This window comes from Pseudarthrobacter sp. Hb11 (assembly GCF_059383655.1).
The window spans coordinates 229,776-286,682 of the sequence record NZ_JBWZCM010000002.1; the positions used below are offsets into that span (position 1 = coordinate 229,776).

Below are 56,907 nucleotides of genomic sequence, written 5' to 3' on the forward strand. Positions count from 1 at the left end.
TTCCACCAGGACCCGCAGGACGTCTTCCCCGTAGCGTTCCAGCTTGGACGGTCCAACTCCGGCCAGCGCCGCAAGTTCTTCCAAGGATCCTGGCCTTGCTTCGGCAATGGCTGTGAGCGTCGCGTCGGTGAACACCACAAAGGCGGGGACATCGGCAGCGAGCGCCACTTCGCGCCGCCAGGTCCTCAGGGCGTCGAAGGTCTGTTCCTCGTAGCTCGGCGGGCAGGCGTTGCACCGACCCACCTTGCGCTCCGCGCCGGTGGCCAGCATGCTGCCGCAGACCCTGCACATGGCCGGGGCGGCAGCCTTTCGGCGGGGAGCCGGCCCCTTTCCCCTGATGTTTGAGCCGGCGACGGAATCCGGGCGCAGGCCGTCCAGGAACCTGGAGGGCTTGCGGTTGGCGCGGCCACCCGGCGTCCTGGCGCTGGACCAGGACAGTGAGAGGTGTTCCCGTGCGCGGGTGATTCCCACGTAGAGGAGCCGGCGTTCCTCGTCCACGGATTCGGGCGAGTCGGCGAAGGAGATGGGCATGAGCCCTTCGCTGAGCCCCACCAGGAACACGGCGTCCCATTCCAAACCCTTTGCCGCGTGCAGCGAGGCAAGGGTTACGCCCTGCACGGTGGGTGCGTGCTGGGCCAGCGAACGCTCCTGGAGTTCGTTGACAAATTCTGCAAGGCCAAACTCCGGGCCCCGGGTCTTGACGAGTTCGTCGGCGAGCGCGACCAGCGCCGCGAGGGATTCCCAGCGTTCGCGCAGCGCGCCGCCGTTGTGAGGCGCCGCGTCCGTGTAGCCGAGGGAAGCCACGATATCCCGGACCAGCTGGCCCAACGGTTCCGGTGACTCCGCGGAGACTGCCCGGGTGGCTGCCCGCAGCTGGAGGATGGCGTCGCGAACTTCCTTGCGGGCGAAGAACCGCTCGCCGCCGCGCAGCTGGTACCCGATGCCGGCGGCAGCAAGCGCCTGTTCGTAGGCCTCGGACTGGCCGTTGGTACGGAACAGCACAGCCACCTCGCTGGCCGGGGTGCCGGCGTCGAGCAATGCCTTGATCTTTTGCGCCACCGTGGCGGCTTCCGCTTCGTCGTCGGAGCACTCGGTGAACTGGGGGGCGGGCCCGGCGGGCCGCTGTGCCACGAGCTGCAGCGGCACAGCCCAGGCGGCATCAGCGATCGCTCCCCCGCTGCGCCTGCCGGCGAGCAAATCGTTGGCGAGCTTGACCACCTGTGGCGTGGAGCGGTAGTCCCTGATGAGCTTGACCACGTTGGCCTGTGGATAACGGGCCTTGAATTCCAGGAGGTGCTTCGGGGAGGCCCCGGTGAACGAATAGATGGTCTGGCTGGCATCGCCGACGACGCACAGCTCGTCCCTTCCTCCCAGCCACAGTTCAAGGAGCCTTTGCTGCAGCGGGGAAACGTCCTGGTACTCGTCCACTACAAAGTGCCGGTACTGCTCGCGGACGGTGGCGGCGACCTTTTCGTCCTCCTGCAGGATGCCCACCGTGATCAGCAGGACGTCCTCAAAGTCGATGACGTTGCGGTCTGTCTTGACGTCTTCGTAGGACTGGAAAACCCGTGCCACGGCGGTGAGGTCGAAGCCGCCCGGAGCGCCCCGGCCCTGCGCGTTTTCGAGGTAATTGGCGGGGGTCAGCATGGATACTTTTGCCCACTCGATTTCCGAGGCAAGGTCGCGGATAGAGGCCCTGTCCGTGCTCAGCCGAAGCCGCCGGGCTGCCTCCGCGAGCATTTGGGCCTTGTGGTCCAGCAGGTTGGGCAGCGTCCCGCCCACGGCCTGCGGCCAGAAGAACTGCAACTGGCGCAGTGCCGCGGCGTGGAAGGTGCGGGCCTGAACATTGCCTGCGCCAAGGTCCCGCAGCCGGCTGCGCATCTCCGCCGCCGCCCGCGCAGTGAAGGTCACGGCCAGCAGCCGCTGGGGTGTGTATACGCCCGAGTGCACGCCATAAGCGATGCGGTGGGTGATGGCCCGGGTCTTGCCGGTGCCGGCGCCGGCCAGCACACAGAGCGGGCCATTGAGCGTGCTCGCCACCTCACGCTGCTCCGCGTCCAGCCCGCCCAGGATGCGGTCCTCCAGCGAAGCTGCACCGTCAAAATTTTCTGTAGTCACTTTTGCTGCTTTTTCGTCTCGACAACCGCGTGCTGGAGTCTGATGGATAAGTAGAGCTTCAGGCGCCTGCCAGGTCCTGAATACGTCCGCCGAACCAGTGCTCTATCAGGGAGCGGGCAATCGACAGCCGGCTGGAGATGGTGATCTCACCGGCGAGCACGGCGTCCTGGAGTTCCTCACGGCTGAACCAGCGCGCCCTGGTGACCTCCACGCCGTCGGGCGTTGCCTCGGCGTCTTCAGTGACGGCGGTAAATCCAAGCATAAGGGAGGCGGGGAACGGCCAGGACTGCGAGCCAAGGTACTGGCACGCGGTGACCCGCACTCCAACTTCCTCATGAATCTCCCGGACCACTGCCTGTTCCAGGGACTCCCCCGGTTCCACGAACCCCGCCAGGGTTGAATAGTTCCTGGCGTCACGGGCACCACCGCCGCCGAGGAGCAGGCGGCCGTCCGGACCTACAACGGTGACGATGATGGCCGGATCGGTTCGCGGATAGTGTTCAGAGTCATCAACCGGGCAGCGCCGGACCCATCCACCGGCTTCCACGTCCGTAAGCGAACCGCAGCGCGGACAGTGCGTGTGGGTGGCATGCCAGTTGGCGATGGCGCTGGCTTCAACAAAAAGTGCGGTATGCGTTGGGGTCAGCCCGGCCGCAACATCCCGGAATCCGGCCCACGTTGCATCCGAGGGGATTCCGGCAGTTCCCGGCTCCAGCGCTGCCGGCAGGACGAAAAGCAGCAGTTGGGTGCCCGGGACTAGGTCAGAATCGGGCAGGGCCGAACCAAGGTAAACCGTCAGTTCCGGCGCGGAACCCGCGGCGGCAAGCTCATCACGGAGTGCCCGGGCGCCGGACATCAACAGCCCGCCGCCCTGGACCAGGCCCTGCCGGCCCGAGAGGACAACCGCCAAGGTGTTCGCACTGGCAAGGAGTTCCTCCACCATGCCCGGTTGTGCCCGGGCGACGGAGCCGCGGTCAACCAGCGCAGGAGGCACCGGGAGAACCGTATCCATCAGGTGGTTTGCCGGCAGCCGGGCCGCCTTGCCCAGGTGGACCGGTGTAACAGACTCCGCATGGCTCATGTGTCCACCGTACTGACTGGGACCGACAATTGATATTTGGCGGCATGTCCCATTCGTTAGGCCCGCCCGCCCACCCGGTTTTGGACTATATCTGAAGACTCGCCGTCCTTGGACCGGTGTCTTCGACGGGACGCAATCTACCGTGGAACGGTGAGAAGAAAACCGATTGAACTGGCAGCCGTTGCAACCGCGGCAGTCCCCGGACTGACCCCGACGGCCGTTAGCTCTGCCCCGGACGACCCCGCGGACTTCGACTCGGCCCTGCTGCTCGACTCCGAGGGCAAGCGGTGGCGGGTCCGCTCACCGCGGCATGCCGAGGCAAGCGCCCGGCTCGAAACGGAATTTCTCGTGCTGCGGGCTTTCGCTCCTGCCATCCGCGCCGAACTACCCTTCCTTATGCCCACAGTTGCCGGCAGCGTGCGGCTGGGGACCTTGAGTACGTTTGTCTACTCGCATCTGGCCGGCAGCACGCGCAGTGTCGAGGAACTGACGGCCGGGCCCGATGCCCTTGCCCGTGAAATTGGCGTGGCCCTTGCCGCCATCCATGACCTGCCCCGTTCGCTGGTCAGCAATGCCGACCTGCCAAGCTACACCCCCAATGAGTTCCGGCAGCGCCGGCTGAATGAACTCGACCAGGCGGCCACCACCGGGAAAATTCCCCCGGCCCTGCTGCTCCGCTGGGAGCACGCCATGGAAGACGTCTCCCTGTGGCGTTTCAACCCCAGCGTGGTGCACGGCGACCTTCATGAGGACAACCTCCTGGTGGAAGGCCAGCGGGTCACTGCTGTGACCGGCTGGACTGACCTGAGGATCGGCGATCCAGCCGACGATTTCGCCTGGCTTGTTGCCTCCAACGAGCAGGACTTCGTGGATGCGGTCCTGGGCGCCTACACGGCCAGTCGCCGGGACACCCCCGATAACCATCTCCTGCGCCGGGCAGCACTGTCCGCAGAGTTCGCCCTGGCCCAGTACCTGGTGAAGGGGATCGCCGCGGAAGACCCCGGCATGATTTCTGAGGCGGAGGAAATGCTGGGCACCCTTGCCCGGGATATTGAAGAGCACGGCGGGCAGCCCATCAGCGTGGAGCCCCAGCCGGCGCCGGGCGCTCCGGCTACAAGCAGTGTGCCCGCCGTGGGAAGTGCCCCGGCCGTGGGCAATGTGCCGGCCATAAGGGCGGCCGACGCCGAGCCTTCAGGTTTGGTGCCCTCCGTTACGGTAGTGCCGCTGCCGGTCCCGGCCCCGGTTCAACCGGCGGTCCACGTCACTCCCGTCCCCGCGGATTCCGCGGCTGACGCCGCCACAGACAACCCCGCCGGCAGCATCGGGACGAAAGACAGCGGGCAGCCGAAGGCGGACGACAGGAAAGACCTGGACGACACCTCCACGGCGGCCATCTCCATCGTGGACGTCACTAAGAACTAAGCGCAGCCGCCACGATTTCCTCCAGCTCTGCGGCTGTTCCGAGGTCGTGGGGACGCACCACCTCGTTGTCCGCCAGGTAGAAAAAGGCCGCCCGCACTTCGTTGAGGGGTACCCCGTTCAGCCGCGCCCAAGCCAAGCGGTACACCGCAAGCTGCACGGACTTAGTCCTCAGCTGCGCAGCGGACGGCCGCCGTCCTGTCTTCCAGTCCACCAGGTCCCACCGCCCGTCGGCGTCCCGGAAGACGGCGTCGATGCGCCCACGCACCACGACGTCGCCCACACGGGTCTCGACCGGCGCCTCCACAAAAGCCGGCGACCGGTCTGCCCAAGGCGACGCCTTGAAGGTTGCCACCATGGCGTCGAGGTCGTAGGCAGCATCGATGTGGTCGTCTGAGCCCGGAGCTTCGCCGAGGTCGAGCATTCCGGCGGTACCGAAGTACTCCTCCACCCAGGCATGGAAGGCAGTTCCCTTCCGGGCCGACATCCCGGGTTCGCGCGGCACGGGCCTGCGAAGCCTGCCAAGCACCGCGGCGGGATCCTCCCGCAGTTCCACCAAGGTGGATGCGGAGATATGCCCGGGGAGGTGCACTTCCCGGCCGGCAGTCCTTTTGGCGCGCCGTTCCAGCAGCAGAGCCGCTTCCCGCGCCCATCCACGTGCCACACCGGCCAGCTCCCTGCCGGGATCAGGCTGCCCTGCGGGCAATTCCTGGTGCAGTACCGGAAGTGCTTCCCCGTTCCGGGCCCCCAGGGCGCCAAGAACCTTGGCGGCGGCTGTCTCCATGGCCTGCCGCCGACCGCCTGACAGGCGCAGGCGGTTACCGGAACGTGGATCCACAGGCCCCTCAAGGGGGTCGTACGGCCAGCTGGCGACTTCGGCTTCCAGGGTGAGCGGGCTCTTCTCCGGGAGGGCGGCTTCCTCCAGCGACCCCGGATGAACAGTAGCAGCAGCCCGCGGCGCGGGCCCCGTCACCTTGGTGAGTTCCTCGAGCTCGGTAAGGAACGGGGACATCTCCGCACGCCCCGCCCGGGAGCCGACCCACGCAGGGCTGGACACCCACAGGACGTGCTTGGCCCTGGTGTAGGCCACGTACGCCAGGCGGCGTTCCTCTGACTCCCCGTGGGCCTGGACGGCTGACTTAAAGTCCTTTTCCGCGTCCAGCCAGCCTTTCTGGTCCGGCTGGTCAAGGTCCCACTGGGGAAGATCGGCACGGTCGCCGCGGAGCGGCCAGGGCAACGCCGCCGAACCGCTGCTCCAGCGGGAGTCCCTGTCACTGGGGAAGGCCCCGGCATTAAGCCCGGGGACAAAGACCGCGTCCCATTCGAGGCCCTTCGATGCATGGACCGTCAGGAGTTGTACGGCTTCCCGGTTGACGTCACTGGCCGGCGCTTCCAACCCGTTTTCCTCCACGGCTGCAGCCTCCAGCCAGGACAGGAACGCGAGGATGTCCACGCGCTGGGATGTCCGCAGGAACCCCGCAGCGGCGTCCTGGAATGCGTCGAGATTACGGCGGGCCTGGTGGATGCTGATGCCGGGCCGCGCGGCCACTTCGATGTCGAGCAGCATGGCCCGCTCGACTTCACCCAGCAGTGTGGTGAGGTCGTCGCCGAGGTAGGTCCGGAGTTGCCGCAGCTCAGATGACAGCCGGGCAAGCCTCGTGCGGGCGCCGTCGCTGAGCGACCGGCCATTGGCGGACGTCCACCCCTCCCTGGGCAGCCAATCCAAGGCTTCCACCAGGCTGGCGGCGTCGGTCAGGTCGCTTTCGAGGACGGTTTCACCGGCTTCGTCCGGCTGCTCTTCAAGGGACCGCTCAGCGGCTTGCCCCCGCCGACGCGCCAGCTGGCTGGACCAGTCCCGCAGCGCCATCAGGTCAGCGGGGCCGATACGCCAGCGGGCGCCCGACAGCAGGCGCATCAGCGAATCCGAGCGTCCGGGGTCGGCCAGCACGCGCAGCGTGGCCACGAGGTCCACAATCTCCGGGGTGTCCAGTAGCCCGCCGAGACCGACAATTTCATACGGGATTCCCCGGGCATCAAACTGGCGCCGGATCGTTTCCATTTGCGCGCGGCGTCGGCAGAGGACAGCAAGGGCGGGCGGTACGGGGGTTCCGTCTGATCTCAGCTCGAAGTCCGTCACCCGGTACCTAAGAACGTCTTCAGCCAGCGCACACGCCTCATCAACATCGGTGCCAAAGCGCCCCAGCACCACTGTTCCCTCGACTGCATGCGGGCTGGGCTGCAACGGGGGCACGTCCGCTGCTGCAGACCCTCCCCCGCCCGCCGGTCCCCGTTGCGCAGCCGCCTTGCCCAACGACTCAGACATAACGTTGGCTGCCGAGAGAATGGACCGCCCGTTCCGCCAGGCCGTCGTCAGGTAGGACGTGGGGGCAGGAGCCCACTGACCGGCCTCCGCTGAAACGCTGTGTACCGGGAATTCGCGGACAAAGTGGAAAAGCTGCCCGGCCGAGGCCCCACGAAAACCGTAGATCGACTGATTGGGGTCGCCCACTGCGGTTACCGCGTGGCCGCCACCGAAGAGCCGGGAGAACAACACCAATTGGGCATATGAAGTGTCCTGGAATTCGTCGAGCAGCACCACCTTGTACCGCTGCCGTTCCATGTGTGCAGCCAAGGGGACATCCTGCGCCACCTTGGCGGCGAGGGCCACCAGGTCTCCGAAGTCAAGGGCGCCCCGTGACCGCTTCGCTGCCGCGTACCGGCCAACCATGTCGGCCACGCTCGCCCGGGTGCGGAGCATGCCGGCGAGCTCGGCCGCCGCCTGGGGCGGGTTCTTCTTTTTGCCCTCCTGGTACGGCAGGGACTCAAATTCGGACAGCCTGGCCATCAGCCAGGCCTCAACGTCCTCGGGCTCCTGAAGGTGCTCCGCACATTCGCCGGCCAGTTGGATGACCGCTTTCACCAGGGTCGACTTGGCAGAACGGAAGTGGGCGTACTCGCCGTCGTAGGCCTCCACTACTTCGCTGGCCAGCTGCCAGGCCTGTGCGCCGCCGAGGAGGACCACGTCCCGCTCCACGCCCAGCCGGAGCCCGTAGTCGGAGACGATGCCGCTGGCAAAGGAGTGGTAGGTGGACACCTTGGGCTCGAGGGAATCGCTGCTGACCGCCTGTTCCGGGAACAGCCGGTGCCCGGTGTCCTGGCCGGCCAGCCGTTGCAGGGCAGCCAGCTTGGCCCGGATCCGGGACGCGAGCTCACCGGCAGCCTTGCGGGTAAACGTCACCCCGAGGACCTCCTCAGGCCTGACCCAGCCGTTGGCCACCAGCCAGACGACGCGGTCGGCCATGGTGGCGGTTTTGCCCGATCCTGCGCCCGCGATGACCAGCCGCGGCGTCAACGGCGAACTGATGATGGCCGACTGTTCCGGCGTGGGGACGTTCTTCTCCCCCAGCAGCACGGAGAGCTCTTCCGGGGTGAACCGCGGTTCGGGCACAGTAATCCCGGGAACGGCTGAATTCAGGTTCATTCCGTGACCTGCCTTCCCCGCACACACAGCGGACACACTTCGGGGAGCCGGCAGCCGTGGCCGCCGTGGCTTCCCTTGGAGGGATCGTGCCGTGCCAAAAATTCGCTGCCGCCCATCACCACAGCGGCCTCCTTCACCATGTCCATAGCCCAGTTGTCCTGCGGATCAAGGGCTTCCTGCTGCTGGATGCCTGGATTTTTTGCGCCCGTACCAAGCTGGGCGAGTACTGCTCCGCCGGGCACCGCAGAGGTGCTCCCTCCAGGGCTACCGCTGAAGGCACCGGCAAGGACCGCGGCCTGGTAGGACCCAAGCTGCGGATGCGTGGAGAGTTCCGTTTTAGCCGGCTGGCGTTTTCCCGTTTTGAGATCCACGATGACAAGCCTGCCCTCACTGTCAATTTCCAGGCGGTCCACCTGCCCACGGAGGACGGCGGCACGCGGCGCACCTTCATCCACCACCACGTCCGGGAGCGCCACCTCGAAGTCCTGCTCGACCCCCAGCAGGCTCCGGCCCTCGCTCCTCATGACCAGCACGTACTGGGCAAGCTTGCGCACCATGGCCTCCGCACGCTGGAAATCCAGCCTTCCCTCCCAGTTGTCCTTCATCCCCAGCGCAGGCCAGCGGCGAACCAGTTCGGCCACGTATTCTGCCCCCGACGCATCCGGAAGCTCCTGCGCGATGGCGTGGACCAGCGTGCCCAAGCTCCTGGCGAAGTCCGTGGCCGCTTCGCCGCCTGCTGCCTGCACAAACCAGTCGAGCGGCGACTTCTGCACTGTCTCCACTTTCGACGGCGACACAAACACTGTTCCACCGGGGGGAACCACGGCATCGGACGAGGTCAGCTGTGGCAGCCCCCACCAGCTCCCGGGGTGCGCGCCAGCCACGGGCGGCTCGGCAGCGGCGAGCTGCACGAGGACCCGCACCGCTTCCTCCGCCTCAGCCTCGTGGCGCCCATCCAGCTGGGCATATTGCCGGAGTTCGGCAACCAGCGCGCGCAAGGTCATGGGCCGTTCCACCGGGGTGAATGCCCGGCGGTCCTGGTCCGGGTTGAGGGGGGCGACGTAATCAAGGAAGGAGGACGGCTGATCGTCCTCGGAGGAGACGGCAGTACAGATCAGGAGCTCGCTGGCCCGCGACACCGCTGTGGAGAAGCTCCGCAGTTCGTCGTAACGGATGTCCCGCAACCGGCTCAGCGGATCCCGCTGCAGTGCGTACCCTGCTCCATGCTCCACTGCGTCGGCGTACAGGGTGCTGCCCAGCAATTCGCCGCGGAGCCGGGTGTTGGGCCACACGCCTTCCTGGAGTCCGGCCACCAGGACAACCGGCCACTCCCGCCCTGCTGCGCTGGCGGGAGTCATTAGTTCCACGGCGTCGTCCAACTGCGCCCGGGCGGCAAGGGTGTCCATGGGAAGTTCCTGGTTCAGCAGGTACTCCAGAAACTGCTCCGGACCGGCACCGGGCATCTGGTCAACGTACCGTTCAGCCGTGTGGAACAGCGCCATCATGGCATCAAGGTCCCGGTCGGCACGGGCACCGTGCGGCCCGCCGGACAGCGCTGTTTCCGTCCAGGCTGTGGACAGGCGGGTCGAATTCCAGAGAGCCCACAGCACGGACTCAGCGTTGGCACCCGGTTCAAAGGCAGCTTTCCGGCCTGCCTGGATCATGTTCGCTGTGCGGCGCGCAGCCCTGCCTTCCATGCCGAGGGAGGACAGGGCTCCCGGTTCCAGCAGAGCTTCAACGAGCAGGTCGTCGCTGGTGCGTCCTCCACCGCCCAGAAGCTCCTCGCGCCTCAGCGACTGCCGCAGACGGCGCAGCTCGATGGACGTGGCACCGCCGATACGGGATGTCAAGAGGGATACAGCCGTTTCGGGAGTCAGCAAGGCGGGGTCCAACGCGACGGCGAACGCATCGAGCAGGGGCCGAACCGCCACTTCGTCCCGGACGGCCGATTCGGCCACAGGCACCCGAACCGGGATCCCCTGGCCGGACAGATAACGCTGCAGCTCGCTTACCTGCGCTCCGTTGCGCACAATGACCGCGATTCCGGACAGGTCCCGGGCGTGGTTGATGTGCTGGTCCAGGATGCGCTGTGCCACATACCGCAGTTCATGAACTGCTGACGGCACCAGGTGGGCTTCCACCGCTCCCTGCTCCCTGTCCCCCGCTGGCTGCTCAAGCTGTCTGGCAAGCTGCCCGCCGGCCCGCTGGGAAATACGGGCCGCGACACCCAGCCACGCATCCGCCAGCACCTGCGTATGCCGGTGTGCGAAGCGGAGCGGCCGCTCCAATGCGGGACCATCCGGCGACAGCAGCTGCGGCAGTTCGGCCACCAGGTCAGGGCGGGCCCCGCGGAACCCCTGGACTACGGTGTCCGGGGAGAAGGACACGTAGCAATCCTTCCTGCGGGCTATGTCAGCCAGAAGCTCGAAGACGGCAGGGTTTGCCTCCTGCACGTCATCAACGATGATCACCTGCAGGCGCTCGCGCTCGGCAGCCAGGAATTCAGGGACGTCCTGGAAGATCTGGCGTGCGGCGGTGATGATCCCGGCCGGATCAAATGCCTCAGGCATCCGCAGGTCCAGAACGTCACGGTACTCCGAGTACAGACCCGCGGCGGCAATCCAGTCGGGCCGGTCGCACTGCCGGCCCAGGTAAGCGAGGTCCGTGGCGGTCAGGCCGGACTCGATAACGCGGTCGAACAGCTGCCGTACTTCCTGGCGGAAGCCGCGCGTCTCCAGGGCTCCCGCGAGGTCGTCAGGCCATGGCAGCTCCAACCCAGGCAGGCGGTGGCCTTCGAGGAGTTCCTTGATGATGAGGTCCTGCTCCGGACCGGAAAGGAGGCGCGGCGGCCTCGAGAGCGGCAGTACTCCCTCGGCCTTTGCCCGCCGGAGGACATCAAAGGCGTAAGATGCCCAGGTCCGGGCCGGCGTGGTGCTGAGGCTCCTGTCCAGCCGGGCGGTGAACCGGTCCCGAAGGGAGTCGGCCGCCAGCCTCGTGGGGGCCAGTATGAGCATCCGTTCAGGGTCCACCCCGTCCCGAAGGACCCGAGTGACCGCGGCTTCAACCAGAACAGTGGTTTTTCCCGTCCCCGGCGCCCCCGGCACCAGCACGGGCCCGGATCCCTGCGCGACGTCGACAGCGGCCTGCTGATCGATGGTCAGGGACGGGGCTTCGGCATGGATCTGCCGCGGCGGCAGCAGTTTGAGGCCGGGAAAGCCGGGCTGGGCGGTCCTGCCGTCGTTTAATGCTTCAGCTGCTTCTGCGAACCCGGCCTCCAGGCCTTCTGCTGATTCGTGCCGGTACTCGTCGCGGGGACCTGTAAAGGGAACTGTTACTGTCACGCCGGCATTCCATCATCAGCCACTGACAATTTCCGGAGCCGACGCTCCAGCTCGCCGGCAACGGCCTCGATCTGGTCGAAGGCGTCATCGGTCGGCGCCCAGCGTGAGGTTGAAAGGTCTACCCGCCAGGAGCCTTCTCCCGTGCGCAGATAGGCCTCGTAGGCGCCCGTCAGCACGGTTCCCTCCCGGAGGTAGTGACGGAGGGCTTCGGCTTCGTGGCCCTCTGGTGCCTGGCCGCTGGCTTTGAGGATGCGCCACCAGGGAACGGCGCTGCCGTAGTGGCTCATGACCAAGCCCACCTGCCTGGGCCCGCCAGTTCCCAGGAGTTCGGCGACGTCGCCGTACGAGACCGCGGACCCCGCCGGCACCAGCCTCACGATGGCCAGTACCGCCTTCACATACTCAATCCGCATTGATCCAATGTAGCCGCAGTGGCGCTCCCGGGAATTGTCGGTGGCCCCCGTTAGCGTTGACGTATGAGCACCTGGAACACCCTTCCCCGCGCAGCCTTCGACCTCGAGACCACCGGCCGCAACTCGCGTGCAGCCCGCATTGTCACGGCGTCAGTGACTGTTGTGGACCACAAGGGCGAGGTCATCACAGAGCATGAGTGGCTTGCCGATCCAGGGGTTGAAATACCCACCGAAGCCAGTGATGTGCATGGCATCACCACTGAGCAGGCCAGGCGCGAAGGCAGGCCGGCCCGCGAGGTGACGCAGGAGCTCGCGGCAGTGCTGCAGGGGCTTTTCGACGACGGAACTCCCATCATCGCGTTCAACGCCAGCTACGACTTCACCGTGCTCGCAGCCGAGTCGGCCCGCTACGGGGTTCCGCAACTTACCCGGTTTCCCGTCCTGGACCCCTACATCATGAACAAGCAAGTGGACCGCTACCGCAAAGGCAAGCGCACCCTCACGGCCTTGTGCGAAGAGTATGGTGTGGTCCTGGACAACGCCCATACGTCGGCCGCTGATGCCCTCGCCACCCTGCGGGTCCTGGATGCCATGGCCGGGAAATTCCCGAAACTGGGCATGCCGGCCAGCCAGTTGCACCAGCTTCAGGTGGAGTGGGCAGTGAGCCAGGCTGCAGATTTCCAGGGCTACCTCCGCAAGACCAAGCCGGCTGCTGTTATCGAAGGCGACTGGCCGGTGCTGCCGCCGCAGGACGCCACCACCGGCGGTTTCTAGCCCGAGGGCCGGGCTGCCGGTCCGAGACATATTTCACAGTCACATGAGTTCATAAGACCGCTTGTTTCCGCGCTTCGGCGATTCGCCGCTGAAACCACCAAAGGCCCAGACACTGCGGCCAAAGCGGCAAACGTCCGAATTTTATTCGCGGAAAGGCGTTCATCGGTTGTGCTTCTTCGTGACATCCACAGGAAAGGCCCTAGTGAGACAATTAAGTTTTGCGGTCCCCCCTGCCCTGGCCTTGCTTGACCAGCACCGGGCAGGTGCCAGGCGCCACCAGTGCAGCCTTGCGGCCCGGTTGACTTAAGACTCAATGAAAGTGACAACCTGATGAAAATCAAAGCGATGAAGTGGCTGACTACCGCGCCCGTGGCACTAGCCCTCGCGGTTTCCCTCGCAGCATGCGGCGGCGGCTCAGGCTCTGCCGAGCCCAGCGGAACGCCCACGGACGCCCTGGCCGGCAGTGACCAGCAGACGCTGGACAAGTACACCACCGCCGACGTCACCCCGATCGATCAGATCGACAAGACAAAGCTCGGCCTCAACACCGAAGGCAAGCTCGAGGTGGGCACCCTCTCGGACGCCCCGCCGAACATCTTCATTGACCCCTCCGGCAAGTTCACCGGTTACGACAACGAACTGCTGCGCGCCATCGCCGGCAAGCTCGGCCTCGAGGTGGAATTCGTTGCCACGGACTTCTCCGCACTCCTTTCCCAGGTGCAGACCAAGCAGTTCGACGTTGGCTCCTCCTCCATCTCCACCACGGATGCCCGCCGCGAGAATGTCGGCTTCACCAACGGCTATGACTTCGGCTTCATGGCAGTAGTTGCCAAGACCGACAGTGACGTCAAGGGCTTCGCCGACCTCAAGGGCGATCTCCGCATCGGCGTTGTCCAGGGCACCGTCCAGGACGACTATGTCACCAACACCCTGAAGCTTGAGCCGATCCGCTTCCCGGACTACGCCACCGTGTACGCCAACGTGCGCAACGGCCAGGTGGACGCCTGGGTAGCCCCGTCGCAGCAGGCCACCGGACAGGTCAAGGAAGGCGACGGCACCGTCATCGCCGAGTCCGTCGTCAACACGCAGAACTTCACTGCCTACGCCGTCGCCAAGGAGAACCAGCCGCTGATCGACGCGCTGAACTCCGGCCTCGACGCCGTAATCGCTGACGGGACCTGGTCCAAGCTGACCAAGGAGTGGTACCCGGACCGCGAAACGCCGAGCGACTGGAAGCCGGGCAGCAAGGCCGCCACGGTTCCCCAGAGCTGATTGAGCCGGGACGTTTATGGATCTCTTGGATCAGCTGGCTGACACCTTCTTCAACTGGGAGGAAATGGCCAAAGTCATTCCCGCCCTGTTGATGGTCGGATTGCCCAACACCCTGATACTGGCCATAGCCTCCGGTATCCTCGGTTCCCTGCTGGGGCTGGGGCTGGCCATGATGGGGATTTCCCGTAATGCGGGTGCCCGGTGGGTGGCGCGCATCTACACGGACATCTTCCGCGGCCTGCCCGCCATCCTGGTGATCCTGGTCATCGGCATCGGGCTCAGTCCCATCGCCCGGGAAATCACCGGGTCCCGGAACCCGTATCCCTTGGGCATCCTGGCGCTGACTCTGGTCGCGGCCGCCTACATCGGCGAGATCTTCCGTTCGGGTATTCAGAGCGTGGAGAAGGGCCAGCTGGAGGCGTCCAGGGCGCTCGGATTCAGTTACGGCAGTTCCATGCGCCTGGTGGTGGTGCCGCAAGGCATCCGGCGGGTCCTTCCAGCATTGGTGAACCAGTTCATCTCGCTGTTGAAGGATTCCTCCCTGGTCTTCATGCTGGGCCTGGCTGCCTCTGACCGGGAAATTTTCCGGATCGGAAATGACGCCATGGCCAACACCGGCAACCTTTCTCCGCTGGTGGCCGCCGGGGTGCTGTATCTGATCCTGACCGTCCCGCTGACGCACTTCGTGAACTACATCGACCACCGGCTGCGTACCGGCAAGCCGGAGAAGAAGGAACCGGATGAGCTGGCAGCACCTATCGGAAAGGGGGCACACGCATGACGGAATTTGCTTCCGGAACCCTGACCGGCAAGAACCTGCACCTCTCATTCGGCCACAACCATGTTCTCCGCGGCATTGACCTGCACGTGGAGAAGGGCACCACTGCCTCAGTGATCGGCCCTTCCGGCTCCGGTAAGTCCACTCTCCTGCGGGTGATGAACCGGCTGATCGAGCCCGACCAAGGCGACATCCTGCTGGATGGCCGCTCGGTCCTGAAGGACAACCCGGATGAACTCCGGCAGCGGATCGGCATGGTGTTCCAGCAGTTCAACCTGTTTCCGCACAAGACAGTGGCGGACAATGTGTCCCTGGCGCTGCGGAAGCTCCGGAAGCTGCCGCAGGAACAGGCCCGCGCCGAGGCCTTGGAGCAGTTGGACCTGGTGGGCCTGAAGCATAAGGCAGACGCGCGTCCGGCCAACCTCTCCGGAGGCCAGCAGCAGCGCGTGGCGATCGCCCGGGCCCTCGCCATGAAGCCGGAAGTGATGTTCTTTGACGAGGCTACGTCCGCGCTGGACCCTGAGCTCGTCAAGGGCGTCCTGGCGCTCATGACGGACCTCGCTAAGGGCGGCATGACCATGGTGGTGGTGACACACGAGATGGGCTTCTCCCGCAATGTCTCAGACACGGTGACGTTTATGGATGCGGGTGTGGTGGTGGAGTCGGGACCGCCGCAGCAGATCTTCAGCGAGCCCCGCACTGACCGCTTGAAGAACTTCCTCTCGGACGTTCTGTAGCTCCTGCTGCAAGGACAAAAAGAATCCCCGGTTGCATTGTGCAACCGGGGATTCTTTGTATCCAGCGGGTGATACGGCCGACAGCGCACTGGCCTGGGTTTCTAGCCTTGCGCGGCTGCCGCCGCCTCTGCTGCGGCCGGAAGTGCGTCGAAGATCCGGTTCATGGCGACGTCGTCGTGCGCGGCGGACAGGAACCAGGCTTCGAAGACCGACGGCGGCAGGTAAACGCCGGACTCCAGCATCGAGTGGAAGAACGGCGCGTAGCGGAAACTTTCCTGCGCCTGGGCGTCGGCGTAGTTGTGTACGCCGCGGGCCGAGGTCCCGAAGGCCACCGAGAACAGGTTGCCGGCGAACTGGATGGAGTGGTCCACACCGGCGGCGTCAAGGGCGCTGGACAGCGCCGAGGAGAGTTCCAGCGACCGGACATCGATGTAGGAGTAGACGTCGCGCGTGGCGTGGGTCAGCGTGGCCACACCGGCAGCCATGGCCACCGGGTTCCCGGAGAGCGTACCGGCCTGGTACACCGGGCCGATCGGCGCGAGGTGGTCCATGATGTCGGCACGTCCGCCGAGGGCCGCCGTCGGCATTCCTCCACCGATGACCTTGCCGAAGGTGAGCAGGTCCGGGGTCCACGGCTCGGCGGCGTCAGGCGCGCCGCCGGTGAGGCCCCAGTAACCGGAGTAGCCGGTGCGGAACCCTGTGAGGACCTCGTCCACAATGAGCAGCGCACCGTGTTCGCCGGTGATGCGGGACAGGCCCAGGTTGAAGCCTTCGCCGGGTGTGACCACACCCATGTTGGCCGGCGCAGCCTCGGTGATGACGGCGGCGATGTTGGGTCCATGGGCCGCGAAGGCTTCCTTGACGGCGGTGAGGTCGTTGTAGGGCAGCACCAGGGTTTCGGCAGCCGTGGCTTCGGTGACGCCGGCGGAACCGGGCAGCGCTAGGGTGGCCACGCCGGAGCCCGCAGCGGCCAGCAGCCCGTCGAGGTGGCCGTGGTAGCAGCCGGCGAACTTGATAATGAGGTTCCGGCCTGTGAAGCCGCGGGCCAACCGCACGGCGGTCATGGTGGCTTCGGTGCCGGTGGACACCATCCGGACCCGCTCAGCGGCAGGGACGCGTTCCTGGACTATCGCCGCCAGGTTCGCTTCGTCGGGAGTGGACGCGCCGAAGGACAGGCCGCGGTCCACGGCTGCGTGGACGGCCTCCAGTACGGCGGGGTGTGCGTGGCCCAGCAGCGCCGGTCCCCAGGAGCAGACCAGGTCCACATATTCCTTGCCGTCGGCGTCCGTCAGGTACGGGCCTTTGGCGGAAACCATAAAGCGCGGAGTTCCGCCGACGGAGCCGAAGGCCCGGACGGGAGAATTGACTCCGCCCGGCATCAGCTGGCGGGCGCGGTCGAAGAGTGCCTCGTTGCGAGGATTGCTGGAAGTCATGGTTCCTATTCTCTCAGCTACCCGGCAAGCAGTTCGGCCACCCTGGGCGCCACCGCCGTCCCCAGCAGCTCGATGGAGCGCATCATGGCGGAGTGCGGCAACGGGCCGTTGCTGTACTTGAGGTCGAAGCGGTCCACACCCAGGTTTTGCTTGAGCAGGACAATCTTCCGGGCCACGGTTTCAGGCGACCCGACATAAAGGGCACCCTCGGGCGCGCACAGGGCGTCGAACTCTCCCCTGCCGGCAGGTCCCCAGCCGCGCTCGGCCCCGAGCTTGTTCCGCAGTTTCAGCCAGTGCGGGAAGAGCTCTTCCCGGGCCTGCTCGTCCGTTTCCGCCACGTGGCCGGGCGAATGCGTGGCAACCTGCTGCATCGGGTGACCGTACTTGGACATGGCTTCCCGGTACAGGTCCACCAGTGGGCGGAAGGCCCGCGGCTGCCCGCCGATGATCGCGAAGATGATCGGATAGCCGTACTGCGCGCACCGCAGCACCGATTCGGGTGTTCCGCCGACGCCGATCCAGGTGGGCAGCAGGTGCCGTTCCAGGGGCGGGTACACGCTTAGGCCGGAAAGGGCGGGCCTGGTGCGGCCTTCCCAGTGCACAGGCTTCTGCGCCCGAACCTTGTCGAACAGCTCGAGCTTCTCTTCAAACAGCACCTCATAGTCCGCGAGGTCCAGCCCGAACAAGGGGAAGGATTCAACGAATGAGCCGCGGCCCAGCATCACTTCGGCGCGGCCGTTGGAGAGGGCGTCCACAGTGGAGAACCGCTGGAAAACCCTTATGGGGTCATCCGAACTCAGCACCGTGACCGCGGAGCCGAGGCGGATCCGGGTGGTGCGCGCGGCAGCGGCGGCGAGGAAAACTTCGGGCGCGGAGACCGCGTAGTCCTTGCGGTGGTGCTCCCCCACCCCAAAGGCGTGAAGTCCGACGGCGTCCGCCAGCTCTGCCTGCTCCAGCAGCTGGCGCAGTACTTGCGCATGCGACTGTGGGCTGCCGTCGCGGTGCTCCCCGAGGTCGCCAAAGGTATTGAGCCCGATCAGGATCCGGCCCGTGCCCACCGGCTCTGTGGGCCCCAGGACAGTGGCACCAGGGACAGTGGCACCCGGGGCGGCTGGTTCCTGTCCGGCTCCGGCTGCAGCACCGGTTTGTTCTTCACTCATCAGGACTCCTTCAGCCAGCCGGCCAGCTCAGCCGCCCAGTACGTCAGCACCATGTGGGCGCCGGCGCGGCGGATGCCCAGCACGGATTCGGTGATGGCGGCGCGCCGGTCGATCCAGCCGTTCGCGGCGGCCGCCTCGATCATGGCGTACTCCCCGGAAATCTGGTACGCGGAAACAGGGACCGGACTCATGGCTGCCACGTCGGCAACGATGTCCAGGTAGCTCATGGCCGGTTTCACCATCACCACATCCGCCCCCTCGGCGAGGTCGAGTTCCACCTCACGCAGGGCTTCGGTGCGGTTGCCCGCGTCCATCTGGTACGTGCGCCGGTCGCCTTTAAGCTGGGAGTCCACAGCTTCCCGGAACGGGCCGTAGAAGGCTGACGCGTACTTGGCCGCGTAGGCAATGACGGAGGTGTTGGTGTGGCCTGCCTGGTCCAAGGCGGCGCGGATGGCTCCGACCTGGCCGTCCATCATGCCGGAGGGACCCAGCATGTGGGCACCGGCGTCTGCCTGCGCTACGGCCATCCGCGCATAGATCTCCACTGTGCGGTCGTTGTCAACATAGCCCTCGGCGTCCAGCACGCCGCAGTGCCCGTGGTCGGTGAACTCGTCAAGGCAAACGTCGCTCATGATGACGAGGTCGTCGCCGACCTCCGCACGGACGTCCCTGATCGCCTTGTTCAGGACTCCTTCAGGGTCGAGGGAGGCGGTGCCCTCCGCGTCCCGGGTCTCGGGGATGCCGAACAGCATGATGCCGCCGAGGCCCAGTTCAACCGCTTCCGCCGCGGCCCGCTTGAGCGTGCCCGTGGTGTGCTGGACAACTCCGGGCATCGACGTGATGGGGTTCGGCTCGCTGAGACCTTCCCGGATGAAGGCCGGAAGGATCAGCTCGGCCGGCGCCAGCCGGGTTTCAGCGGTCAGCCGGCGAATGGCCGGGGTGGTGCGCAGGCGGCGGGGGCGTTGGCTCGGAAAAGTCATGCTGTGTCCTTCACGATGTTCGTAAATCGGGTGAGTTCAACTGGCGGTTGGCCCGCATTACGGCGGCTCCCCGGCTACTCCTCCTGAGCCGAGTGCCGTTTCGACGGCGGCCACCAGTCCGAGTGGCGTGGGTTCAACAGCGGTTGCTGCAACGGTGAGGCCCAGTGCGGCGGCCTGTTCCGCCGTCGACCGACCAATCACCACCAGGCGGCAGCCGTGGAGTGGCGAGAGGGCGGAAATCCGCCTGACGGCGCTGGGCGAAGCAGCCACCACTGCATGGATCCGTCCGGCCGCGATGTCCGCGGCGGCTGCTTCCGGCGCCAGGAGGGAGTACGACGGCGCCCGCAGCCCCGGCCGGTCGTCCTCCAGCGGAATGGCGAGCCTGCGCTCCGCGGCCGCCGGATAGTCGACAGTGCGGTAGGCGGTCACTGCCGAAACGGTGCTGCCTGCCGCCGCCAGTCCGGCAGCGAGGCGCGCGGGTGCAATGTCCGCCTGGGGAAGCAACACCTTGCCGGCGCGAGCGGGCCACACCTTGAGCAGCCCTGCGGCCGACTGTTCGTCCCGGGGCGTCAGCGCCACTGGCAGGCCGGCGTCTTCGAGGAGCCTCCGGCAGGCCGGTCCTATCGCGGCGATCCGGGTGCCTGCGGGAATCCATTGCAGCAGCGTCAGGCCGCGTTCACGTGCCTTGGCGTTGAGCACGTGGACAGTGGTGGCACTGCTGATCACCAGCCAGTCAAACGCGCCGGCACCGAGCGCATCGCAGGCCACATCCAGGGAGTGCTGGTCCGCGGCGCGTTCGAAGTCGATCAGGGGCAGCAGGAGCGCCACCGCGCCGGCCTCCTCGAGGGCCGCCACGAGGGGCAGCGAGCGTTCCGGGCTGCGGGTGATCAATACCCGGGTCCCGGTGAGCGGCTTCCCGCTCCCGGAGCGGGCGACGGCGTCGGCTGTGCTGTCCGCCATGGTCAGCCCTCCCCGCACGGGGAATGCCGGACGCGGCGGGAAGGCAGTCCCATGGCCGGCTCAGGAAGCCTGCAGGTCTGCGATATCGGCGGCACCTGCGGCGAGGAGGACCTCGGCGAGTTCGATGCCCAGCAGGGTGGCCCCTACCTCCGTCAGCCCGTCGGTTGCCCGCTTGTCCCGGACAGATGCGGTGCCGTCCACGGCACAGACCACGGCCTCCAGGTGGAGCATGCTGCCCTTGCGGAAGGCGTACGCGCCCACCGGTGCTGCGCAGCCGGCTTCGAGCCGGGCCAGCAGGGCCCGTTCAGCGGTGACCGCCAGCCGGGTATCCGGATCGTCCAGTGCGGCGAGTGCCTGCGCCAGCACTTCCCGGGATCCCTCGCTGGAACCGGGCCGGGGTGGAGCGTCGGCTGTGCGGCATTCAATAGCGAGCGACCCCTGGCCGGCAGCTGGAAGCATAACGTCCGTCTCGAGGAACTCACTGACGGCATCCAGCCGGCCAATGCGCTCCAGGCCCGCTGCAGCGAGAACCACGGCATCGAGGTCGCAGGATTTCCCCGCAACCACCTGATCGGTGGCGTTGCCCGGAAGGCCGGGCACCCGGCCCAGGCGGGTGTCCACGTTGCCACGGATATCCACGATCTCAAGATCGGGCCTGGCGGCGCGGAGTTGGGCTGCACGGCGTGGCGAGCCGGTTCCTACGGTGGCACCGGAAGGAAGGTCGGCAAGCTTGAGCCCGTCACGGGCGCAGAGGACATCGCGGACGTCTACCCGCTTCGGTGTAGCCGCCAGGCTGAGCCCGACTGCGGCGCCGGTTGGCAGGTCCTTGAGCGAGTGAATCGCCACATCACATTCGTTGCGCAGCAGCGCGTCGCGCAGAGCGGCGACGAAAACGCCCGTGCCGCCCATCTGGGACAACGAACCGGTGAGGACGTCGCCGTCGGTCCGGATGTGGACGAGCTCCACGGGGAAGCCTCCTACCGCGGCGAGCTGGTCAGCGGTTTGCTGCGTCTGGGTCAGCGCCAGCTTGCTGGCGCGGGTTCCGATGCGGACTGTCACTGCTGCAGCGCTCCCCCGGCCGCTCCGGACTGGCCTGCAACAGCTTCGCCGGGGTAGGCATCGTGGCTGGTGCCCACCGTGGTGTCCGCTCCGGCGATGGTGGGCTTTTCCCCACGGAAGTTCGCGCAGCACCCCGGACGGCAGACGTCATACCAGGGCCCAAGGGCGGTTACGGCCGGGCGGTCGCTGATGTTGTTGGCAACGGTGCGTTCGGAAATCAGGTCCACCATGCCGTTGACGAACTTCCGGTGCGTGCCGGGCGTCGGGACGCGGGTGGCGGCGAGACCGAGGTTGGCGCAGGTTTCCAGGGCTTCCGTGTCCAGGTCCCACACGACTTCCATGTGGTCGCTGACGAAGCCGAGGGGCACAATAACGATGCCCTTGACGCCCTGGCCTGCGAGCTCCTCGATGGCGTCATTGATGTCCGGCTCGAGCCAGGGCACGTGCGGGGCACCGGAACGGGACTGGTACACGAGGGACCAGGGGGCGGTGAGGCCTGATTCCTCTTCCACACGCCGGATGACTGCGGCTGCGGTGGCGAGGTGCTGGGCAACGTACGCCGAGCCCTCTTCGAATTCGCGGGGTTCATCCTCGGACCGGCCTGCCGCATCCGCGTCCCGGGTGGGGATGGAGTGGGTGGCGAACAGGATCTGGACGGGCGCGTCAGGCGTGCCTGCGGCTGCGAGCTGTTCCCGGACCTTTGCCAGGCCTGCGGCAGTGCCTTCGATGAAGGGCTCCACGAAGCCGGGGTGGTCGAAGTACTGGCGCACCTTGTCCACCTCGAGCCGGCCGTCCAGGCCGGTTTCCGTCAGTGCCATGCCGATGTCCTCGCGGTACTGGCGGCAGCTGGAGTAGCAGGAGTAGGCACTGGTGGTGATCATGAGCAGGCGGCGGTGCCCGGCGTCGTACGCATCCTGGAGGGTTTCCGGGATGTAAGGGGCCCAGTTCCGGTTGCCCCACAGCACGGGAAGATCGATGCCCCTTGCTGTGAGCTCGGCCTCAAGGGCTGCCTTCAGCTCGCGGTTCTGCTGGTTGATGGGGCTGATGCCGCCGTTGGCGCGGTAGTGGTGTGAAACTTCCTCCAGCCGTTCGTCCGGGATGCCGCGGCCGCGCGTGACATTGCGGAGGAACGGAATGACGTCCTCCTGGCCCTCAGGCCCCCCGAAGGAGGCGAGGAGGACGGCGTCGTAGTTCTTCGGAGCCATCCGGCCGGCCTCGGTAACGGGGTTCACCGCGGTAATTTCGGCCGGATCCCGGGCTTCGAGGGGGCTCATGCCAGCACCTCCGCAACTTCTGCCGGGGAAATGCGGCGTCCGGTGTAGAAGGGGATTTCCTCGCGGACGTGGTTGCGTGCTTCCGTGGCGCGCAGGTGGCGCATGAGGTCCACCAGGTCCACGAGCTCCGGCGCCTCAAGGCCAAGGATCCACTCCCAGTCGCCCAGGGCGAAGGAAGAGACCGTGTTGGAGATCACCTGTGGGAAGTCGCGTCCCAGGAGGCCGTGGTCACGGAGCATCTTGCCGCGCTCGGCGTCCGGCAGGATGTACCACTCGTAGGAGCGGACGAACGGGTAAACGCAGAGCCACTCGGCCGGTGCGACGCCCCGGGAGTAAGCGGGGGTGTGGTTCTTGGCGAACTCGGCCTCGCGGTGCACGCCCATGGCGGACCAGACGATCTCCGTTCCGGCGAAGAGGCTGCTGCGGCGGATATCGCGGATGGCCTGCTGCAGCGCTTCCGGCTTGGGACCGTGGAGCCACACCATGACGTCAGCATCTGCCCTCATCGCGGAAACGTCGTAGCTGCCGCGGTGCGTCACGCCGGCCTGGGCGAGCCGGTCCAGCAGGGCCTCGAAATCAGCGGCAGCATTGGCATTGCGGATCAGTGCCTCGGAACGCTTGAAAACCGTCCAAAGGGTGAAAAACTGCTCGGCTGATTCTTCGGTTTTAGTGACAGATTCGGCAGAAGTGTGGCTCATGGTTACAAGTTTGCCCCTTCGTCCCCGTCAAGTCGAAACCAACAAGTTCTACAAAGCGTAGAAGTGCTCAAAGTCACAGCAGCGTCAGCTTTCCCGCGCTCCCGGACGCCCGGCAACCGGACTAGGGATTCCGCAGGCGGAAGAAAACCAGTCCTGCGGCACCGGCAACCCCTACCAGCCCGGAACCAAGCCACACCAGGGCACTTTTCGGTTCCGGCTGCGCTTTGAGCGTCGCGCTGCTGCGGACAGGGTTCCCAGGTATGGCTGCGGTGTACGGCGTCCACCCTGCCCGGGTCTGCGGCACGGAGTAAATCGGCACGTATGCTGTCTGTCCGCCAACTGGAGCCGTCCCGGGCACGCTGGGTACACCTGCCGTGGCATCGGCTGCGGACTGGTCATTCCCCGTCACGGGAAGGTCCCCGGCCACGGTTGATCCAGGCGAGGCAGGCATTGCCGGCGTCCCGCCTGACTCTGCGGACGTTTCCGGGAAAGCACGGGTGCCGGGGGCCCCGGCCCGCGGCGCTTCCGGCACGGCATCGGGGGCTGAGGGCGCAACGCCAGGCGCAGTCCCCGAGGATGCACGAGCGGAGTCCGAAGGGGCCGAAGCCGCTGGGCGGCTAACCGCCGGAGCGCCGGATACGGGGGCGTCGGATGCCGGACCGCTGGATACGGGGGCGCTGGGTGCCGGGGCGCTCCCGGTCGGAACCGGGGATGCCGTGGCAGTCGGCGCAGGCGTTGGGGTCGGCTTCTGTGTGGCCCTTACAGCCGGCCGGAGGGCTGAGGGAACCGCGGACGCGGAAGGCGCAGCAGTCGGGCTAGGGCTGGCGGCCCGGGCAGGCTGGGAATCCTTGCCCTTGCCTGAAGGACCCTTGTTTTCGTTCTTCCCGTCACGGTTGCGGCCGGGCGCGTCCTCGCGTGCTGCAGCAGCCTGGCCCCTTAGCTGGGCCACCACCGGGAGGGATTGAGTGTCCACGGCAGGGACCGCCGGGTCACCGGGGTCGGGCGCTCCCTCGGTGGCTTGGGACGCCGGGACGCCTGTGGCTAGAACCAGTACCGCTCCGATTGCCGCGGCTGCTGCGCCGCGTCGGATTCCCCCATTGGTACCGGTCCGGGACATGGAAAACTCGGACCTGTTGTGAACCATAGTCATCGACACTAATCAGTTGGCCAGCTGATGTTAAAACCAGCAAAGGCGGGATCGGTGGCCTGAAACAGCAACGTTTTGCGCTGCTGTCCGGCTGACCAGCGACGATGCTCAGCCGGCAAGATTCCGGATTTGCGTCACCGTGTCGGACACCACTGCGGCAAGCCCGTTCCCGGCCACCCAGCCACCCACCACGGCGAGATCGCCAGCCGCGTTGCATGCTTCCCGGATTGCCGTCACCTTGGCACGGTGCCCGACGGCGGCAAAAGGCAGGGAGCCGCGCCACCGGACAACGTCCCACTCCACAACGTCCTGCCGGCTGATGCCAACGTCCAGCAGGGCCGATGCATCGCGAAGTGACGCTGCCAGGAGCTCATCATCAGTAACCGGCCCACCGGGCTGATTGCCGGCGCCGTCGACGCGGCCGTAGGAGAGCCGGATGACATGCCGTCCGGAACCCGCGGCGGCTGCCAGCCAATCCCACTTGCCGGTGGCGTGGGTCAGGGCCTTTGCCTGGATGCCGGCAGTTTGCGGCGCAACGAGGATGCCGGTGCCGCGAGGACGGCGGTCCAGTTCGGGCTTGTCCAGGACCAGGGTGACGAGTTGCACGTCCGGCCCGGAGCCCGGTTGCTTCCCCGCAATGGCCGGGACTGCTTTTTCCAGCAGCCCGACGGCGGCCGGGCCGTCCACTGCCACCGCCAGCAGCCCGGCGTCGTACGTCTTATCCCCGGCGGCTACGCGCCACCCTTCGGAAGTCCGGGAGACGGACGTTGCCCGCATGCCGGGCAGGAGCGTCACGCCCCGGCCGCGGAGGTCGCTCACCAGGGCGCTGACCAGGGTGTGCATGCCGCCTTCCAGGCCTGCGACAGCGGAGCCTGCCTTGGCCGGACCGCTGCTGTTGCGCCGTTGGGAGGCCACGGCGGCGGCCAATGAACCATGCTGCCGGAGTCCGGCGCGGAGCCCGGGGGCCACCATGTCAACGTCGAGAAGTCCCGGATCAGCGGAGTGGACGCCGCCCACAACAGGCTCTACCAGCCGCTCCAAAACCCGCCGACCCATCCGTGCCCTCACGAGCGCGGACACACTGACAACGTCCGCGGCCGTGCCGATGGACGCCGGCAGAACCCTGTCGAGGGAAGCGCGGAGCGAGCCCAGCAGGCCCAGGGACCGGCGGACCTCAGGATCCCAGGGGTTGGCCGGAATCCCCAGAACGCCGGTCTTGGGAAGTTCGCGCGGACCGTCCGGGAGCTGAACCCAGGCGCCGCCCGGCCGCGGCGCAACAATCCTGTTCGAAAGGCCCAGCTCCCTGGCGAGGCCCGCGACGGCGTCGGACCGGGTGGCAAACGATTCGGCACCGCTGTCCAGTGTGAGGCCGGCTACAACGTGGCTGCCCACGCAGCCGCCCCACTCCACGCCGGCTTCCAGGACAGTGACCCGGTGCCCGGCAGCGGCCAGCTCCCGCGCGGAGAGCAAACCTGAAATCCCGCCGCCCAGCACCAGCGCGGATTGGGCTCCAGCCTGGTGACTCGCCACGGTTATTCCGGCGAGATGGAGTGGATGAGCTCTACGACCCGGGTGAGGACGGCAGGGTCGGTCTCGGGGGGAACGCCGTGGCCGAGATTAAGGACGTGGCCGGGCGCGGCTGCTCCGGCTTCAATAACAGAGCGGACGTGGGCTTCGAGGATGTCCCAGGGGGCCGACAGGAGGGCAGGGTCGATGTTGCCCTGCAGCGGGACCGATCCGCCCAGCCTGCGGTTGGCCTCGTCCAGCGGCAGGCGATAGTCAACGCCCACCACGTCCACGCCTACGTCCCGCATCGCGACAAGAAGCTCGGAGGTGCCGGTACCGAAGTGAATGAGCGGCGCACCCAGGTGCCGCACATGGTCGAGGGCGCGCGCGGAGGCCGGAGCCACGAATTTTGTGTAGTCGGCCAGGCCCAGGGAGCCTGCCCACGAGTCAAACAGCTGCCCCGCAGAGGCGCCGGCCTCCAGCTGGGCCTGCAGGAACATGCCGGACGCGTCGGCAGCCCAGTTGGCGAGCGCACGCCAGGTCTCCGGGTCTGCGTGCATCATGGTGCGGGGCCCGAGGTGGTCGCGGGACGGCTTGCCCTCCACCATGTAGGCAGCCAGGGTAAAGGGAGCTCCGGCGAAGCCAATCAACGGGGTGCTCCCAAGTTCGGCCACCGTGAGGCGGACTGCTTCGCGGATGGGTTCAAGCGCCTCCCAGGTCAGCTGCGGCAGGGCGGCCACGTCGGCGGCTGTCCGCACGGGCTTGTCCAAAACCGGACCTACCCCGGGCACGATGTCGACGCCAACGCCTGCCAGCTTCAACGGGATGACGATGTCGGAAAAGAAGATGCCCGCGTCCACGTCGTGGCGGCGGACTGGCTGGAGTGTGATCTCCGAAGCAAGCTCCGGCCGCAGGCAGGAGTCCAGCATGGCGATGCCTTCGCGGACCTTGAGGTATTCAGGAAGGGAGCGCCCGGCCTGCCGCATGAACCAGACGGGGCGGCGGGATGGCTTCCCGCCCCGGTAGGCCGTGATCAGCGGCGAGTCTGCGGTGCGGCCATCCACCAGTGGATGGTCTGCAGCAAGGGCGCCGGCAGCGGACGTGGCAGGGCTGGAAGTCATGCCTTCGATTGTGCCCAAAAACGGCAGTAAAAGATAACGACAGTCTGTCACGCGAGGGGCAGCTGCCAGCGCCCATGCCCGCGCGTGGCAGGAATCACAGCCCCGGCCACCCGCTTCCGCGCCGGACAGTTGTTCTACCGAGGAACGAAAAAGCTATGATTGACCTGCTGTGGTTCTTTTCTCATTGGTGGCTACACACGCCGACATCGATCTTGAGACCGTTGCTCAGTTGAGCAACGGTGCTTCCGGGATCGCCACATCCGCTCTCTCCGGATCGCCGGCAGTGACGGGTGCGGTGGTCCTTGCCACCTGCAACCGGTACGAAATCTACGGCGAAGCCCTCCACCCGGACGACGTCGAAGCCGCCCGCGCTGCCCTCGTCGCCCAGATCAGTGACGTGAGCGGGCTGAGCGAACCGCTCGTCTCCCGCTCCTTCAGCACCCGCACCGGCCCCGAAGTAAGCCAGCACCTCTTCGCCGTCAGCGCCGGGCTGGACTCCGCTGTGGTTGGAGAGCGCGAAATTGCCGGCCAGGTACGCCGGGCACTCATCACCGCACAGCACGAAGGAACCGCCAGCTCAGGGCTCGTCCGGCTGTTCCAGGCCGCGTCCAAGACCGCCAAGGACGTCGGCGCCCAGACTGCCCTCGGATCAAGGGGGCTTTCCATCGTTTCCGTAGCCCTGGATCTGGCAACTGACCTTTCCGAGAACCCGGACTGGTCCGGCAAGAAAGTGGTGGTCTTCGGCACCGGAGCCTACGCCGGTGCCACGATGGCCCTGCTGCGCGAACGCGGCTGCACCGACATCTCCGTCTTCTCCTCTTCCGGCCGCGCCGAAGGCTTTGTAGCCACCCGCGGTGGCACCGCCCTCGATGCCGAGTCGCTGCGCCCCGCCGTCGCCGCCGCTGACGTAATGATCGGCTGCAGCGGTTCGGACACCCGGGTCGAAGCCGACGAACTCGCCCTGGTGCGTGCAAATTCGGCGCAGCCGCTGATTGCCATCGACCTCGCCCTGACCCATGATTTCGACCCCGGCGTGGGCGAGCTGGACGGCGTTGAGCTGCTGACCCTGGAATCCGTGCGCCTGGCCGCACCGCAGGAACAGGCTGAATCACTGACGCAGGCAAGCGGCATCGTCAGCGGCGCTGCCAAAGCCTTTGAGCAGGAACGGGAGGCCCGTTCCGTGGATACCGCGATCGTCGCACTGCGGCGGCACACCATGAACGTCCTGGACGCGGAGATGGAAAAGGTCCGTGCCCGGCACGGCTGCACCGCCGCGGCCGAGGAAGTGGAGTTCGCACTCCGGCGCATGGTCAAGCAACTGCTGCACGTCCCCACCGTGCGCGCCCGCGAACTGGCCGCCAACGGCCAGCAGGACGAGTACGTCGCCGCCCTGGAGGCCCTCTACGGCATCACCGTTGAGCAGCCGGCAGCCCGAGCCGTTCCGCAGGCTGAATGCCCGGTGGACCACAGCGGTCTCGAAAGCGCCTGACCACCTGGGGCAACGCCCGCTCACATACAGCCCGTTTTCAGGCAACGCCCGCTTACTTTCTTCAAGCAAGTGAGCGCGCGTCCTGCAAAGGGGCGCTTTAAGTGAGCGGGCGTCGTTGGGCCGGGTTCAGTAGACGGGCTTGTGGGGCTCCACCTCGCGCACCCAGGCGAGGATGCCGCCGTCGAGATGGCTGACCCGCTGATAACCGGCCTTCTGCGCGGCGGCCAGCACGTTTGCGGATCTGGTCCCGGCCTTGCAGAGGAACACAATGTCCCGGTCCTGCGGGAGCTCCTGCCACGCCTCGCCCGCAAGGATCCGTCCCTGTGGTATGAGCACGGCGCCGTCGATTCGAACGATGTCGTATTCGCCGGACTCCCGCACATCCACCAGCTCAAAGTCCTTCAGGCCGGCATTGCGCGATGCGAGCATGGTGGCCAGCTGGGTGGCGGTGACCGTGTGTTCCGTGTCCGCCTGCGCCGCCGGCGTGATGCCGCAGAACGCCTCGTAATCCGTCAGCTCCGTGATGGGCTCAGCTGCCGGATCCTTCGAGACACGGATTTCGCGCCAGCTGCCGCCGAGGGCGTCGAACAGGGCCACGCGCCCCAGCAGGGAACGTCCGACGCCGGTGATCAGCTTTACTGCCTCGGTGACCATCAGCGATCCCACGGCAGCGCAGAGCATGCCAAAGACGCCGCCCTCACCGCACGAAGGGACGGAGCCCGCGGGCGGCGCCTCAGGATAGAGGTCGCGGTAGGTGGGACCGTGCTTTTCCCAGAAGACGCTCACCTGCCCGTCAAAACGGAAGATGGAGCCCCAGACGTACGGCTTACCCAGGATGGCGGCGGCGTCGTTGACTAGGTAGCGGGTGGCGAAGTTGTCGGCGCCGTCCAGGATCAGGTCGTAGCCGGCGAACAGCTCCAGGGCGTTGGAAGCATCCAGGCGGACGTTGTGCAGCCGGACATCCACCAGCGGATTGAGGGCGGCGATGGCGTCCCGCGCCGATTCGATCTTGGGCCGCCCGACGTCGGCCACGCCGTGGATGACCTGGCGCTGCAGGTTGCTGAGGTCAACGGCGTCATCGTCGATGATTCCAAGCGTTCCCACCCCTGCAGCCGCAAGGTAGAGCAGAGCCGGAGATCCGAGCCCGCCGGCGCCGATCACCAGTACTTTTGCGTTCTTGAGCCGCCGCTGCCCCAGCGCCCCGATCTCGGGAATAATGAGGTGCCGCGAATAGCGTTCCACCTCGTCAGGAGTGAGCTCACCTGCCGGTTCAACGAGCGGATCCAGTGAAACAGTCGAAACATTTGCGGTGAATGTCGAAGCCATACTTCAATGTATGCCCCGGGATACCGCCGGGTCATATTACCCCGAAGTAGAGTGGGGGTAACTGCAAGGGAAAGAAGGACAACTGTGGTCCATGAAGCACGGGCTGACGGCCCGTCCGCAGCCGAACCGCAAACCGCTCCGCGCCCCGCCGGGCAACGGTCCGCCCGGCTTCCCCGGGACGAGCGACGCGCGCAACTCCTTTCCGCGGCACAGGAAGTCTTCGTGGCCAACGGCTATCACGGCGCAGCCATGGACGAAATCGCTGAGACGGCGCACGTCAGCAAACCGGTCCTGTACCAGCACTTCCCCTCGAAGCGGGAACTGTACCTTGCCCTGCTCGAAAGCCATCTGGCATCCCTCACTGACCTGATGCTGGGAGCCCTGAACTCCACCACGGACAATGATGAACGCGTGCAGGCCGTCATGCGGGCTTATTTCCAGTTCATCGCCAACGATGACCAGGCCCACCGGCTCGTATTCGAATCCGACCTCATCAACGATCCCGATGTCAGCGCGCGGCTGGAGACGTTTAACCGGACGTTTGCCGATGCCATTGCACGCGTCATCGCCGAGGACACCAAGCTTCCCCACCTGGAGGCAGAGCTGCTGGGCCGCGGGCTTGCCGGGATGGCACAGGTCAGTGCCCGGTACTGGCTCGAAACTGACGGGAACCTGGACCTCAATGTGGCCAGCGACCTCATCTACCGTTTAGCTTGGCGCGGAATCTCTCGCTTCCCCAAAGAGTCCTAGACTACAAATAAGACATAACCCGAGAAACGTGAACCGGCTGGGAGGCCCCCTGTGGAAATTAAGATCGGCGTGCAGAACGTTGGCCGCGAAATTGTCCTGGAGTCAAATGATGATGCAGACTCAGTGGCCAAGGTCGTGCAGGAAGCCATCAGCAACGGCGGCGAACTGCGCCTGAAGGATGACAAAGGACGCCTGATCATTGTTCCCGGCAAGGCACTGGCGTATGTGGAAATCGGCGCCGAAGAGGTCCGTCGCGTAGGTTTCGGCCAGTTCTAGCCCCAGGCACCGCTGACGGGCGGTTATTTCAAGGAGAGCCATGCTTTCGCTGACCATCGTGGTGCTGGTGACGGCGGCCGCAGGTTTTATCGTCTGGGCCAACGACAAGCGGCACACAAAATACGGAGTAGTCCTTCCCGCGGCCGTTAGCGTGGGTGTCGGAGCTGTCAGCTGGATCATCCTGATGGCTGCGGGCTTTGGCTACCGGCCGGGGATGACGTGGCTGCCGTGGGTCCTGCCCATGGTTCTGGGAGCGGCCGCGGCGGTTGCTGTGGTCCTCTACTTGGGCCGCACAAGGGCCAGGCATGACCTGCAACGGTTGACTGATGCCCTGAAGCTCTAACCGAATCGCAAGTACGGAATCGCAAGCCAAGCAACGACTATGACCACTGCCCTTGGGCGGTGGTCACAGTCGGTTAAGAGCTGGCAGGGTGCCTCTCCGGCTCAGCAACTGCCTGGAGCGCGGCTGCAGCTTCACGCACCGCTTCGGCCGCGCCCACGTCGCGGGCTGTGACCTCTCCCCCGGCGTCGTGGGAGGTGTAGCAGAGGAACACCCGGTTGTACCGCCAGTCCAGGTCAGGGTGGTGGTTTTGTTCCTCGGCAAGGCGCCCGACGGCGGCAATCAGCTCAAGTGCGGCAGCCGCCGTCGGCAGCTTGTACACGGTCACCAGTGCACCCTCGCGGTACCGCCAGTCCGGCAGGACAGCCAAGGCGTCCTCGAGCCGCTCGGGAGAAAGAACGTCCTTGCCGGCCATAGCTGCTCCTCGCCTGATGGTTGGCGTCCGCGGCACCGGGAGCGGGCTACAGGAACTCGGCCCGGCCCTCCATAGCCGACGACGCCAGTGCATGTTCGCGACGCGGGATCCTGCCGGCCGCTTTCGCCAGCCTACCGGCGATCACCGCGTGTTTGAAGGCCTCCCCCATCAGCGCAGGATTTTGGGCACGGGTCACGGCGGTGGCCAGAAGCACGGCGTCGCACCCCAGCTCCATGGCCAGGGCCGCGTCCGAGGCAGTACCGATGCCGGCGTCCAGAACCACCGGCACCGCGGCGCGGGACACGATCAGCTCGATGTTGTGCGGGTTCAGGATGCCCAGTCCGGTGCCGATCGGCGCCCCGAGCGGCATCACCGCGGTGGCCCCGAGGTTCTCAAGCCGCAGCGCGAGGACGGGATCGTCGTTGGTGTATGCGAAGACCTTGAAGCCCCTGTTGACGAGTTGTTCCGTAGCGTCCACCAGCTCGACGGCGTCCGGCAGCAAAGTCTGTTCATCGGCGATGACTTCAAGCTTCACCCAGTCGGTTTCCAGCGCCTCACGGGCGAGTTCGGCGGTCAGGACGGCGTCCCGCGCCGTGAAGCAGCCTGCAGTGTTGGGCAGCACGCGGATGCCGTGGTCCAAGAGCAGCTGGAAGAGTGAGCCCGTCTCCGCGGTGGAATACCGCCGCATAGCCACCGTGGTCAGTCCCGTGCCCGAGGCCAGCAGGGCTGCTCCCAGTCCGTCCAGGCTTGGCGCGCCGCCGGTGCCCATAATGAGCCGGGAGGTCAGTGCGACGCCGTCAATCACCAGCGGATCGTCGTGGCCTGCAAGGCTTGTGGTGGTGACGATTTCGGTCATGGTGTCAGCCTCCCTGCACTGCCGTGACGAGCTCAACGTCGTCGCCGTCCGCGAGCGCAGTGGCAAACCACTGGCTGCGGGGCACGACCTGTGAATTGTGGGCCACGGCCACGCCAAGTTTCCGGCCGTCAGTTGCCTGGCCGCTGGCAGCGAGGGGGCGCCCGGTGACCTCGCTGACGAGCACGGTGATGGAGGCACCCTCGGGCACAACGTGCAGGGTTCCGTTCAAGGTGATGTTCATGCTGTTTCCTTTATGGGCGGTGTGTTGCGAAGGCGGGCAGGAGTGCGGGCACCTGGCTTGGCGGAGAAGCGGCCCGGGTTGAAGGCAGCCCAGCGGGGGTCTTCATACCCGTCCAGGAGCTCCCGGCAGACGGCAGCGGCGGCCGGCGCCAGCAGGACTCCGTGGCGGAAAAACCCGGTGGCGATGATGAGGCCGGCAATGTGCCCGGAGTCCGGCGCAGCGTCCTTACCAGCGGCGGGAACCCGCCCCAGCAGCGGTGCGTTGTCAGGAGTTCCGGGGCGGGCCCGGGCCGTGGATTCCAGCAGCTCGAGTTCGGCGACGGCGGGAACCAGCACCTGCGCGTCGCGGAGGAGCCGGTAGACGCCCCCCGCGGAGACGGCATCGGCGGCCGACGGCGCATCCTCACGCTGGGTTGCCCCGATCACCACCGTGCCGTCCCGGCGGGGCACGATGTAGACCGGAACGCCGTGCACCAGCCCGCGGACGGTGGACGTCACCAGCGGCTGCAAATGGCCGGGAACTGCGAGGCGCAGGATGTCCCCGTGGACGGGCCGGAGCGGCAGGTGCAAGTCTTTGGGCAGTGCTTCCAGGGCTGCCGCATGCAGCCCGTTCGCCACGACCGTTTCGGCGGCCAGCACCGTTCCGCCGCCTGCGAGGCGTACGCCGGCAACGGCTCCGTCGTGCCACAACAGACCGGCAGCCCGGGCCAGGACCGCGTGATCGTCGACGGCGCCCGCTGCTGCAGTGCCGGGCCCGGCGGCTCCGTTCCCGTTCCCGACCCCGTCCCCGTCACCGTCGCCGGTCAAGGCAGCCTGCAGGCAGGCCACCAGCAGCCGCGGATCCACCTGGTGGTCTGCGGGGGTGTCCAGCGCGCAGGCAATCCCGGGACTGAGAAGTGGCTCGCGCTGCCGGGCAGTCCGGACGGTCAGCGGTTCAACGGAAAGGCCGTTCGCCTGCTGGACGGCGCGCAGGTCCATCAGTGCCCTGCGGTCGGCGGCGTCCGCACCCACGGCGAGGGTCGGCGTCGTGATGTATCCCGGATCTGCCCCCGATGCTGCTGCGAGGCGGGCGGCGAAGGCGGGCCAGCGGGCCGAGGCGTCCAGCATGAATTCCAGGAGATCCTCTTCCTGATAGTGCAGCTCGCTCACCGGAGCCAGCATTCCGGCGGCAGCCCAGCTGGCCCCCGTACCCGGTGCGTCGTCGATGACCACCACTGTCCGGCCGGAGCGCTTCGCCTCCCAGGCGATGCTGTGGCCGATGACTCCGCCGCCGATGACTGCCACGTCGGCCTGGAAAATTCCGTCCACGCGCCTGGGCGGGCTGTCTACAGGGCAGTTGGATGGTACGCGCATGTGTCTCCTTCCCTACGCCGGCATTAACCGGATCAGGTCAAGCGGTCGGCTCTGACGCCCTCTCAGCCCGGCGCTTTGTGACAGCTGCCGCGGGCTCCCGCAGTACGAGGCAAGTGTAGAGGAACTAGTCTTTTCCCCATGAATGTGACCCATACCCCCGCCGCCGGCACCGATGTCCTCAGCAATGCCAAGGTCAGCAACGGCCTCCACGCCGCCCGCCTCTACCTCTGCACGGATTCCCGCACGGACCGCGGCGACTTTGACCAGTTCGTCGATGCAGCATTTGCCGGCGGGGTGGACATCATCCAGCTTCGGGACAAGTCCATCGAGGCAGCCGAGGAGCTGGAGCTCCTGGCAGTCCTCAAGGAGGCGGCAGAACGGCACGGCCGGCTCTGGGCGGTCAACGACAGGGCGGACATCGCTGTTCTGTCCGGCTCGCCGGTATTCCACATCGGCCAAAAAGACCTGCCGCTGGGCGCTGCGCGGACCTTGCTCAACGGCAACGCGGCCATTGGCCTTTCCAGCCACAGCCCTGTTCAGGTGGACGCCGCCCTCGCTGCGGCCGCGGCCCCCGCTGGGCTGGACTACTTCTGCGTCGGCCCGGTCTGGGCAACCCCCACCAAGCCCGGGCGGGCCGCCGTCGGGCTCGAGCTGGTGCGATATGCCGCCGAAGTTGCGCGTTCAGGGCAGGATGGGCAGCCCGACGGCGGTGTTCCCTGGTTTGCGATAGGCGGCATCGACCAAATCAACGTGGAGCAGGTGGTGGAAGCGGGCGCCCGCCGGATTGTGGTGGTCCGCGCCATTACGGAGGCCAGCGATCCGGCAGCCGCCGCAGCGTCGCTGCTCGCCGCCCTAAACGCCCCCAACTCCTGACACCCGCTACCTGCCACCTGCCACCTCCGAAGGCGCGGTACGCGGTAGGGCCACCAACGGCACTCCGGGCCCGGTGCCTGCACTATGGCGTGAATTCGGGCTAGGCTGATTTTCGTGTCACACCATCGGCTGGGTCCCAACGTCCACGAGCACACCAACGCGCTCGAGGAAGCTCTGGGCGCCCTGCGGACCGAGCTTGAGCTGCCGGGCTCCTACCCTGAGGACGCGGTGGCTGACGCGAAAGCGGCAGTTGAGTCCCTGCAGCTCCCTGACGAGGACCTCACCGGCGTCGACTTCATCACCATCGATCCGGCGTCGTCCACGGACCTGGACCAGGCGCTGTTTATTGAAGCCGACGGCGATGGCTACCACGTGCTGTACGCGATCGCGGATGTCCCCGCCTTTGTGAACCCCGGCGGGCCCCTGGACGCAGAAACGCGACGCCGGGGCCAGACCTTCTACGCCCCCGACGGGCGGATCCCGCTGCATCCGGAAGTGATCAGCGAACAGGCCGGCAGCCTCCTCCCCGGCCAGGACTGTTCTGCCTTCGTCTGGGACTTCCGCCTGGACAGCGCCGCCGAGGTGAACTCGGTGACCGTGAAACGGGCCAGGATGCGCAGCCGCGCGAAGCTCAGCTATAAAGAGGTGCAGGCCGAACTCGATGCCGGCTCCGCCTCGCCGGTACTGCAGCTCCTCAAAGAGGTGGGACTCAAGCGCGTTGAGCTGGAACGGGTCCGCGGCGGCGCGAGCCTGAACATGCCGGAACAGGAGATTGTCCAGCTTCCCGACGGCGGCTACCGGATTGCCGCTGCTCCCCAGCTTCCGGTAGAGGACTGGAACGCCCAGATATCCCTCATGACAGGGATGGCGGCGGCTCAGCTCATGCTGGCTGGGAAGGTGGGCATCCTGCGCACCATGCCGGCCCCGGATGAGCGCTCCCTGAACCACTTCCGGCTGCAGACCGAGGTTCTTGGCAAACCCTGGGATGGCGAAGTCAGTTACGGCGAATACTTGCGCAGCCTGGACCCCACCGAACCCCGCCAGCTGGCCATTATGCACTCAGCCGGCATGCTGTTCCGGGGCGCCGCCTACACCGCCTTTGACGGCTCCCTGCCGGAGGACGCTGACCAGTCGGCCATCGGTGCCGCCTACGCCCACACCACCGCGCCGCTGCGCCGCCTGGTGGACCGCTTTGTGCTGGTGATCTGCGAGGCTTTGAGCAACGGCGGCCATGTGCCGGGGTGGGCGCGGGATGCCCTTCCAACCCTGCCCGAGATTATGGCCGGCTCCGACCAGCTCGCGTCTCGGATGGAGCGCATGGCTTTGGATACCGTGGAGGCGGCCCTACTGGTCAACCACATTGGGCAGGAATTCGAGGCGATCGTGATCTCCGGGTCCAAACCGCAAAAAGAGAACGGTAAAAACGGGAACGGCAACGGCAGGAACGGGAACGGGAAGAACGGCAACGGCAACGGCGGTTCGGGCATTATCCAGATCGCGGACCCCGCCGTGACCGCCCGTTGCGCCGGTGAACTGGAGTCCGGAACCAAGGTCCGGGTCCGCCTGGTCTCCTCGGATATCGCAACGAGGGTAGTCCACTTCGAGCTCGTGGAGTAGCGGCGCAACAAGCCGTGTCATGTGCCCACCGGGCCGCAAAGCCGGGAATTGGGCTGTCTGCGGCTAGACTGAAGAAGTAGAAATGGATGCCCGGTCGTTGATTTCCTTGATTTGAAACCAACAAGCCCGCCCCTACGCGATCTTGAGATACACCCGCTGGTCACCAGTGCCAGCATTTAGATAGCCCGCGATCGGCTTCCACTGGAATTGCGTGTGCGCCCGAGCGTGCTCCGGAACAGCCTTGCGGCCGGCCCGTTGAGCAGGCAGCGCCATTGCCCAAATGAATAAGGAAACTCCACCGTGAGTGAATTGCATACCCACCAGCTCCTGACCGACGAGTCCGGCACCGAAGTCCTCGAGCCCGAAGAAACCATCATCTCGGACGAGAAGCCGCACGAAATCGAGGAGAAATCCTTCGCCGACTACAACGTCCGGGCCGATATCGTGGAATCCCTGGCCGACGCCGGGATCACCCACCCCTTCCCCATCCAGGCAATGACTTTGCCGGTTGCCCTGTCCGGCCACGACATCATTGGCCAGGCCAAGACCGGCACCGGCAAGACCCTTGGCTTCGGCATCCCCGCCCTCCAGCGGGTAGTAGGCCAGGACGACCCCGGCTACGAGAAGCTGGCCGTTCCCGGCGCCCCGCAGGCCCTGGTCATCGTGCCCACCCGCGAACTCGCCGTCCAGGTGGCCAATGACCTGCAGACGGCATCCCGCAAACGGAACGCCCGCATCGCCACCATTTACGGCGGCCGTGCCTACGAGCCCCAGGTGGAGGCACTGACGAAGGGCGTGGAGATCGTGGTGGGAACACCCGGCCGCCTCATCGACCTCTACAAGCAGAAGCACCTGAGCCTCAAGAACGTCAAAATGGTCATCCTGGACGAGGCCGACGAAATGCTCGACCTCGGCTTCCTGCCCGACGTCGAAACCCTCATCGCCGGCACCCCCGCCGTCCGCCAGACCCTGCTGTTCTCCGCCACCATGCCCGGCCCGGTCATCGCCATGGCCCGCCGCTACATGACGCAGCCCACGCACATCCGCGCGGCAGATCCTGATGACGAGGGCCTCACCAAGCGCGACATCCGCCAACTCATCTACCGTGCGCACAGCATGGACAAGATTGAAGTTGTGGCCCGCATCCTCCAGGCGCGTGGCCGCGGCCGCACCATCATCTTCACCAAAACCAAGCGCACCGCCGCCAAGGTGGCGGAGGAGCTCGTGGACCGCGGTTTCGCCGCCGCCGCCATCCACGGTGACCTTGGCCAGGGCGCCCGCGAACAGGCCCTCCGCGCATTCCGCAACAACAAGGTGGACGTCCTGGTGGCCACCGACGTCGCCGCACGCGGCATCGACGTCGATGACGTCACCCACGTGATCAACTACCAGTGCGTGGAAGACGAGAAAATCTACCTGCACCGCGTGGGCCGTACCGGCCGCGCCGGCAATAAGGGCACCGCGGTCACCTTCGTTGACTGGGACGACATGCCCCGCTGGGGCCTGATCAACAAGGCCCTGGGCCTGAGTGTTCCGGAGCCCGTGGAAACCTACTCCTCCTCGCCGCACCTTTTCGAGGAGCTGGACATCCCCGTAGGCACCAAGGGCCGCCTGCCCCGTGACAAGCGCACCCTTGCCGGCGTTGACGCCGAGGTCCTCGAAGACCTCGGTGAAACCGGCAAGAAGAACAGCCGCGGCGGCCGTGACAGCGCTCCCTCCCGGGAGCGCGACGGCCGGGACCGCACCAGCCGCGGCCGAGACAGCAGGGGCGGAAACCGCGACGGCGGCCGCACCGGCGGTGACTCCGCGGGCCGCGCCGGCGAGCGCCGTCGTCGTACTTCCGATTCAGCAGCAGCCCCCGCTGCTGCCGGCGACGCACCCGCCGCAACCTCCACCGCAACCGAGGGCGAGCAGCCTTCGCGTGCCCGCCGCTCCCGCACACGTACCCGCCGCCGCAACGGCGAGGTAGTAGCCGGCAGCGACACAGCAGTACAGCCGGGCAGCACCGAGGCCTAATACCCTTTATGACTGACACCGTCTGGGCGCCGGACGGCAGCAGCCTGGTGGTTCACGCAGACAATGCGGAGTTCCTCCCGTCGCTGCCGGACGGCGCCTTCACACTGATATACGTGGATCCGCCGTTCAATACCGGCCGGCCCCAACAGCGCCAGCAGACCACCATGGTGGCCAACGCCGGCGGCACCGGCGACCGTGTGGGTTTCAAGGGACGCTCCTACGACACCATTAAGGGCGCGCTGCACCGCTACGACGACGCCTTCAGCGACTACTGGTCCTTCCTGGAACCACGGCTCGTGGAGGCCTGGCGCCTGCTGGCCGAGGACGGCACGCTGTACCTGCACCTCGACTACCGCGAGGTCCACTATGCCAAGGTGATGCTGGACGCCATCTTCGGGCGGGAATGCTTCCTGAACGAGATCATCTGGGCCTACGACTACGGTGCCCGCGCGAAGAACCGCTGGCCCACGAAGCACGACAACATCCTCGTGTACGTGAAGAACCCGGCGAAGTACCACTTCAACAGCGCCGAGGTGGACAGGGAGCCCTACATGGCGCCCGGGCTTGTCACCCCCGCCAAGCGCGAACTGGGAAAGCTGCCCACCGACGTCTGGTGGCACACCATCGTCTCCCCCACCGGCAAGGAAAAAACCGGCTACCCCACCCAGAAGCCGGAAGGCCTGGTCCGCCGGGTGGTGGCAGCCTCAAGCCGGCCCGGCGACTGGTGCCTGGACTTCTTCGCCGGTTCCGGCACGCTGGGTGCTGTCTCGGCGAAGCTGGGCCGGAAGTTCGTGTGCGTGGACCAGAACCAGCCGGCTATCGACATCATGGCAAAGCGCCTGGGTGCGCACGCCGAGTTCACCTCTTTCCCACCCAACTAGCTCGCATTAGACGTCGTTTTGACGGCTTGAACCACATCTAATGCCAGTCAGTTGGGGAAGGCGGGCTAGGGGCGGACGACGACGGTCCCGGTCGCCATGTCCTCGATCCGGGCCAGGACCTCGGGGTCCGTCAGGTTCTCCCCGAGCAGGTTGGGCTTGCCGGTCCCGTGGTAGTCAGACGATCCGGTGATCAGCAGGTCATGCCTGGCGGCCAGCCGGCGCAGGAACCCGCGGCCTTCCTCCGGGTTGTCACGGTGGTCGATCTCCAACCCGGCCAGCCCGGCGTCGATCATCTCCTGGTAAACCCGCTCCCCCACAATGCGGCCCCGGGAGGAAGCCACCGGATGGGCAAACACGGGGACGCCTCCTGCGGCGCGGACCAGTTCGACGGCGGTGGCCGGGTCCGGCGCGTAGTGCTGGATGAAGTAGCGGGACCGGGAGGTGAGGATGGATGCGAATGCTTCGGACCGGTCCTCCACAACACCCGCGGCCACGAGCGCGTCGGCGATATGCGGCCGGCCAAGGGTGGCACCGGGCGCCACATGATGGATGACGTCGTCCCACGTGAGCGGATAGTCCTCTGCGAGCAGGGTGACCATCCGCTCGGCGCGGGTCTGCCGGGCATCCTTGGCCTTGGTGATCTCCTCGAGCAGCCCGGCATGCCCGGGGTCATGCAGGTAGCTCAACAGGTGGACGCTGATCCCCTGCTCCGTCCGGCACGAAACCTCCATGCCGGGCACCAGCGCAACGCCGTGCTCCACCGCAGCAGCCGATGCTTCCACCCAGCCCGTGGTGGAATCGTGGTCGGTCAGCGCCACCACGTCCAGCCCGGCACGGGCTGCCGACGCCATCACGTCGGCGGGCTTTTCCGTGCCGTCGGAGACATTGGAGTGGGCATGCAGGTCAATCCTCACCTCCCCAGCCTAGTAGACCGCGGCTCCCCCGTTCATGCGGGTATTCGCACAAGGCTTCATGCTGGTGAGACGATGGTGCCGTGAACGATGCCGATAACACCCAAAATTCTGCTTCCCAGCCCTTGGAAGAGCGGGTCAACAACCGCTCCCAGCGGCCCAGTTCCAACGCCTTCAAGGCCTTTATGGCCAGCAACTGGGCGCCCTCCAGCCAGGAACTCCCGGCGCGCGACGCCGTTGCCAGCCACGCCGCAACCCGGCGCAAGGCCATCTCGGACCAGTTCAAAGGCGAACGCCTGGTCATCCCGGCCGGACCGCTGAAGGTCCGTTCCAACGACTGCGACTACCGCTTCCGCCCGCATTCGGGCTTCGCGCACCTCACCGGGCTTGGCCTTGACCACGAACCGGACGCTGTCCTGGTCCTGGAGCCCGTTGAAGAAGGAAAGGGCGACGACGGCGGCAACCACCGCGCCACGCTGTACTTCCGGCCGCTCGCCGGCCGGGATACCGAACAGTTCTACGCCGACGCACGCTCCGGTGAGTTCTGGATCGGCGCCCGCCCCACGCTTGCCGAGTTCGAGGCCCGCCTGGGCCTGTCTACCGCACACATCGACCAGCTCGAAACAGCCATCACCAAGAACGTGGGCGCCCCTGAAATCGGCGGCATCTCCATCCGCCTGGTCCGCAAGGTGGACGAAAACATCGACGCCCTCGTGGACACCGCCCGCTACAACACCGCGAAGGACCCCGAGAACCTGGACCTCGCCGTCCTCGACGCCCTGGACGAAAAGCTCAGCGAAGCCCTCTCCGAACTGCGGCTGCTCAAGGACGAGTGGGAGATCGAGCAGATGAAGCTCGCAGTCGCTGCCACCGTCGAAGGGTTCGAAGAAGTTGTCAAGGCCCTGCCCCGGGCACTGACCCATGTCCGCGGCGAACGCGTCGTGGAGGGTGCCTTCTTCGCCCGCGCCCGCGAGGTGGGCAACGAGCTGGGCTACGACACCATCGCGGCATCGGGCAACAACGCCACCGTCCTGCACTGGACCCGCAACACCGGAAAGATCAACGCCGGCGAGCTCCTGCTGCTGGACGCGGGCGTGGAAGCGGACTCGCTGTACACCGCCGACATCACGCGGACCCTGCCGGCAACGGGTATATACTCCGACGTCCAGCGCAAGGTGTATGAGGCTGTGCTGGACGCCGCAGACGCAGGCTTCGCCGCAGCCCAGCCCGGCACGCGGTTCCGCGACATCCACATCGCCGCGACTACCGTCCTCGCCGAGCGCCTCGAGGAATGGGGCCTCCTGCCGGTCAGCGTCGAAGAAGCGATCAGCCCGGAGGGCCAGCAGCACCGCCGCTGGATGCCGCATGGAACCAGCCACCACCTGGGGCTCGACGTCCACGACTGCGCCCAGGCCAAGCGCGAGCTGTATTTGGACGGCATCCTCACCGAAGGCATGGTGTTCACCATCGAACCCGGCCTGTACTTCAAGGAGGAGGACCTGGCTATCCCCGCTGAATACCGAGGCATCGGGGTGCGCATCGAGGATGACATCCTGATGACGGCTGAGGGTCCGGTGAACCTCAGCGCCGCCCTGCCACGCAAGGCGGACGACGTGGAGAACTGGATGGCCGGCATCTACCGCGAAGCCGAGGACGCACACTAGGCATACGCAAAAGCGGGACCCCCGGAAATTCCGGTGGTCCCGCTTGTGCTGTGAGCTTCCCTGCCCGTTTTTACTGTCGGAAATCGTCCGGCCGCTGATCGTCCACGGGCCGCTGGTCTGCCGGCTGCCCGCCGTCGGCCTGTCCCGCCGAATGCCGCGCCGGAGCCTGCTGGCTTTCTGTTGCCTCACTGCCTTCGGCATCAGGCTGCGGGGGAAGCCGAACGCCGTACTGGGGCCGGCCATCCGGGAGGTCCGGGTAACGCACGGCCCGCGCCGGTGACTGCGTGGGCTGGTGCTGGGCGCCGGCGTCGGGCTGCTGCCCTGCGGGTGCCCCGTAAGCGGGGTTCTCCTGAACTGAAGAGCCTGAAGACTGGTTGCTTGAAGACTGGCCGTACGGGTCATTCCAGCCGGACGGGCGGGCAGGGCCCTGGCCCGGCTGCTGGTAGGGCTGGTTCTGGTAGTCGCGCTGGTTGTAGGGACCGTTGCCCGCCGCTGCGTCCGAGCGGGTCATCGGCAGCTGCTGCAGGAGCCGGCGCGCCTCGTGCGCAGCCTCCGGCGAGACGACGACATCGTAGCTGGTGGCCACCACCTGGCTGGTGGAGGTGAAGTCACGCTTTCCGCGCTGCATGGCATAGGTGACGATGCCGAAGAGCATAAAGAACGCCGCACCCATCAGCACGGACGTCAGGATGGAGAAATACCCCGGTGACGGCGCGAAGAAGGAGAGCAGCACACCCACAAAGAGACCGAACCACATGCCGCTCAGCGCACCGGAGAGGGCCACGCGCGGGTAGCTCAGGCGCCCAGTGACCCGCTCCACCATCTTCAATTCATTGCCCACGATGGACACCATGTGGACCGGAAACTGCTGGTCCGCGAGGTAGTCCACGGCCTTCTGCGCGTCCAGGTAGGAAGTGTAGGAGCCGACGGTGTCGCCGGTGGGAACCGCGCGGGCTTCGTCCACGCCGTTGGGCCCGCCAGCCTTGGGAGCACCAAAAATGTTTGCCATAGTCCCATTCTTGCCCATGACCATGTGTGCTGCCTGTAAATTCAGCTAAAAGAGAGCAGACTCGGTAGCCTGTAGGAGTGAGTACAACACCTACCCGCGTTTTCGTGGCGCGCCTGCTGGGCCTGGACGTCTTCGACCCGCTGGGCGACCGGCTGGGCCGGCTGCGCGATGTTGTTGTGCTTTCCCGCGGCGCCCAGGGTGCCCCGCACGTGGTGGGCATCGTGGTGGAAGTTCCCGGGAAAAAGCGGGTCTTTGTGCCAATGACGCGGATCACCTCGATCGACCAAACCCAGGTCATATGCACGGGCCTGGTCAACCTGCGCCGCTTCGAGCAGCGCGGCGCCGAAACCCTGGTGGTGGCCGAGATGTTCGACCGCCGCGTCACGCTCCGGGACGGCAGCGGCGATGCCACTATCGAAGACATCGCCATGGACCAGCACCGCTCCCGCGACTGGTTCGTCAGCAAGCTGTTTGTACGGCGGGGCCATTCCCTCTCGCCGCTGAGCCGGCTGCGCCGCAACGAAACCCTCATCATCGACTGGGCAGACGCCCTGCAGGGCCCCCGGACCGAGCCGCAGGCCGCCACCCAGTTCGTGGCCAACCACGAAGACCTCAAGCCCGCAGACTTTGCCGAGGCGCTCCAGGAGATGAGTGACAAGCGCCGCTTCGAGGTGGCCAGCGAGCTGCAGGATGAGCGCCTGGCCGACGTCCTCCAGGAGCTGCCCGAGGATGACCAGGTGGAGATCCTCTCAGCCCTTGACGTCCAGCGAGCTGCCGACGTGCTCGAGGAAATGGACCCCGACGACGCCGCCGACCTCCTCGGCGAGCTCCCCTCCGCCCAGGCAGAAGAACTGCTCCAGCTGATGGAGCCTGAGGGCGCAGAGGACGTCCGGCGCCTGCTGGAATACGACGAGGACACCGCCGGCGGCCTGATGACTCCGGTACCCGTCATCCTGCCGCCCGAGGCCACGGTGGCCGAGGCGCTGGCCCACGTCCGCCGTGAAGAACTCTCCCCGGCGCTTGCCTCGTCCATTTTCATTACCAGGCCCCCGCTGGAAACCCCTACGGGGCGCTTCCTCGGCGTCGTCCACATCCAGCAGCTGCTCCGCTACCCGCCGTTCGAACCGCTGGGCAACCTGGTGGACAAGAACCTCGAGCCGCTGTCCGACCAGGCCCACATCAGTGAAGTGGCACGGACCCTGGCTACCTATAACCTGAACTCCCTTCCGGTGGTCAACGACGCCGGCCGGCTTGTGGGGGCGGTGACTGTTGATGACGTTCTGGATCATCTGTTGCCGGACGACTGGCGCGCCCACGATGGCGAAGCCCCAATAAGAAGGCTCGGTGGCCGCATTGGCTGACAGCAGCGCTCCCAAAAACCCCAACCAGCGGCTGCCCGCCAAGGCAGCAGCGAAGGGCAGCCTGGACACCCCGCTCAGCGGACGCCAGCGGATCCTGCCCAAGTTTTCCCCGGATCCCGACGCCTTCGGCCACGCCACGGAAGGCTTTGCCCGTTTTATGGGTACGCCGCAGTTCCTCGTCTACATGACGGTCTTCGTCGTCATCTGGCTGGCCTGGAACACTTGGGCGCCGCTTGCCTGGCAGTTCGATTCCCGCGACCTCGGGTTCACCCTGCTTACCCTGATGCTGTCCCTGCAGGCTTCCTACGCGGCACCGCTGCTGCTGCTGGCCCAGAACCGCCAGGACGACCGCGACCGCGTCTCGCTTCAGCAGGACCGCCAGCGCGCCGAACGCAATTTGTCAGACACGGAGTACCTGACCCGGGAACTGGCGTCGCTGCGGATCGCGCTGCGCGAAGTGGCAACCCGCGACTACGTCCGTGCGGAGCTCCGCTCGCTCCTCGAGGACATGCTGGAAGCCCAGGAGGAGCTCCGGACCCACGATCCTTCCGGCCAGGGGCAACACGAATCGCCCCGGGACAAGGTGAAGGAAAAACTCAAGGAACAGCGTGACCGGCAGCGGAACCCACGTACCCAGCAGATTCCCCGGGTCAAGCCCGGGCATTCCACCCAGGACCGCTAAGGAGCCCACCCATCAATAACACCTCGCTGGCCGGGGCGGTCAATGCCGCCCTGGCCACGGTCATAGATCCCGAACTCCGCCGTCCCATCACCGAATTGGGCATGGTGGAGTCCGTCGACGTCTCCGACGACGGCAAGGTCCGGTTGGTTGTCCTGCTCACCATCTCCGGGTGCCCGCTGCGGGGCACCATCACCGCGGACGCAACAAAGGCGCTGCTGGCAGTACCGGGAGTGGCCGCGGTCGACGTCGAACTGAAGGTGATGACGCAGGAGCAGCGGGATGCCCTCAAGGAGCTGCTGCGCGGTGCCGGCGGCCAGCGCGGCATCCCCTTCAACGAGCCCAACTCCCTCACCAAGGTTTACGCGGTGGCCAGTGGCAAGGGCGGCGTGGGAAAGTCCTCCGTGACCGTCAACCTCGCCTGCGCCCTGGCCGCACAGGGGCTGCGCGTCGGCATTGTGGACGCCGACGTCTACGGCTTCTCCGTTCCGGCCCTGATGGGCATCAGCCAGGCGCCCACCCGTGTGGACGACATGATCCTTCCCCCGGTCGCGTACGGCGTGAAGGTGATCTCCATCGGGATGTTCGTCAGCGGCAACCAGCCCGTGGCCTGGCGCGGGCCCATGCTGCACCGGGCCCTTGAACAGTTCCTGACGGATGTCTATTTCGGGGACCTGGACGCATTGTTCCTGGACCTGCCGCCAGGCACCGGCGATATTGCCATCTCCGTGGCGCAGCTGCTGCCCAAGGCCGAGATCCTGGTGGTCACCACGCCGCAGGCTGCAGCGGCCGACGTCGCCGAGAGGGCCGGCGCCATCGCCACCCAGACGGGGCAGTCCGTGGCCGGCGTTATCGAGAACATGTCCTACCTGGAATTGCCCGACGGCGGCAGGATGGAACTGTTCGGAAGCGGCGGCGGGGCGGTCCTCGCCGAACGGCTATCAGCCACCGTGGGCGCCGACGTGGCGCTGCTGGGGCAGATCCCGCTGGACATCCAGCTGAGGGAGGGCGGCGACGCGGGGGTACCGATTGTCCTCGGCAAGCCAGAAACACCGGCAGCGGAAGCGCTCTCGAACATTGCCGGGAGGCTGGCCGCCAAGCCACGGGGCCTGGCAGGCATGAAGCTGGGGCTGCAGCCCCGCTGAGGATTCCCCCTCGCCAGGGGCTTGCTGAAACTCCCTACCTAGGTGGCTTCTGTGTCGAAAGGGGCGGCTTCGCCCGCCGGTAGTGACTGAAGCACCCGCTCGGGCCGCTTTGGAGCGGCGGTGCCAGCCCCCGCGACGGCAGCAGCCCCCGCGACGGCCGCAACAGCAGCAGGCGCACCCGCACTGACGGGTTTGGTGTCATCGTCCAGGAGCGCTTCTTTGATGATGCGCCGGGGATCGTACTGGCGGGGGTCGTACTTCTTCCAGTCGACATCATCGATGTCGATCCCCACTTCTTCCTTGATCTGTTCGCGCGCGCCGGAGGCCATCCGGCGGACTTCCTTGACCAGGTTAGCCAGTTTCTGCGTGTATTCGGGCAGCCGCTGGGGGCCGATCACGAGGACGCCAATGATCAGCAGAAGAAAGAACTCCGGGCCGTTGATTCCAAACACTTTAGGAAGATTACCCTCTCCGGGCTGCCAGTGACGATTCCCGTCCGCAAGCGGCGGGAACCTTTCGGTTTACTGGGTAAAAAGGGCCACTATCCTGTTCACGCCACGCTGCAGACGCGCCGCCACCGGCTCAGGGTCCCGTGCCCGGTGCTCCTCCAGTACTTCGGCCGCAATGCCCTCCCCCGCCCGTTCGCTGAGCCGCCGCAGGATGGGCACGGCGTCATCAGCCTGTTCGGCCGGGAGGTCGGAAACGTAGGTAAAGGTGCGGCCCTGAGTCCTGTAGGTGGCTGACCAGGGCGAGGACGCCAGGATCTGCAACGGCGGGCCTGCCTGTCCCGCATCCGCATCATCTGGTGTGCCGGCGGCGGGGTTGTGCCGTTCAGTAACGGTTGCATAGTGCGTCCCGTCGGAGAGCTTCAGTTCGATGGCGGGGCGGCCCTCGAGCACCATGGCTTTTGCCGACTCAAGGTGGAATCCCATCGCCTCTAGCTCGGGGCATACCCAGCCCTCCGAGCGCAGGCCAGACAACCGTTCGGCACTTAGGGTCCGGCCGTCCGCCGGGGTTTGTGCAGAGATCTGGGAGAGGGTGGCCGCTGTTGCGGCATCTGCCGGGAGCGGTTCACCGGCCACGGCGAAAGCACCCGCAGCGAGCACACCGGCCGCGGCAACGGTGCCCCCGGCGGTCAGGGCGAGCACCCGGACTGCGGCCCGGGGTGCCGGGCGATGCGGGACCGTTTCTGAAGGCTGGGCTGCGAGGCCCTGGGTCCTGGCCAGAAGCCGCGCCGTCAGGTCATCGCTTGGCGGCGGAATGGGCGCGTCCCGCAGCCGCTCCAGGTACTGGCGCTCCCGGCGTACGGCAGAAGCGCATTCGGGGCAGGACTGGATATGGCTTGCGGTGCGCTGATGCGTGCGGCCAAGCGGGAACTGGGGCCTCATGCGCCGTTCAGAGGATGCCGGCAATGCGCGGCAGTGACAGTTTGGGCCTCGGCTGCTTCGGCCGCGGGTCACGGTGGGCCAGCTTCTCGCGGAGCATCGTACGGCCACGGTGGATGCGGGAACGCACAGTGCCGAGCTTGACCCCGAGGGCAACAGCCACCTCGTCGTAGGACAAACCTTCAAGGTCGCAAAGAACCACAGCGGCCCGGAAGTCCGGCGGGAGTTCCTCGAGCGCGGCCTGGACGTCGAGGTCAAGGTTGTTCAGCTCGAAGCTCTGCTCAGGCCCGGGTTCCCGCCCGGGGATCCTCGATTCGGCGTCCTCCGCAAGGGCGTCAAACCGGATACGGGTTTTCCGCCGCGCCTGGTCAAGGAAGAGGTTGGTGGTGATTCGGTGCAGCCAGCCGTCCAGGGTTCCGGGCTTGAAATTCTCCAGCGAGCGGAAGACGCGGACGAACACCTCCTGGGTGAGGTCTTCGGCGTCGTACTTGTTGCCGGTCAGGCGGTAGGCCAGCCGGTATACCTTGGCGGAGTGGTTGGTCACCACTTCTTCCCAAGTGGGGCGGACCCACTCGGCCTCGGGATTATTTGCTGCAGGGACAGGTGCCACAACTGATGATGACATCGTCCACTCCCCTCGTGGAATGCTAACGCCCGGATACTGTTGACATAGCTGATTCGGCGCCGATCACCCTTTGGATGAGCGGATAATAATCATTTCAAACTTGGCTGGGAATTTCCTGACTACAGGGAAACTTCAGCCATGGGCGCAACAGCCTGCCTTCCCGGCTGTTACGCCTCGACACAGTAGGCTGTAGAGGACACTCCCCTGACGCCCAGAAAGCGAACATCCATGAGCGCCGACAAGTCCACCAGCTGGTCCTATGCCGAAGATCTACCCGCTGAGGATGAGGTCATGCTGCGGGCGCGGGAGCGGTCTTTCGAACTGGGCGTTACCGCCATCGGGCCGGGCGTCGGCGCTGTACTGACCGTACTGGCAGCGTCATCCAAGGCGCAGACCGCCGTCGAGATCGGGACCGGCGCCGGCGTTTCGGGCGTCTGCCTGCTTCGCGGCCTCGGTCCGCACGCTGTCCTCACCACCATTGACGTGGACGTCGAACATCTCAAAGCCGCCCGGGAAGCCTTCTCAGAGGCAGGCAGCCCGGCCAACCGGACGCGGACCATCTCCGGCCGCGCCGGCGATGTCCTGCCGCGCCTCACGGACAGGGCGTACGACCTGGTGTTCATCGACGCTGACAAGCCGGGACTTCCCGGTTACGTGGAGCAGGCCATCCGGCTCCTGAAGCCTGCCGGGCTGCTGATCATCAACGATGCCCTGGACAAGGACAAGGTAGCGAACCCTGCCGGCCGTGAGGCCACCACTGTGGTCCTGCGCCAGGTGGGGAAGAGCATCCGCGACGACGACAGGCTGGCTTCGGCTATGCTTCCCACCGGCGACGGCCTGCTGGTAGCAGTCAAAAAATAAGACAGGATCCGCCGCCCGAAGGCTTGCGGACCCTGTCCTGCACAATTATTCGGTGACGCCGACCAGGCATTCCCTGAGGTTGGCCGCCTCGGCAGCATTCAGTTCGACCACCAGGCGCCCGCCGCCTTCGAGCGGGACGCGCATGATCAGGCTGCGGCCCTCCTTGGTGACTTCCATTGGGCCGTCGCCGGTGCGTGGTTTCATAGCCGCCATGAGGAATTCCCCTCCATTTAGTCCCAGGACTGATCAGCCCGGGTGGGCTGTGTCCGCATGTAGATCAAGCTGCCACAGCGGAGTGGATGGACACCGCCGGTGCTGCACGTACTCTTAATGCTTTTTGTCCTTGCTTACCTACCATTATCGCGGAATTACCCGTCCGTAGCTAATCGTTGGACATTTGGTGGCGGGTCCAATTAGCAGTCTGACCTGCACGGAAGCCGGAATTTCTACGGCGGATAATCTCCGCCGCCGGGCAGTTGCGCCCATGCCCACAGCCACACGATCCACACAATCTGCAACAGCACGAACATCACCACCACGGTTCCCCGGAAAGCCCTGGACCGTGAGAGGAGCGCGGCGCCCAGCGCCAGCGGGAAGAGCGGCAGCAGCATACGGAACGTACTGGTTTGCGGATGGAGGAACATCACCAGGTAACCCATGTAGCAGGCGCACCACAGGCGGAGTTCGACGCCGAGCCGGACCACCGGCGGCAGGTACAGCATCGCACCGAAGAGCGCCACAAAAATGAAAGGCGCCAGCACTCCGAGCACCGGGCCGAAGAGGTCGACGCCGGTGTCGAACCAGGGCTTGAACGGCACCAGGTCGTGGCCCCGCCACACCGTTTCAGTCTTGGTGTAGGCCTGGATATCCCCCGTGGCTGCCCACGCGGCGGCGGGCCATGCCAGGGCCGAGAGGCCCGCGACTGCCGTGAGGGTGGTGAGGGCCGCCAGGTCCGCGACGGAATGCGGATCGGCTTCCCGGCCGCGGAAGCGCTGCACCAGCCGATGGATCAGAAGGAGCCCCAGCACGGCCGCGAACGGTACGCCCACCGGACGCGAGAGGCACAGCGCCACCACCACCGGGATGGCCCACAAATACTGGCGCCGCACTACCGACAGCAACGAGGCCGCAAGCAGCAGCAGTGACAAAGGCTCCGCATACGGCACCTGGAGCACAGCGGACACGGGGAACGTAGCGAAAAACGCTACCGCCCACAGTGCGGGCCCATGTGCAGCCTTGTGCCGGAAGAGCACATAGACCACCAGCGCGGCAGCCAGGCCGGACAGCATGGCGATAATGGTCAGCGAGGCGGCAGGGGCCAACCCCGTCAGCCTGCTGAGCCCACCTGCCAGGGACGGGTACAAGGGATAGAAAGCCCACGTGTTTTCCTGGACGTTGCCCGCACCATCAACGGGAAGGGTGGCGGGATAGCCATCGGCGATTACCCTGCCGTACCAGCGCGCGTCCCAGATATTGATGAAGTTCCAGTAGTCGGGCTTGGCCGGGAACCAGGGGTTGGGTCCCTGGTGGAGCGCGGCGGCCATAAAAATTCCGGCGCTGATGAGCCGTGCCGTGACGTAGATGGCCGAGACCTGAAGCCACCAGGGCCAGGCCCGGACCGTTTCGCGGGAGCGGAGCGCGAGCGCATGGACCGACGCTGAAACTCCTGTTCCCCGACGGGTGGCGGTGCTCAAGCCCGGGCCTCCCCTGGCCCGGACCCTGCGCCGGCATTCCCTTCGGCCTCAGCCACCGGTGGTTCCGCCTGCGTCCCTGTCCCGGTGGACGGCCCCGCCGCTTCGACGGCCTGCAGCCGGGCCTTCAGGGTTTCCACTTCTTGCCGGCTGGCCGCAAGCTGGTCCCTCAGCTCATCGAGCACCTGATCCACCTGGTCCATCCGGTAGCCCCGCAGTCCCAGGGCAAACCGCACACGGTCCACGTCCTGGGGCGCGGCATTGGCCGGCAAAAGGACCGGCGGGAGGTTGGCCGGGGGCTGTTCAAGACCGGCGTCCAGCAGGGCAGGCAGCGCCCGGCCGCCAGGCTTGCCGGAACGGCCCCCGGTGCTGGCCCATAGGACGGCGCCGATCAGCACCACGGCGAGGAAGACCAGGAAAAAAGTCACTACCCCATCGTGCCAGACCCGGCCGCGTTCGCTACTCCGGGCGCTGTTCGCCGTTCAGCGAGGGGGTGACGGCCTCGTGGAGCACCCGGTCCACGGCTTCCGCAGGATCGTCCACCACCTGGATAAGGTCCAGGTCCTTTTCGGAGACCATGCCTTCAGCCACCAGGGTTCCCCTGATCCAATCGATCATCGGGCCCCAGAAGTCGACTCCCAGCAGCACGATGGGGAAGGATGTCACCTTCCGGGTCTGCACCAGGACCATGGCCTCAAAGAGTTCGTCGAGAGTGCCAAGGCCACCCGGCAGGACGATGAAGCCCTGCGCGTACTTGACGAACATGGTCTTGCGGGCGAAGAAGTAACGGAAGTTGATACCCAGGTCCACCCACTGGTTCAGGCCCTGCTCAAACGGGAGTTCGATGCCGAGTCCCACTGACACCCCGTTGCCCTCAACAGTGCCGCGGTTGGCCGCCTCCATGGACCCCGGGCCGCCCCCGGTGATGACTGCAACGCCGGCCTCCGCGAGCTTCCGCCCCACTTCGACGCCCATCTCGTAGTACGGGCTTCCGGGTTTGGTCCGGGCTGAACCGAAAACGCTGACGGCCGGGCCGAGGTCGGCCAGCGCCCCGAAGCCCTCCACGAACTCGCTTTGGATCCTGAGCACACGCCACGGATCGGTGTGCACGAACTGCCCGGGCCCCTTGGTATCAAGCAGATGCTGGTCGGACATCTCCACCGATGCCTGCTTGCGGCGAAGCTCGAGGGGTCCTTTACGGCGCGGCTGGGTGTTTTTGGCCGGATCTGCACTGATGCTCATTCCCCAAGGCTAACCTGCCAGCGGGAGGTATCTCTTGAATCACGATCCGCAGGAACTTGGGGTGATTCGCATCATAAGCTGCCGTTCTTCGCTAGATTCTTCCTATGACTACTCATGTGCCCGGCGATACCCTCGTCTCCCTGAACGCCGTAAATAAGCATTACGGCCAGCTGCACGTTTTGAAGGACATCAATCTGCAGGTCCGTAAGGGCGAGGTTGTTGTGGTCATCGGGCCGTCAGGCTCCGGTAAGTCCACCCTGTGCCGCGCTATTAATCGTCTCGAAACCATTGAAGGCGGCACTATCAGCATCGATGGAAAAGTCCTTCCCGAGGAAGGCAAGGAACTCGCGCAGCTCCGGGCCGACGTCGGAATGGTCTTCCAGTCGTTCAATCTTTTCGCACACAAAACCATCCTCGAAAACGTCACCCTTGGCCCCATCAAGGTGAAGGGCGTTGCGAAGGGAACTGCGGACAAGGACGCCATGGCGCTGCTTGAACGGGTGGGCGTCGGCCACCAGGCTCCGAAGCTCCCCGCCCAGCTGTCCGGCGGCCAGCAGCAGCGCGTTGCGATAGCCCGGGCCCTGGCCATGAAGCCCAAGGTCATGCTGTTTGACGAGCCCACCTCGGCGCTGGACCCCGAAATGATCAATGAGGTCCTGGACGTGATGATCCAGCTGGCCAAGGAGGGCATGACCATGATCGTGGTCACCCACGAGATGGGCTTCGCCCGCAAAGCCGCAGACCGCGTGGTCTTTATGGCGGACGGCCAGATTGTCGAGGATGCCACCCCGGAGGAGTTCTTCACCAATCCCAAGAGCGACCGCGCCAAGGATTTCCTCTCCAAGCTCCTCACCCACTGATCCACCTACGAACAAACACTCTCAGTTCGCATCCAGGCCGTGACCCACGGCCATCAATGAAAGGAATGTCATGAAGGCATTTATGACCCGGCGGAAGTCATTCTTTGTGGCGGCTACCGCTGCCCTCGCCCTCTCCCTGAGCGCCTGCGGCGGGGGCGGCGCCGGCACCACCAGCGACCCCACCGTGGCCGAAAAGCCCACTTTCGCGGCCGGCACCACCATGGAAAAGCTCGCCTCGGCCGGCACCATCAAGATCGGCACCAAGTACGACCAGCCGCTCTTTGGCCAGGTGGGCCTGGACGGCAAGCCCGTCGGCTTCGACGTCGAAATGGGCAAGCTGATTGCCGCCAAGCTCGGCATCGCCGCTGACAAGATCGCATGGTCCGAGACTGTTTCGGCCAACCGCGAACCGTTCATCGAACAGGGCAAGGTTGACCTGGTGATCGCCACGTACACCATCAACGACAAGCGCAAGCAGGTTGTCAGCTTCGCCGGCCCCTACTACGAAGCCGGCCAGGCCCTGATGGTGAACAAGGACAACGACGCCATCAAGACCCCCGAGGACGTCAAGGGCAAGAAGGTCTGCTCGGTCACCGGTTCGACGCCGGCCGCCACCATCGTGGACAAGTACGGCGCTGAACTTGTTCCTGCTGCCACCTACTCCGCCTGCCTTGAGCCGCTGCGCAACAAGCAGGTTGAAGCGGTCACCACCGATAACGTGATCCTCGCCGGCTTCGTGGACAAGGAACCGGACGCCTTCAAGCTCGCCTCGGACGAAACTTTCACCAAAGAGCCCTACGGCATCGGCCTGAAGAAGGACGATACCGAGTTCCGCAACTGGATCAACGACCAGCTGGAAGCATTCCAGGAGGACGGGTCTTACAAGAAGGCTTGGGAAGATACCGCAGGTTCAGTCATCAAGACTGCCCCTGAACTGCCCGCGCTCGACCGTTACTAGGTAATTCAGTGGTTGCCGGGGCTGCACTGCGGCCCCGGCAACCACTGTTTCCACCCGTCCACGCCCAGAGCCAAAGGATCCAATGGACGTCATTCTTGAAAACCTCCCCCTGTACTGGAACGGTTTTCTCCGCACACTTTTCCTTTCCGCAGTTTCCGGCGTCATCGCGCTGGTACTCGGGACCCTGCTCGCGGCAGCCAGGGTTTCCCCGGTGGCTGCGCTCCGCGGCTTCAGCACCGTTTATGTAGAGGTTCTCCGCAACACTCCGCTGACCATCGCCTTCTTCTTCGCAGCGATTGTCCTTCCCCGGCTCGGAGTGAAATTCGAGCAGTTCGAGATCGCTGCAATAATCGCCCTCAGTACCTACACCGCAGCGTTCATCGCCGAAGCTGTCCGCTCAGGTGTCAACAGCGTTCCGGTGGGCCAGGCCGAAGCGGCCCGCAGTATCGGCATGAATTTCGGCCAGGTCCTGAACCTCATCATCCTGCCGCAGGCCCTGCGGACGGTGGTCCCGCCGCTGATCAACATCCTGATCGCCCTGGTAAAGAATTCCTCTGTGGCCGGCGCCTTCTTCGTACTCGAACTGTTCGGCTACGGCCGGCAGCTGGCCAACGCCAATGGTGATGCCGTGATCCCGGTCCTGCTGGGTGTTGCGTTCTTCTATCTGCTCCTCACCGTTCCGCTGGGCATCCTGGCCAGCACGGTGGAACGAAAGGTGGCGATTGCCCGATGAGCTCAGTCCTTTACGATGTTCCCGGCCCCAAAGCCAGGCGTATTTCCCTGATTGGATCGATTGTAGGTTCCCTGCTGATTTTGGGCCTGCTGGCCTGGATCATCATGACCTTCGCCGAGCAGGGCATCTTCGAAGGCCGCCGTTGGCAAATCTTCACCCGGGCCGACGTCTGGATGCTTCTGGGCAACGGCCTCGGTGCAACGCTGAGCGCCGCGGCCCTGGCGGCAGTCATCGCCTTCCCGCTGGGACTCCTGCTTTGTTTGCTGCGTATCTCCGATGCGGCCTTTATCCGGATTCCTGTCCGGGTGGTGCTGGAATTCCTGCGCGGCATGCCCGTGGTCCTGATGATGCTGTTCGTCCTTTTGGGCTTCGGCACTTCGCCGTTTATTGCCGTCGTCACGGGCCTGGTGCTCTACAACTCGGCAGTGTTCGCAGAGATCATCCGTGCCGGTATCCAGTCGCTCCCCAAGGGACAGCGGGAAGCCGGGCTGGCCATTGGCCTCACCAGCTTCAAGTCCCGCATGCTGATCGAACTGCCGCAGGCCATCCGGCGGATGATGCCGTCGCTGGTGGCACAGATGGTGGTGCTCCTGAAGGACACCTCGCTGGGCTACATCGTGGCGTACGGCGAGCTCCTGCGGGCAGTCCAGGTGATGGCGGACTTCCTGGGCACGCAGTTCCTGTTCCCCATCTTCTTTGTGGCCGCCGCGATCTACATCGCCATCAACATCTGCGTTTCGCGGATCGCAGTGTGGATCGAGCGCCGCGGCTCCAAGAAGGCGGCCGGCGGAACGGCCAAAGCCGAACCCGCCGCAATTGAGGCCGGAGCCCCTTAGGGCTTCCAGCTATGGTGATGGCCCGGATCCTCGGATCCGGGCCATCACTTCTTAACGTCTACCCCGCCAGCCAGTCCTGCAAAGCCTGCAGGCATTTACGGACGGCATCGGCGTGGACGTGTTCGTTGTCCTTGTGTGCCAGCAAGGGGTCTCCCGGCCCGAAGTTCACCGCCGGTATCCCCAGCTCACTGAAACGGGCTACGTCGGTCCAGCCGTATTTGGGCTTTGGCTCCGCTCCGACAGCGGCAACGAAGGAAGCAGCTGCAGGGTGCTGGAGCCCGGGGCGGGCACCGGCGGCGGCATCGGTGCGGACAACGTCGAAACCTTCCAGGAGGTTCCGCACCACGGCTTCGGCCTGGTCGGGCGTCTTGTCCGGCGCGAAGCGGTAATTGATTTCAACCACACACCGGTCCGGGATCACGTTGCCTGCAGTGCCGCCGTTGATTTTCACCGCATTCAGGCTTTCGCGGTATTCCAGTCCATCCACGTTGACGGTGTCCGGTTCATAGGCCGCCAGCCTGGCCAGGATTGGTGCCGCCGCATGAATGGCATTGCTGCCCATCCACGCGCGGGCGGAGTGGGCTGCCTCCCCCACTGTTGTTGCCTCAAACCGGCTGGTGCCGTTGCATCCGCCCTCCACCGTGCCGTCGGTGGGTTCCAGCAATATGGCGAAGTCGCCGTCAAGCAGGTGGCCGTGGTTGCGCACCAGCCGGCCCAGGCCGCTCTTGACGGCCTCCACTTCCTCGTGGTCGTAGAAAACAAAGGTGACGTCCCGCTTGGGGGTTGCCCCGCCGTCGAACATTGTGGCCGCCAGGGCGAGCTGCACGGCGACGCCGCCCTTCATGTCGGTGGCGCCGCGGCCGTACAGGATGCCCTCCCCGGGGACGCCGGACTCCCAGCTGGACGGGACAGTACCCTTGGACCCTTCGGTCAACGGCAGCGGAACAGTGTCCAGGTGGCCTGCGAGGATGACCCGTTCCGGGTTGCCCAGCTCGGTGCGGGCAATGACGGAGTCACCGTCCCGGACGATGTGCAGTTCCGGGATGGTCCGCAGGGCGTCTTCGACGGCGTCCGCCAGTTCCGTCTCATTCCCGGACACACTGTTGATGTCCATGATCGCGGCTGTAAGGAGCGCAACATCCTGGCGGAGGTCTAGCTGAAGGGCGGGAGATTCCGGGGTGGTTTCGGCAGTCACGAAGCCAGTCTAGTTCGGAGCAGGTCCCCAGCCCTCGATAGACTGGGGCCATGACTGAGACTGCTTCCTCCGCTGTGCCCGAAATCCAGAACGCCTCCACCGAAGAACGCTCCGCCTACGGCTTCGGCGTGGCTACCATTGCATCTGCCACAGGCAAAGAAACAGTAGAGGCCACCGTCCTGGATGTCTGGTTCCCCGCTCCTGCCCTCGGTATTGCCGCAGAACACCTGCGCGCAGTGGAGAACGCGGACGAGGCCCTCACCAGCATCGCCGAAGCCGGAACCGATCAGGACCGCGGCACCGAGCAGAAGGTGGTCTTTGTCCAGATCAACCTCGACGAAGCCCCGGCCGACACCGCTGACGCCTACCTGCGACTGCACCTGCTCTCGCACCGCCTGGTCCGGCCGAACAGCATCAATCTGGACGGCATCTTCGGCAAGCTGCCGAACGTTGTGTGGACCAACTTCGGGCCCGCCGCGGTGGAGGGCTTCGAACTGACCCGTGCCCGGCTGCGCCGCCGCGGTGCCGTAACCGTGTACGGCATCGACAAGTTCCCCCGGATGGTGGA

General features: G+C 66.0%; 53 protein-coding genes and 1 riboswitch (2 of these 54 running past the window's edge). Of the genes, 23 read left to right on the plus strand and 30 right to left on the minus strand.

From position 1 onward, the window contains the following. Together AC50X7_RS04795 and nudC are read right to left on the minus strand one after the other, a co-directional pair. On the minus strand, window positions 1–2,118 hold the 5' portion of the coding sequence (locus AC50X7_RS04795; RefSeq protein ID WP_494977982.1) for an ATP-dependent DNA helicase UvrD2. Its footprint begins 15 nt before the window's first position; the window shows 2,118 of its 2,133 coding nt (coding positions 1–2,118); it begins with the start codon at window positions 2,116–2,118; its stop codon lies off the left edge, out of view. A gap of 58 nt (window positions 2,119–2,176) precedes the next feature. After that, window positions 2,177–3,199 carry an NAD(+) diphosphatase gene (gene nudC / locus AC50X7_RS04800; RefSeq protein WP_494977983.1) on the minus strand — a complete coding sequence of 341 codons (1,023 nt, stop codon included), beginning with the start codon at window positions 3,197–3,199 and terminating at the stop codon, window positions 2,177–2,179. Window positions 3,200–3,349: 150 nt separating this feature from the next. Here nudC and AC50X7_RS04805 point away from each other — a divergent pair, with 150 nt between their 5' ends. After that, entirely contained in the window at window positions 3,350–4,621 is a 1,272-nt protein-coding gene (locus AC50X7_RS04805; RefSeq protein WP_494977984.1) for a macrolide 2'-phosphotransferase, read from the plus strand. Here AC50X7_RS04805 and AC50X7_RS04810 read toward each other — a convergent pair. From AC50X7_RS04810 to AC50X7_RS04820, 3 genes are all read right to left on the minus strand, one after another. Beyond that, a complete protein-coding gene (locus AC50X7_RS04810; RefSeq protein WP_494977985.1) occupies window positions 4,611–8,099 on the minus strand; it encodes an ATP-dependent helicase in 3,489 nt (1,162 codons plus the stop codon). The genes AC50X7_RS04805 and AC50X7_RS04810 overlap by 11 nt on opposite strands. Beyond that, window positions 8,096–11,299: an ATP-dependent helicase gene (locus AC50X7_RS04815; protein ID WP_494978248.1), complete on the minus strand. Its 3,204-nt coding sequence runs from the start codon at window positions 11,297–11,299 to the stop codon at window positions 8,096–8,098. Before AC50X7_RS04815 ends, AC50X7_RS04810 begins: the two co-directional genes overlap by 4 nt. A gap of 137 nt (window positions 11,300–11,436) precedes the next feature. Then, window positions 11,437–11,853 carry an MGMT family protein gene (locus AC50X7_RS04820; protein WP_494977986.1) on the minus strand — a complete coding sequence of 139 codons (417 nt, stop codon included), beginning with the start codon at window positions 11,851–11,853 and terminating at the stop codon, window positions 11,437–11,439. A gap of 63 nt (window positions 11,854–11,916) precedes the next feature. Here AC50X7_RS04820 and AC50X7_RS04825 point away from each other — a divergent pair, with 63 nt between their 5' ends. The 4 genes from AC50X7_RS04825 to AC50X7_RS04840 all read left to right on the plus strand — a co-directional run bounded on the left by AC50X7_RS04825 (window position 11,917) and on the right by AC50X7_RS04840 (window position 15,414). Continuing rightward, window positions 11,917–12,627: a 3'-5' exonuclease gene (locus tag AC50X7_RS04825; protein WP_494977987.1), complete on the plus strand. Its 711-nt coding sequence runs from the start codon at window positions 11,917–11,919 to the stop codon at window positions 12,625–12,627. Window positions 12,628–12,957: 330 nt separating this feature from the next. After that, window positions 12,958–13,899: an ABC transporter substrate-binding protein gene (locus tag AC50X7_RS04830; protein WP_494977988.1), complete on the plus strand. Its 942-nt coding sequence runs from the start codon at window positions 12,958–12,960 to the stop codon at window positions 13,897–13,899. Between the two features lie 16 nt (window positions 13,900–13,915). Then, entirely contained in the window at window positions 13,916–14,680 is a 765-nt protein-coding gene (locus AC50X7_RS04835) for an amino acid ABC transporter permease (RefSeq protein WP_494977989.1), read from the plus strand. Continuing rightward, window positions 14,677–15,414: an amino acid ABC transporter ATP-binding protein gene (locus AC50X7_RS04840; RefSeq protein ID WP_307094484.1), complete on the plus strand. Its 738-nt coding sequence runs from the start codon at window positions 14,677–14,679 to the stop codon at window positions 15,412–15,414. The genes AC50X7_RS04835 and AC50X7_RS04840 overlap by 4 nt, the downstream gene beginning before the upstream one ends. 101 nt (window positions 15,415–15,515) lie before the next feature. Here AC50X7_RS04840 and hemL read toward each other — a convergent pair whose 3' ends face one another. The 10 genes from hemL to hemE form a co-directional block, all read right to left on the minus strand. Then, a complete protein-coding gene (gene hemL, locus AC50X7_RS04845) occupies window positions 15,516–16,847 on the minus strand; it encodes a glutamate-1-semialdehyde 2,1-aminomutase (RefSeq protein ID WP_494977990.1) in 1,332 nt (443 codons plus the stop codon). A gap of 17 nt (window positions 16,848–16,864) precedes the next feature. Then, the gene (locus AC50X7_RS04850) at window positions 16,865–18,007 is read right to left on the minus strand and encodes an LLM class flavin-dependent oxidoreductase (protein WP_494977991.1); all 1,143 of its coding nucleotides are present in this window, start codon (window positions 18,005–18,007) and stop codon (window positions 16,865–16,867) included. Further along, window positions 18,007–18,987 (minus strand): porphobilinogen synthase, encoded by a 981-nt coding sequence (gene hemB, locus AC50X7_RS04855; protein ID WP_494977992.1) that lies wholly within the window; start codon window positions 18,985–18,987, stop codon window positions 18,007–18,009. The genes AC50X7_RS04850 and hemB overlap by 1 nt, the downstream gene beginning before the upstream one ends. A 57-nt stretch (window positions 18,988–19,044) precedes the next feature. Then, on the minus strand, window positions 19,045–19,947 hold the full coding sequence (locus tag AC50X7_RS04860; RefSeq protein ID WP_494977993.1) for a uroporphyrinogen-III synthase: 903 nt from the start codon (window positions 19,945–19,947) through the stop codon (window positions 19,045–19,047). A 60-nt stretch (window positions 19,948–20,007) separates the two neighbouring features. After that, window positions 20,008–21,006 (minus strand): hydroxymethylbilane synthase, encoded by a 999-nt coding sequence (hemC, locus tag AC50X7_RS04865; RefSeq protein WP_494977994.1) that lies wholly within the window; start codon window positions 21,004–21,006, stop codon window positions 20,008–20,010. Continuing rightward, window positions 21,003–22,280 (minus strand): ferrochelatase, encoded by a 1,278-nt coding sequence (locus tag AC50X7_RS04870; RefSeq protein WP_494977995.1) that lies wholly within the window; start codon window positions 22,278–22,280, stop codon window positions 21,003–21,005. Before AC50X7_RS04870 ends, hemC begins: the two co-directional genes overlap by 4 nt. Further along, the gene (gene hemQ / locus AC50X7_RS04875; protein WP_307094477.1) at window positions 22,277–22,978 is read right to left on the minus strand and encodes a hydrogen peroxide-dependent heme synthase; all 702 of its coding nucleotides are present in this window, start codon (window positions 22,976–22,978) and stop codon (window positions 22,277–22,279) included. Before hemQ ends, AC50X7_RS04870 begins: the two co-directional genes overlap by 4 nt. A gap of 121 nt (window positions 22,979–23,099) precedes the next feature. Next, window positions 23,100–23,297 (minus strand): hypothetical protein, encoded by a 198-nt coding sequence (locus AC50X7_RS04880; protein ID WP_494977996.1) that lies wholly within the window; start codon window positions 23,295–23,297, stop codon window positions 23,100–23,102. A gap of 936 nt (window positions 23,298–24,233) precedes the next feature. After that, the gene (gene hemG, locus AC50X7_RS04885) at window positions 24,234–25,655 is read right to left on the minus strand and encodes a protoporphyrinogen oxidase (RefSeq protein ID WP_494977997.1); all 1,422 of its coding nucleotides are present in this window, start codon (window positions 25,653–25,655) and stop codon (window positions 24,234–24,236) included. Between the two features lie 2 nt (window positions 25,656–25,657). Next, window positions 25,658–26,752, minus strand: a complete 1,095-nt coding sequence (hemE, locus tag AC50X7_RS04890; protein WP_494977998.1) for a uroporphyrinogen decarboxylase — start codon at window positions 26,750–26,752, stop codon at window positions 25,658–25,660. A gap of 169 nt (window positions 26,753–26,921) precedes the next feature. Between hemE and AC50X7_RS04895 the strand changes: the two genes are divergently transcribed. Next, window positions 26,922–28,241: a glutamyl-tRNA reductase gene (locus tag AC50X7_RS04895; protein WP_494977999.1), complete on the plus strand. Its 1,320-nt coding sequence runs from the start codon at window positions 26,922–26,924 to the stop codon at window positions 28,239–28,241. Between the two features lie 126 nt (window positions 28,242–28,367). Here AC50X7_RS04895 and moeB read toward each other — a convergent pair whose 3' ends face one another. Beyond that, window positions 28,368–29,567 carry a molybdopterin-synthase adenylyltransferase MoeB gene (moeB, locus tag AC50X7_RS04900; protein WP_494978000.1) on the minus strand — a complete coding sequence of 400 codons (1,200 nt, stop codon included), beginning with the start codon at window positions 29,565–29,567 and terminating at the stop codon, window positions 28,368–28,370. A gap of 84 nt (window positions 29,568–29,651) precedes the next feature. Between moeB and AC50X7_RS04905 the strand changes: the two genes are divergently transcribed. From AC50X7_RS04905 to AC50X7_RS04915, 3 genes are read left to right on the plus strand one after another with little or no spacing between them, the layout of a single operon-like run. Next, window positions 29,652–30,317, plus strand: coding sequence for a TetR/AcrR family transcriptional regulator (locus AC50X7_RS04905; protein ID WP_494978001.1), 666 nt, complete (start codon window positions 29,652–29,654; stop codon window positions 30,315–30,317). Between the two features lie 51 nt (window positions 30,318–30,368). Continuing rightward, window positions 30,369–30,593 (plus strand): DUF3107 domain-containing protein, encoded by a 225-nt coding sequence (locus tag AC50X7_RS04910; protein ID WP_104042400.1) that lies wholly within the window; start codon window positions 30,369–30,371, stop codon window positions 30,591–30,593. 40 nt (window positions 30,594–30,633) lie between these two features. Continuing rightward, window positions 30,634–30,936 carry a hypothetical protein gene (locus AC50X7_RS04915; RefSeq protein WP_494978002.1) on the plus strand — a complete coding sequence of 101 codons (303 nt, stop codon included), beginning with the start codon at window positions 30,634–30,636 and terminating at the stop codon, window positions 30,934–30,936. A gap of 73 nt (window positions 30,937–31,009) precedes the next feature. Here AC50X7_RS04915 and AC50X7_RS04920 read toward each other — a convergent pair whose 3' ends face one another. From AC50X7_RS04920 to AC50X7_RS04935, 4 genes are all read right to left on the minus strand, one after another. Further along, the gene (locus AC50X7_RS04920; RefSeq protein WP_494978003.1) at window positions 31,010–31,348 is read right to left on the minus strand and encodes a 4a-hydroxytetrahydrobiopterin dehydratase; all 339 of its coding nucleotides are present in this window, start codon (window positions 31,346–31,348) and stop codon (window positions 31,010–31,012) included. A 46-nt stretch (window positions 31,349–31,394) separates the two neighbouring features. Then, complete coding sequence (locus tag AC50X7_RS04925) at window positions 31,395–32,204, minus strand: thiazole synthase (RefSeq protein ID WP_494978004.1); 810 nt, start codon at window positions 32,202–32,204, stop codon at window positions 31,395–31,397. Window positions 32,205–32,208: 4 nt separating this feature from the next. Beyond that, window positions 32,209–32,445, minus strand: a complete 237-nt coding sequence (gene thiS / locus AC50X7_RS04930; RefSeq protein ID WP_307094467.1) for a sulfur carrier protein ThiS — start codon at window positions 32,443–32,445, stop codon at window positions 32,209–32,211. Continuing rightward, window positions 32,442–33,797: an FAD-dependent oxidoreductase gene (locus tag AC50X7_RS04935; RefSeq protein ID WP_494978005.1), complete on the minus strand. Its 1,356-nt coding sequence runs from the start codon at window positions 33,795–33,797 to the stop codon at window positions 32,442–32,444. Before AC50X7_RS04935 ends, thiS begins: the two co-directional genes overlap by 4 nt. Beyond that, window positions 33,790–33,908: riboswitch (TPP riboswitch) on the minus strand. It overlaps the preceding gene by 8 nt. 27 nt (window positions 33,909–33,935) lie before the next feature. Here AC50X7_RS04935 and thiE point away from each other — a divergent pair. From thiE to AC50X7_RS04955, 4 genes are all read left to right on the plus strand, one after another. After that, window positions 33,936–34,670, plus strand: coding sequence for a thiamine phosphate synthase (gene thiE / locus AC50X7_RS04940; protein WP_494978006.1), 735 nt, complete (start codon window positions 33,936–33,938; stop codon window positions 34,668–34,670). 114 nt (window positions 34,671–34,784) lie between these two features. After that, window positions 34,785–36,287: an RNB domain-containing ribonuclease gene (locus tag AC50X7_RS04945; RefSeq protein ID WP_494978007.1), complete on the plus strand. Its 1,503-nt coding sequence runs from the start codon at window positions 34,785–34,787 to the stop codon at window positions 36,285–36,287. A gap of 300 nt (window positions 36,288–36,587) precedes the next feature. Then, on the plus strand, window positions 36,588–38,303 hold the full coding sequence (locus AC50X7_RS04950) for a DEAD/DEAH box helicase (protein WP_494978008.1): 1,716 nt from the start codon (window positions 36,588–36,590) through the stop codon (window positions 38,301–38,303). 8 nt (window positions 38,304–38,311) lie between these two features. After that, a complete protein-coding gene (locus AC50X7_RS04955) occupies window positions 38,312–39,184 on the plus strand; it encodes a DNA-methyltransferase (protein WP_494978009.1) in 873 nt (290 codons plus the stop codon). Window positions 39,185–39,249: 65 nt separating this feature from the next. Here the strand turns inward: AC50X7_RS04955 and AC50X7_RS04960 are convergent, their stop codons facing one another. After that, complete coding sequence (locus AC50X7_RS04960; protein WP_494978010.1) at window positions 39,250–40,098, minus strand: PHP domain-containing protein; 849 nt, start codon at window positions 40,096–40,098, stop codon at window positions 39,250–39,252. Between the two features lie 80 nt (window positions 40,099–40,178). On the opposite strand from AC50X7_RS04960, the gene AC50X7_RS04965 reads away from it, so the two are divergent. After that, window positions 40,179–41,759: an aminopeptidase P family protein gene (locus AC50X7_RS04965; protein ID WP_494978011.1), complete on the plus strand. Its 1,581-nt coding sequence runs from the start codon at window positions 40,179–40,181 to the stop codon at window positions 41,757–41,759. Between the two features lie 70 nt (window positions 41,760–41,829). Here AC50X7_RS04965 and AC50X7_RS04970 read toward each other — a convergent pair whose 3' ends face one another. Then, complete coding sequence (locus AC50X7_RS04970; RefSeq protein ID WP_494978012.1) at window positions 41,830–42,768, minus strand: YflT domain-containing protein; 939 nt, start codon at window positions 42,766–42,768, stop codon at window positions 41,830–41,832. Window positions 42,769–42,845: 77 nt separating this feature from the next. Between AC50X7_RS04970 and AC50X7_RS04975 the strand changes: the two genes are divergently transcribed. Genes AC50X7_RS04975 through AC50X7_RS04985 form a run of 3 tightly spaced genes read left to right on the plus strand, consistent with a single transcriptional unit; the run spans window position 42,846 to window position 45,953 of the window. Next, window positions 42,846–44,129: a magnesium transporter MgtE N-terminal domain-containing protein gene (locus AC50X7_RS04975; RefSeq protein ID WP_307094458.1), complete on the plus strand. Its 1,284-nt coding sequence runs from the start codon at window positions 42,846–42,848 to the stop codon at window positions 44,127–44,129. After that, window positions 44,113–44,811 (plus strand): DUF1003 domain-containing protein, encoded by a 699-nt coding sequence (locus tag AC50X7_RS04980; RefSeq protein WP_307094457.1) that lies wholly within the window; start codon window positions 44,113–44,115, stop codon window positions 44,809–44,811. The genes AC50X7_RS04975 and AC50X7_RS04980 overlap by 17 nt, the downstream gene beginning before the upstream one ends. Window positions 44,812–44,822: 11 nt before the next feature. Further along, on the plus strand, window positions 44,823–45,953 hold the full coding sequence (locus AC50X7_RS04985) for an Mrp/NBP35 family ATP-binding protein (RefSeq protein WP_494978249.1): 1,131 nt from the start codon (window positions 44,823–44,825) through the stop codon (window positions 45,951–45,953). Window positions 45,954–45,991: 38 nt separating this feature from the next. On the opposite strand, the gene AC50X7_RS04990 is transcribed toward AC50X7_RS04985, so the two are convergent. The 3 genes from AC50X7_RS04990 to sigE all read right to left on the minus strand — a co-directional run bounded on the left by AC50X7_RS04990 (window position 45,992) and on the right by sigE (window position 47,963). Then, on the minus strand, window positions 45,992–46,405 hold the full coding sequence (locus AC50X7_RS04990; protein ID WP_307094456.1) for a twin-arginine translocase TatA/TatE family subunit: 414 nt from the start codon (window positions 46,403–46,405) through the stop codon (window positions 45,992–45,994). Window positions 46,406–46,474: 69 nt separating this feature from the next. Beyond that, window positions 46,475–47,341, minus strand: a complete 867-nt coding sequence (locus tag AC50X7_RS04995) for an anti-sigma factor (RefSeq protein ID WP_494978013.1) — start codon at window positions 47,339–47,341, stop codon at window positions 46,475–46,477. Between the two features lie 7 nt (window positions 47,342–47,348). Then, a complete protein-coding gene (gene sigE / locus AC50X7_RS05000) occupies window positions 47,349–47,963 on the minus strand; it encodes an RNA polymerase sigma factor SigE (protein WP_307094454.1) in 615 nt (204 codons plus the stop codon). Window positions 47,964–48,191: 228 nt separating this feature from the next. On the opposite strand from sigE, the gene AC50X7_RS05005 reads away from it, so the two are divergent. Further along, window positions 48,192–48,824 (plus strand): O-methyltransferase, encoded by a 633-nt coding sequence (locus tag AC50X7_RS05005; RefSeq protein ID WP_307094453.1) that lies wholly within the window; start codon window positions 48,192–48,194, stop codon window positions 48,822–48,824. A gap of 45 nt (window positions 48,825–48,869) precedes the next feature. On the opposite strand, the gene AC50X7_RS05010 is transcribed toward AC50X7_RS05005, so the two are convergent. The 4 genes from AC50X7_RS05010 to AC50X7_RS05025 form a co-directional block, all read right to left on the minus strand. After that, window positions 48,870–49,037, minus strand: coding sequence for a DUF3117 domain-containing protein (locus AC50X7_RS05010; protein WP_083435355.1), 168 nt, complete (start codon window positions 49,035–49,037; stop codon window positions 48,870–48,872). 233 nt (window positions 49,038–49,270) lie between these two features. Beyond that, entirely contained in the window at window positions 49,271–50,518 is a 1,248-nt protein-coding gene (locus AC50X7_RS05015; RefSeq protein WP_494978014.1) for a putative hexosyltransferase, read from the minus strand. After that, on the minus strand, window positions 50,515–50,943 hold the full coding sequence (locus AC50X7_RS05020) for a DivIVA domain-containing protein (RefSeq protein WP_494978015.1): 429 nt from the start codon (window positions 50,941–50,943) through the stop codon (window positions 50,515–50,517). Before AC50X7_RS05020 ends, AC50X7_RS05015 begins: the two co-directional genes overlap by 4 nt. A gap of 31 nt (window positions 50,944–50,974) precedes the next feature. After that, window positions 50,975–51,757: an LOG family protein gene (locus tag AC50X7_RS05025; protein ID WP_307094450.1), complete on the minus strand. Its 783-nt coding sequence runs from the start codon at window positions 51,755–51,757 to the stop codon at window positions 50,975–50,977. A gap of 104 nt (window positions 51,758–51,861) precedes the next feature. On the opposite strand from AC50X7_RS05025, the gene AC50X7_RS05030 reads away from it, so the two are divergent. From AC50X7_RS05030 to AC50X7_RS05045, 4 genes are all read left to right on the plus strand, one after another. Next, window positions 51,862–52,617: an amino acid ABC transporter ATP-binding protein gene (locus AC50X7_RS05030; protein ID WP_307094449.1), complete on the plus strand. Its 756-nt coding sequence runs from the start codon at window positions 51,862–51,864 to the stop codon at window positions 52,615–52,617. A gap of 70 nt (window positions 52,618–52,687) precedes the next feature. Next, window positions 52,688–53,575, plus strand: coding sequence for a glutamate ABC transporter substrate-binding protein (locus AC50X7_RS05035; protein WP_494978016.1), 888 nt, complete (start codon window positions 52,688–52,690; stop codon window positions 53,573–53,575). A gap of 82 nt (window positions 53,576–53,657) precedes the next feature. Further along, the gene (locus AC50X7_RS05040) at window positions 53,658–54,308 is read left to right on the plus strand and encodes an amino acid ABC transporter permease (protein WP_102974984.1); all 651 of its coding nucleotides are present in this window, start codon (window positions 53,658–53,660) and stop codon (window positions 54,306–54,308) included. Further along, entirely contained in the window at window positions 54,305–55,144 is an 840-nt protein-coding gene (locus AC50X7_RS05045) for an amino acid ABC transporter permease (protein ID WP_494978017.1), read from the plus strand. Before AC50X7_RS05040 ends, AC50X7_RS05045 begins: the two co-directional genes overlap by 4 nt. Window positions 55,145–55,202: 58 nt before the next feature. On the opposite strand, the gene dapE is transcribed toward AC50X7_RS05045, so the two are convergent. Further along, complete coding sequence (gene dapE, locus AC50X7_RS05050) at window positions 55,203–56,339, minus strand: succinyl-diaminopimelate desuccinylase (protein ID WP_494978018.1); 1,137 nt, start codon at window positions 56,337–56,339, stop codon at window positions 55,203–55,205. Between the two features lie 50 nt (window positions 56,340–56,389). On the opposite strand from dapE, the gene dapD reads away from it, so the two are divergent. Beyond that, on the plus strand, window positions 56,390–56,907 hold the start of the coding sequence (gene dapD, locus AC50X7_RS05055) for a 2,3,4,5-tetrahydropyridine-2,6-dicarboxylate N-succinyltransferase (RefSeq protein WP_307094445.1). The gene runs 523 nt beyond the window's last position; 518 of the gene's 1,041 nt are visible here — the first part of the coding sequence; it begins with the start codon at window positions 56,390–56,392; its stop codon lies beyond the right edge, outside the window.

Bases quoted from the DNA above. Each gene is read 5' to 3' on its own strand.
- nudC (WP_494977983.1), bottom strand. From the start codon at position 3,199: ATGAGCCATGCGGAGTCTGTTACACCGGTCCACCTGGGCAAGGCGGCC.
- AC50X7_RS04810 (WP_494977985.1), bottom strand. From the start codon at position 8,099: ATGAACCTGAATTCAGCCGTTCCCGGGATTACTGTGCCCGAACCGCGG.
- AC50X7_RS04820 (WP_494977986.1), bottom strand. From the start codon at position 11,853: ATGCGGATTGAGTATGTGAAGGCGGTACTGGCCATCGTGAGGCTGGTG.
- AC50X7_RS04825 (WP_494977987.1), top strand. From the start codon at position 11,917: ATGAGCACCTGGAACACCCTTCCCCGCGCAGCCTTCGACCTCGAGACC.
- AC50X7_RS04830 (WP_494977988.1), top strand. From the start codon at position 12,958: ATGAAAATCAAAGCGATGAAGTGGCTGACTACCGCGCCCGTGGCACTA.
- AC50X7_RS04835 (WP_494977989.1), top strand. From the start codon at position 13,916: ATGGATCTCTTGGATCAGCTGGCTGACACCTTCTTCAACTGGGAGGAA.
- AC50X7_RS04840 (WP_307094484.1), top strand. From the start codon at position 14,677: ATGACGGAATTTGCTTCCGGAACCCTGACCGGCAAGAACCTGCACCTC.
- hemL (WP_494977990.1), bottom strand. From the start codon at position 16,847: ATGACTTCCAGCAATCCTCGCAACGAGGCACTCTTCGACCGCGCCCGC.
- AC50X7_RS04850 (WP_494977991.1), bottom strand. From the start codon at position 18,007: ATGAGTGAAGAACAAACCGGTGCTGCAGCCGGAGCCGGACAGGAACCA.
- hemB (WP_494977992.1), bottom strand. From the start codon at position 18,987: ATGACTTTTCCGAGCCAACGCCCCCGCCGCCTGCGCACCACCCCGGCC.
- AC50X7_RS04860 (WP_494977993.1), bottom strand. From the start codon at position 19,947: ATGGCGGACAGCACAGCCGACGCCGTCGCCCGCTCCGGGAGCGGGAAG.
- AC50X7_RS04870 (WP_494977995.1), bottom strand. From the start codon at position 22,280: ATGAGCCCCCTCGAAGCCCGGGATCCGGCCGAAATTACCGCGGTGAAC.
- hemQ (WP_307094477.1), bottom strand. From the start codon at position 22,978: ATGAGCCACACTTCTGCCGAATCTGTCACTAAAACCGAAGAATCAGCC.
- hemE (WP_494977998.1), bottom strand. From the start codon at position 26,752: ATGACTTCCAGCCCTGCCACGTCCGCTGCCGGCGCCCTTGCTGCAGAC.
- moeB (WP_494978000.1), bottom strand. From the start codon at position 29,567: ATGGCTTCGACATTCACCGCAAATGTTTCGACTGTTTCACTGGATCCG.
- AC50X7_RS04915 (WP_494978002.1), top strand. From the start codon at position 30,634: ATGCTTTCGCTGACCATCGTGGTGCTGGTGACGGCGGCCGCAGGTTTT.
- AC50X7_RS04920 (WP_494978003.1), bottom strand. From the start codon at position 31,348: ATGGCCGGCAAGGACGTTCTTTCTCCCGAGCGGCTCGAGGACGCCTTG.
- AC50X7_RS04925 (WP_494978004.1), bottom strand. From the start codon at position 32,204: ATGACCGAAATCGTCACCACCACAAGCCTTGCAGGCCACGACGATCCG.
- thiS (WP_307094467.1), bottom strand. From the start codon at position 32,445: ATGAACATCACCTTGAACGGAACCCTGCACGTTGTGCCCGAGGGTGCC.
- AC50X7_RS04935 (WP_494978005.1), bottom strand. From the start codon at position 33,797: ATGCGCGTACCATCCAACTGCCCTGTAGACAGCCCGCCCAGGCGCGTG.
- thiE (WP_494978006.1), top strand. From the start codon at position 33,936: ATGAATGTGACCCATACCCCCGCCGCCGGCACCGATGTCCTCAGCAAT.
- AC50X7_RS04955 (WP_494978009.1), top strand. From the start codon at position 38,312: ATGACTGACACCGTCTGGGCGCCGGACGGCAGCAGCCTGGTGGTTCAC.
- AC50X7_RS04970 (WP_494978012.1), bottom strand. From the start codon at position 42,768: ATGGCAAACATTTTTGGTGCTCCCAAGGCTGGCGGGCCCAACGGCGTG.
- AC50X7_RS04995 (WP_494978013.1), bottom strand. From the start codon at position 47,341: ATGAGGCCCCAGTTCCCGCTTGGCCGCACGCATCAGCGCACCGCAAGC.
- sigE (WP_307094454.1), bottom strand. From the start codon at position 47,963: ATGTCATCATCAGTTGTGGCACCTGTCCCTGCAGCAAATAATCCCGAG.
- AC50X7_RS05005 (WP_307094453.1), top strand. From the start codon at position 48,192: ATGAGCGCCGACAAGTCCACCAGCTGGTCCTATGCCGAAGATCTACCC.
- AC50X7_RS05010 (WP_083435355.1), bottom strand. From the start codon at position 49,037: ATGGCGGCTATGAAACCACGCACCGGCGACGGCCCAATGGAAGTCACC.
- AC50X7_RS05025 (WP_307094450.1), bottom strand. From the start codon at position 51,757: ATGAGCATCAGTGCAGATCCGGCCAAAAACACCCAGCCGCGCCGTAAA.
- AC50X7_RS05030 (WP_307094449.1), top strand. From the start codon at position 51,862: ATGACTACTCATGTGCCCGGCGATACCCTCGTCTCCCTGAACGCCGTA.
- AC50X7_RS05035 (WP_494978016.1), top strand. From the start codon at position 52,688: ATGAAGGCATTTATGACCCGGCGGAAGTCATTCTTTGTGGCGGCTACC.
- AC50X7_RS05040 (WP_102974984.1), top strand. From the start codon at position 53,658: ATGGACGTCATTCTTGAAAACCTCCCCCTGTACTGGAACGGTTTTCTC.
- AC50X7_RS05045 (WP_494978017.1), top strand. From the start codon at position 54,305: ATGAGCTCAGTCCTTTACGATGTTCCCGGCCCCAAAGCCAGGCGTATT.